This is a genomic window from Nostoc commune NIES-4072 (assembly GCF_003113895.1).
Lineage (GTDB): Bacteria > Cyanobacteriota > Cyanobacteriia > Cyanobacteriales > Nostocaceae > Nostoc > Nostoc commune.
The window spans coordinates 5,571,781-5,629,451 of the sequence record NZ_BDUD01000001.1 but is presented as its reverse complement, the minus strand read 5'-3'; the positions used below and the strand labels follow the sequence as shown (position 1 = coordinate 5,629,451).

Annotated in this window: 56 protein-coding genes and 1 CRISPR repeat array (2 of these 57 only partly in view); of the genes, 28 read left to right on the top strand and 28 right to left on the bottom strand. The window is 42.8% G+C overall.

The window, feature by feature from the left end; translation table 11 throughout:
- A protein-coding gene (locus tag CDC33_RS25060; protein ID WP_109011213.1) for a Uma2 family endonuclease crosses the window boundary here: on the top strand, window positions 1-427 show its 3' portion. The gene continues 128 nt to the left of window position 1, outside the view; 427 of the gene's 555 nt are visible here — the last part of the coding sequence; its start codon lies beyond the left edge, outside the window; its stop codon occupies window positions 425-427.
- 47 nt (window positions 428-474) lie between these two features.
- Window positions 475-1,530: direct repeats of the CRISPR family, unit length 37 nt; unit sequence GTTTCAATCCCTAATAGGGATTTAAGTTAATTGCAAT.
- Between the two features lie 440 nt (window positions 1,531-1,970).
- Here CDC33_RS25060 and ald read toward each other — a convergent pair.
- A complete protein-coding gene (gene ald / locus CDC33_RS25055; protein WP_109011212.1) occupies window positions 1,971-3,062 on the bottom strand; it encodes an alanine dehydrogenase in 1,092 nt (363 codons plus the stop codon).
- Between the two features lie 406 nt (window positions 3,063-3,468).
- On the opposite strand from ald, the gene CDC33_RS39075 reads away from it, so the two are divergent.
- From CDC33_RS39075 to CDC33_RS25040, 3 genes are all read left to right on the top strand, one after another.
- Window positions 3,469-3,639: a CAB/ELIP/HLIP family chlorophyll-binding protein gene (locus CDC33_RS39075; protein ID WP_094331136.1), complete on the top strand. Its 171-nt coding sequence runs from the start codon at window positions 3,469-3,471 to the stop codon at window positions 3,637-3,639.
- 465 nt (window positions 3,640-4,104) lie between these two features.
- On the top strand, window positions 4,105-4,398 hold the full coding sequence (locus tag CDC33_RS25045; RefSeq protein ID WP_109011210.1) for a hypothetical protein: 294 nt from the start codon (window positions 4,105-4,107) through the stop codon (window positions 4,396-4,398).
- A 135-nt stretch (window positions 4,399-4,533) separates the two neighbouring features.
- Window positions 4,534-5,559, top strand: coding sequence for a WD40 repeat domain-containing protein (locus tag CDC33_RS25040; protein WP_109011209.1), 1,026 nt, complete (start codon window positions 4,534-4,536; stop codon window positions 5,557-5,559).
- A 24-nt stretch (window positions 5,560-5,583) separates the two neighbouring features.
- Here CDC33_RS25040 and CDC33_RS25035 read toward each other — a convergent pair whose 3' ends face one another.
- From CDC33_RS25035 to CDC33_RS25020, 4 genes are all read right to left on the bottom strand, one after another.
- On the bottom strand, window positions 5,584-6,144 hold the full coding sequence (locus tag CDC33_RS25035) for a DUF2087 domain-containing protein (protein WP_109011208.1): 561 nt from the start codon (window positions 6,142-6,144) through the stop codon (window positions 5,584-5,586).
- Window positions 6,145-6,393: 249 nt separating this feature from the next.
- Window positions 6,394-7,680 carry a glutamyl-tRNA reductase gene (locus CDC33_RS25030; protein ID WP_109011207.1) on the bottom strand — a complete coding sequence of 429 codons (1,287 nt, stop codon included), beginning with the start codon at window positions 7,678-7,680 and terminating at the stop codon, window positions 6,394-6,396.
- A 241-nt stretch (window positions 7,681-7,921) separates the two neighbouring features.
- A complete protein-coding gene (glpX, locus tag CDC33_RS25025; protein ID WP_109011206.1) occupies window positions 7,922-8,959 on the bottom strand; it encodes a class II fructose-bisphosphatase in 1,038 nt (345 codons plus the stop codon).
- Between the two features lie 246 nt (window positions 8,960-9,205).
- On the bottom strand, window positions 9,206-10,246 hold the full coding sequence (locus tag CDC33_RS25020; RefSeq protein WP_109011205.1) for a histone deacetylase family protein: 1,041 nt from the start codon (window positions 10,244-10,246) through the stop codon (window positions 9,206-9,208).
- 185 nt (window positions 10,247-10,431) lie between these two features.
- Here CDC33_RS25020 and CDC33_RS25015 point away from each other — a divergent pair, with 185 nt between their 5' ends.
- From CDC33_RS25015 to CDC33_RS25000, 4 genes are all read left to right on the top strand, one after another.
- A complete protein-coding gene (locus CDC33_RS25015) occupies window positions 10,432-11,004 on the top strand; it encodes a DUF981 family protein (protein WP_109011204.1) in 573 nt (190 codons plus the stop codon).
- A 48-nt stretch (window positions 11,005-11,052) separates the two neighbouring features.
- Window positions 11,053-11,367, top strand: coding sequence for a glutaredoxin 3 (gene grxC / locus CDC33_RS25010; protein WP_109011203.1), 315 nt, complete (start codon window positions 11,053-11,055; stop codon window positions 11,365-11,367).
- A gap of 385 nt (window positions 11,368-11,752) precedes the next feature.
- A complete protein-coding gene (gene tadA / locus CDC33_RS25005; protein ID WP_109011202.1) occupies window positions 11,753-12,238 on the top strand; it encodes a tRNA adenosine(34) deaminase TadA in 486 nt (161 codons plus the stop codon).
- A 112-nt stretch (window positions 12,239-12,350) separates the two neighbouring features.
- Window positions 12,351-13,109, top strand: coding sequence for a lysophospholipid acyltransferase family protein (locus CDC33_RS25000; RefSeq protein ID WP_109011201.1), 759 nt, complete (start codon window positions 12,351-12,353; stop codon window positions 13,107-13,109).
- 208 nt (window positions 13,110-13,317) lie between these two features.
- On the opposite strand, the gene CDC33_RS24995 is transcribed toward CDC33_RS25000, so the two are convergent.
- Complete coding sequence (locus tag CDC33_RS24995; protein ID WP_109007771.1) at window positions 13,318-14,427, bottom strand: RNA-guided endonuclease InsQ/TnpB family protein; 1,110 nt, start codon at window positions 14,425-14,427, stop codon at window positions 13,318-13,320.
- A gap of 379 nt (window positions 14,428-14,806) precedes the next feature.
- Between CDC33_RS24995 and tnpA the strand changes: the two genes are divergently transcribed.
- The 5 genes from tnpA (at window position 14,807) to grxD (ending at window position 17,463) form a co-directional block, all read left to right on the top strand.
- Entirely contained in the window at window positions 14,807-15,241 is a 435-nt protein-coding gene (gene tnpA / locus CDC33_RS24990; protein WP_109007772.1) for an IS200/IS605 family transposase, read from the top strand.
- Window positions 15,242-15,670: 429 nt separating this feature from the next.
- Complete coding sequence (locus CDC33_RS39070; RefSeq protein ID WP_181374125.1) at window positions 15,671-15,817, top strand: hypothetical protein; 147 nt, start codon at window positions 15,671-15,673, stop codon at window positions 15,815-15,817.
- 152 nt (window positions 15,818-15,969) lie between these two features.
- Complete coding sequence (locus CDC33_RS24985) at window positions 15,970-16,575, top strand: hypothetical protein (protein WP_109011200.1); 606 nt, start codon at window positions 15,970-15,972, stop codon at window positions 16,573-16,575.
- Window positions 16,576-16,792: 217 nt separating this feature from the next.
- On the top strand, window positions 16,793-17,050 hold the full coding sequence (locus tag CDC33_RS24980; protein WP_100899811.1) for a BolA family protein: 258 nt from the start codon (window positions 16,793-16,795) through the stop codon (window positions 17,048-17,050).
- Between the two features lie 89 nt (window positions 17,051-17,139).
- Window positions 17,140-17,463, top strand: coding sequence for a Grx4 family monothiol glutaredoxin (gene grxD / locus CDC33_RS24975; protein ID WP_109011199.1), 324 nt, complete (start codon window positions 17,140-17,142; stop codon window positions 17,461-17,463).
- A gap of 351 nt (window positions 17,464-17,814) precedes the next feature.
- Here grxD and CDC33_RS24970 read toward each other — a convergent pair whose 3' ends face one another.
- Complete coding sequence (locus tag CDC33_RS24970) at window positions 17,815-18,063, bottom strand: DUF6761 family protein (protein ID WP_109011198.1); 249 nt, start codon at window positions 18,061-18,063, stop codon at window positions 17,815-17,817.
- Window positions 18,064-18,649: 586 nt separating this feature from the next.
- Here CDC33_RS24970 and CDC33_RS24965 point away from each other — a divergent pair.
- Complete coding sequence (locus CDC33_RS24965) at window positions 18,650-19,417, top strand: response regulator transcription factor (protein WP_109011197.1); 768 nt, start codon at window positions 18,650-18,652, stop codon at window positions 19,415-19,417.
- A gap of 123 nt (window positions 19,418-19,540) precedes the next feature.
- On the opposite strand, the gene CDC33_RS24960 is transcribed toward CDC33_RS24965, so the two are convergent.
- The 4 genes from CDC33_RS24960 to CDC33_RS24945 all read right to left on the bottom strand — a co-directional run bounded on the left by CDC33_RS24960 (window position 19,541) and on the right by CDC33_RS24945 (window position 22,136).
- Window positions 19,541-20,314 carry an ABC transporter ATP-binding protein gene (locus CDC33_RS24960; protein ID WP_244919431.1) on the bottom strand — a complete coding sequence of 258 codons (774 nt, stop codon included), beginning with the start codon at window positions 20,312-20,314 and terminating at the stop codon, window positions 19,541-19,543.
- A 104-nt stretch (window positions 20,315-20,418) separates the two neighbouring features.
- The gene (locus CDC33_RS24955; RefSeq protein ID WP_109011195.1) at window positions 20,419-20,985 is read right to left on the bottom strand and encodes a hypothetical protein; all 567 of its coding nucleotides are present in this window, start codon (window positions 20,983-20,985) and stop codon (window positions 20,419-20,421) included.
- A 98-nt stretch (window positions 20,986-21,083) separates the two neighbouring features.
- Window positions 21,084-21,545, bottom strand: a complete 462-nt coding sequence (locus CDC33_RS24950; protein WP_109011194.1) for a DUF4079 domain-containing protein — start codon at window positions 21,543-21,545, stop codon at window positions 21,084-21,086.
- Between the two features lie 195 nt (window positions 21,546-21,740).
- On the bottom strand, window positions 21,741-22,136 hold the full coding sequence (locus CDC33_RS24945; RefSeq protein WP_109011193.1) for a DUF1830 domain-containing protein: 396 nt from the start codon (window positions 22,134-22,136) through the stop codon (window positions 21,741-21,743).
- A gap of 589 nt (window positions 22,137-22,725) precedes the next feature.
- On the opposite strand from CDC33_RS24945, the gene CDC33_RS24940 reads away from it, so the two are divergent.
- From CDC33_RS24940 to CDC33_RS24925, 4 genes are all read left to right on the top strand, one after another.
- A complete protein-coding gene (locus CDC33_RS24940; protein WP_109011192.1) occupies window positions 22,726-24,315 on the top strand; it encodes a photosystem II high light acclimation radical SAM protein in 1,590 nt (529 codons plus the stop codon).
- 102 nt (window positions 24,316-24,417) lie between these two features.
- Window positions 24,418-25,815 (top strand): DICT sensory domain-containing protein, encoded by a 1,398-nt coding sequence (locus CDC33_RS24935; protein ID WP_109011191.1) that lies wholly within the window; start codon window positions 24,418-24,420, stop codon window positions 25,813-25,815.
- On the top strand, window positions 25,812-26,450 hold the full coding sequence (locus CDC33_RS24930; protein ID WP_109011190.1) for a pentapeptide repeat-containing protein: 639 nt from the start codon (window positions 25,812-25,814) through the stop codon (window positions 26,448-26,450). The genes CDC33_RS24935 and CDC33_RS24930 overlap by 4 nt, the downstream gene beginning before the upstream one ends.
- Before the next feature lie 57 nt (window positions 26,451-26,507).
- The gene (locus CDC33_RS24925) at window positions 26,508-26,750 is read left to right on the top strand and encodes a hypothetical protein (protein WP_109011189.1); all 243 of its coding nucleotides are present in this window, start codon (window positions 26,508-26,510) and stop codon (window positions 26,748-26,750) included.
- A 10-nt stretch (window positions 26,751-26,760) separates the two neighbouring features.
- Here the strand turns inward: CDC33_RS24925 and CDC33_RS24920 are convergent, their stop codons facing one another.
- Window positions 26,761-27,336, bottom strand: coding sequence for a Uma2 family endonuclease (locus CDC33_RS24920; RefSeq protein WP_109011188.1), 576 nt, complete (start codon window positions 27,334-27,336; stop codon window positions 26,761-26,763).
- A gap of 85 nt (window positions 27,337-27,421) precedes the next feature.
- Between CDC33_RS24920 and CDC33_RS24915 the strand changes: the two genes are divergently transcribed.
- Both CDC33_RS24915 and CDC33_RS24910 read left to right on the top strand, forming a co-directional pair.
- Entirely contained in the window at window positions 27,422-27,757 is a 336-nt protein-coding gene (locus CDC33_RS24915) for a hypothetical protein (protein WP_244919342.1), read from the top strand.
- Window positions 27,757-28,038, top strand: coding sequence for a type II toxin-antitoxin system VapC family toxin (locus tag CDC33_RS24910; RefSeq protein ID WP_244919341.1), 282 nt, complete (start codon window positions 27,757-27,759; stop codon window positions 28,036-28,038). Before CDC33_RS24915 ends, CDC33_RS24910 begins: the two co-directional genes overlap by 1 nt.
- On the opposite strand, the gene CDC33_RS24905 is transcribed toward CDC33_RS24910, so the two are convergent.
- From CDC33_RS24905 to clpS, 3 genes are all read right to left on the bottom strand, one after another.
- Window positions 28,035-28,685, bottom strand: a complete 651-nt coding sequence (locus CDC33_RS24905; protein WP_109011187.1) for a hypothetical protein — start codon at window positions 28,683-28,685, stop codon at window positions 28,035-28,037. The genes CDC33_RS24910 and CDC33_RS24905 overlap by 4 nt on opposite strands.
- Before the next feature lie 135 nt (window positions 28,686-28,820).
- Complete coding sequence (locus CDC33_RS24900) at window positions 28,821-29,645, bottom strand: CPBP family intramembrane glutamic endopeptidase (RefSeq protein ID WP_109011186.1); 825 nt, start codon at window positions 29,643-29,645, stop codon at window positions 28,821-28,823.
- A gap of 72 nt (window positions 29,646-29,717) precedes the next feature.
- Window positions 29,718-29,999: an ATP-dependent Clp protease adapter ClpS gene (gene clpS, locus CDC33_RS24895; protein WP_104907504.1), complete on the bottom strand. Its 282-nt coding sequence runs from the start codon at window positions 29,997-29,999 to the stop codon at window positions 29,718-29,720.
- Between the two features lie 298 nt (window positions 30,000-30,297).
- On the opposite strand from clpS, the gene CDC33_RS24890 reads away from it, so the two are divergent.
- A complete protein-coding gene (locus CDC33_RS24890) occupies window positions 30,298-30,642 on the top strand; it encodes a hypothetical protein (protein ID WP_181374237.1) in 345 nt (114 codons plus the stop codon).
- Between the two features lie 338 nt (window positions 30,643-30,980).
- Here CDC33_RS24890 and CDC33_RS24880 read toward each other — a convergent pair whose 3' ends face one another.
- Entirely contained in the window at window positions 30,981-31,184 is a 204-nt protein-coding gene (locus CDC33_RS24880) for a hypothetical protein (protein ID WP_100899826.1), read from the bottom strand.
- 459 nt (window positions 31,185-31,643) lie between these two features.
- On the opposite strand from CDC33_RS24880, the gene CDC33_RS24875 reads away from it, so the two are divergent.
- The 5 genes from CDC33_RS24875 to CDC33_RS24855 all read left to right on the top strand — a co-directional run bounded on the left by CDC33_RS24875 (window position 31,644) and on the right by CDC33_RS24855 (window position 38,486).
- Window positions 31,644-31,973: an STAS domain-containing protein gene (locus CDC33_RS24875; RefSeq protein ID WP_109011184.1), complete on the top strand. Its 330-nt coding sequence runs from the start codon at window positions 31,644-31,646 to the stop codon at window positions 31,971-31,973.
- 151 nt (window positions 31,974-32,124) lie between these two features.
- Window positions 32,125-34,812, top strand: a complete 2,688-nt coding sequence (locus tag CDC33_RS24870) for a TIGR03960 family B12-binding radical SAM protein (RefSeq protein WP_109011183.1) — start codon at window positions 32,125-32,127, stop codon at window positions 34,810-34,812.
- 35 nt (window positions 34,813-34,847) lie between these two features.
- Entirely contained in the window at window positions 34,848-35,027 is a 180-nt protein-coding gene (locus CDC33_RS24865; RefSeq protein WP_109011182.1) for a hypothetical protein, read from the top strand.
- Window positions 35,028-35,670: 643 nt separating this feature from the next.
- A complete protein-coding gene (gene rne / locus CDC33_RS24860) occupies window positions 35,671-37,821 on the top strand; it encodes a ribonuclease E (protein WP_109011181.1) in 2,151 nt (716 codons plus the stop codon).
- 8 nt (window positions 37,822-37,829) lie between these two features.
- Window positions 37,830-38,486 carry a ribonuclease HII gene (locus CDC33_RS24855; RefSeq protein WP_109011180.1) on the top strand — a complete coding sequence of 219 codons (657 nt, stop codon included), beginning with the start codon at window positions 37,830-37,832 and terminating at the stop codon, window positions 38,484-38,486.
- Between the two features lie 8 nt (window positions 38,487-38,494).
- Here CDC33_RS24855 and CDC33_RS24850 read toward each other — a convergent pair whose 3' ends face one another.
- Together CDC33_RS24850 and CDC33_RS24845 are read right to left on the bottom strand one after the other, a co-directional pair.
- Window positions 38,495-39,082, bottom strand: coding sequence for a DUF1997 domain-containing protein (locus CDC33_RS24850; RefSeq protein ID WP_109011179.1), 588 nt, complete (start codon window positions 39,080-39,082; stop codon window positions 38,495-38,497).
- A gap of 71 nt (window positions 39,083-39,153) precedes the next feature.
- The gene (locus tag CDC33_RS24845) at window positions 39,154-39,540 is read right to left on the bottom strand and encodes a VOC family protein (protein ID WP_109011178.1); all 387 of its coding nucleotides are present in this window, start codon (window positions 39,538-39,540) and stop codon (window positions 39,154-39,156) included.
- A 225-nt stretch (window positions 39,541-39,765) separates the two neighbouring features.
- Between CDC33_RS24845 and pheA the strand changes: the two genes are divergently transcribed.
- Complete coding sequence (gene pheA, locus CDC33_RS24840; protein WP_109011177.1) at window positions 39,766-40,644, top strand: prephenate dehydratase; 879 nt, start codon at window positions 39,766-39,768, stop codon at window positions 40,642-40,644.
- A 157-nt stretch (window positions 40,645-40,801) separates the two neighbouring features.
- On the opposite strand, the gene CDC33_RS24835 is transcribed toward pheA, so the two are convergent.
- From CDC33_RS24835 to CDC33_RS24795, 9 genes are all read right to left on the bottom strand, one after another.
- The gene (locus CDC33_RS24835; protein WP_109011176.1) at window positions 40,802-41,449 is read right to left on the bottom strand and encodes an LON peptidase substrate-binding domain-containing protein; all 648 of its coding nucleotides are present in this window, start codon (window positions 41,447-41,449) and stop codon (window positions 40,802-40,804) included.
- A gap of 197 nt (window positions 41,450-41,646) precedes the next feature.
- Window positions 41,647-41,964: a 30S ribosomal protein S10 gene (gene rpsJ / locus CDC33_RS24830; protein WP_017320518.1), complete on the bottom strand. Its 318-nt coding sequence runs from the start codon at window positions 41,962-41,964 to the stop codon at window positions 41,647-41,649.
- 182 nt (window positions 41,965-42,146) lie between these two features.
- On the bottom strand, window positions 42,147-43,376 hold the full coding sequence (gene tuf, locus CDC33_RS24825) for an elongation factor Tu (protein ID WP_109011175.1): 1,230 nt from the start codon (window positions 43,374-43,376) through the stop codon (window positions 42,147-42,149).
- Between the two features lie 23 nt (window positions 43,377-43,399).
- A complete protein-coding gene (gene fusA / locus CDC33_RS24820; RefSeq protein WP_109011174.1) occupies window positions 43,400-45,478 on the bottom strand; it encodes an elongation factor G in 2,079 nt (692 codons plus the stop codon).
- A gap of 139 nt (window positions 45,479-45,617) precedes the next feature.
- A complete protein-coding gene (rpsG, locus tag CDC33_RS24815) occupies window positions 45,618-46,088 on the bottom strand; it encodes a 30S ribosomal protein S7 (protein WP_069070112.1) in 471 nt (156 codons plus the stop codon).
- Between the two features lie 524 nt (window positions 46,089-46,612).
- On the bottom strand, window positions 46,613-46,996 hold the full coding sequence (gene rpsL / locus CDC33_RS24810; protein WP_012410236.1) for a 30S ribosomal protein S12: 384 nt from the start codon (window positions 46,994-46,996) through the stop codon (window positions 46,613-46,615).
- Window positions 46,997-47,126: 130 nt separating this feature from the next.
- Complete coding sequence (locus CDC33_RS24805; RefSeq protein WP_109011173.1) at window positions 47,127-47,453, bottom strand: HesB/IscA family protein; 327 nt, start codon at window positions 47,451-47,453, stop codon at window positions 47,127-47,129.
- Between the two features lie 228 nt (window positions 47,454-47,681).
- Complete coding sequence (locus tag CDC33_RS24800; protein ID WP_109011172.1) at window positions 47,682-48,101, bottom strand: cupin domain-containing protein; 420 nt, start codon at window positions 48,099-48,101, stop codon at window positions 47,682-47,684.
- Between the two features lie 276 nt (window positions 48,102-48,377).
- On the bottom strand, window positions 48,378-50,438 hold the full coding sequence (locus CDC33_RS24795; protein ID WP_109012699.1) for a phosphodiester glycosidase family protein: 2,061 nt from the start codon (window positions 50,436-50,438) through the stop codon (window positions 48,378-48,380).
- 993 nt (window positions 50,439-51,431) lie between these two features.
- Between CDC33_RS24795 and CDC33_RS24790 the strand changes: the two genes are divergently transcribed.
- Window positions 51,432-56,135, top strand: a complete 4,704-nt coding sequence (locus CDC33_RS24790; RefSeq protein ID WP_109011171.1) for a glutamate synthase-related protein — start codon at window positions 51,432-51,434, stop codon at window positions 56,133-56,135.
- An 827-nt stretch (window positions 56,136-56,962) separates the two neighbouring features.
- On the opposite strand, the gene CDC33_RS24785 is transcribed toward CDC33_RS24790, so the two are convergent.
- Window positions 56,963-57,671: the 3' portion of a polysaccharide deacetylase family protein gene (locus tag CDC33_RS24785; RefSeq protein WP_109011170.1), read on the bottom strand. 206 nt of this gene lie beyond the right edge of the window; the window shows 709 of its 915 coding nt (coding positions 207-915); its start codon lies beyond the right edge, outside the window; it ends in the stop codon at window positions 56,963-56,965.

Here is a 57,671-nt window from a genome sequence, read left to right as displayed (position 1 = left end):
ATTAAAACACAGCGAAATTCAGTTTAATATTGGTTTTTATTGGAGAAGTTATATCAACTCCATTCAACAAGGTGGGAAAGTTTATACTGAAGTACCTTGTCGCACATATAAACAGGGTCGCCGTCCTGACGTAGCTTATCTGACACCTCAGTTGGTAGCTGAGTTTGGTGATGTTCCCACTTTGCCACAGAGTTTCCCATTAATTGCTGAAATAGTTTCACCCACCGATTTAGCTGAAGAATTATTTCTCAAAGCACAGGAGTATTTGCAGTCTGGTTGCGAGGAAATTTGGCTAGTATTTCCTGAAAGTCAGTTAGTTTTTGTAATGACTGATAATCAGGTTTTGGGGTTTAAAGCTGGTGATGTGGTTAGTACTCAAAAAGTATTACTGGGTTTTAGTGTAACTATAAACGAATTGTTGACTTGAAAATTAATTATAACTTACGCCAAAATTGTTGAATTAATAGAATATTCGTTTCACTCTCTAATAGGGATTTAAGTTAATTGCAATTGATATTGACATTCTCGGACTCAAAACACCGTTTGAGTTTCAATCCCTAATAGGGATTTAAGTTAATTGCAATTCCGCGCTAGGGCTAGGTTACAAGAACTTGAGTTATTTGTTTTACCGTTTCAATCCCTAATAGGGATTTAAGTTAATTGCAATACTGTGAAACACTATGTGTTGCACTCTAGCATGAGTTTCAATCCCTAATAGGGATTTAAGTTAATTGCAATAATTAAACAATGAATTGTCATCCAATATTAGCTTTGTTTCAATCCCTAATAGGGATTTAAGTTAATTGCAATGTAATACTGGCTTCACATCTGCGGCTATTGGATGTTTCAATCCCTAATAGGGATTTAAGTTAATTGCAATTTTTACAAATTTCTCCTTGGATGTGATAGCTAAGGTTTCAATCCCTAATAGGGATTTAAGTTAATTGCAATGCATGATCAGTTATTGCTGAGGTGTTTTCCGACGTTTCAATCCCTAATAGGGATTTAAGTTAATTGCAATAACGTGGTACTGTACATCACACCGAATGCGAGGGTTTCAATCCCTAATAGGGATTTAAGTTAATTGCAATTCAAGCGCAGGCTATGATCCAGTGTGGGTTTACTCGTTTCAATCCCTAATAGGGATTTAAGTTAATTGCAATCTGCGATCGCTCGTCACCGTGAGCAGATGCAATATTGTTTGTTTCAATCCCTAATAGGGATTTAAGTTAATTGCAATCTTCGGGGTATCGGCGCTCAATGGGGGCGCTGTTTCAATCCCTAATAGGGATTTAAGTTAATTGCAATCTCAGTGGGCTGAAAGCGATCGCGTGTTCAAGGTGATGGATAGTTTCAATCCCTAATAGGGATTTAAGTTAATTGCAATTTTACACTTGCCCACTATTTACCAGTTAGAACCAAACAGTTTCAATCCCTAATAGGGATTTAAGTTAATTGCAATTTGGGGCAGTAAATTCCTTTGACCCAAACAGGTTTCAATCCCTAATAGGGATTTAAGTTAATTGCAATCGCTGGCGTCTGAAAGCGCTGCTGTATTTGGTTTTCAAGGTTCAGTTGCGCGAATGAACGAATCATAACACAGGGAATAGCCATAGCACAAGATGCAAATCGCTGAAAAGCAGTCCCCATAAGGCGCGCGGATGGTTTGAAAGTACCATTGCCCTCAAAGTCTTGTATAGATTGAGCGTACAGCCTTTTTTACTCCTTCTCATTTTGTACACCTACCCATCCGCGCATTTGGCAAGAAAATTAGTCTAATTACCGATCGCTACCTCTATTAAACCAATTCGCAATTCGCAATGGGCTAACGCCCCGCTCCGCTAACGCAATTCGCAATTACGTTTTGTGACGGGGATTTAGACCCCGACACAAAACGTGCTGCCTATCTTGCTGGGGACTTAAACCCCCAAAGTTCGTTAAAATAAGCGATCGCCTAATCCTTGCACACCTTAATTTACCAAGTCAGGGAATACCTCTTGCACAGCAGGATGTACTAAGCGATGGTTCTGCACGTTTACACCTTTAGCTAATGCTGGGTTAACTTCCAGTGCCTTAATTCCTAAATTCGCCAACTGGACAACATAAGGTAAAGTACTATTATTAAGTGCTTGGGTTGCTGTCCAAGGTACTGCTCCTGGCATATTGGGAACGCCATAATGCACTACACCCTCTTCAACGTATACCGGATTGGTGTGAGATGTAGGATGTAAAGTTTCTATGCAACCGCCTTGGTCAACAGCTACATCAACTATTACAGAACCAAGACGCATTTGTTTGACCAATTCGCGGGATACTAATATTGGCGCTCTCCGTCCCAGTACTAAAACTGCACCGATGAGCAAATCGGCTTCTTTGACTGCGGCTTCAATATGAGCAGAGTTGCTGTAAAGCAATTCGACTCTAGAGCCAAAAAGGGTTTCTAAATAAGATAAACGCTCGACACTCACATCTAAAATCTGGACGCTAGCACCCATGCCTACAGCAATTTTAGCTGCTTCTGTGCCGACAACTCCGCCACCTAAAATTACTACTTTACCTGGTTGGACTCCAGGGACACCACCTAAAAGAACTCCTCTACCACCTTGCTGACGTTCTAGGAATCTCGCCCCAAATTGTACTGCTAGCCGACCAGCAATAACGCTCATCGGCGTGAGCAAGGGTAGTCTGTTAGCACCTGGTTGTTCTACAGTTTCGTAAGCGATCGCAGTTGTGCCACAATCAATTAAATGCTCTGTCAATTTGCGATCGGCTGCTAAATGTAAATAAGTAAATAATATCTGCCCTTTCTGCAAAAATTTATACTCAGATGTCAGAGGCTCTTTGACTTTAACAACTAATTCCCGATTCCAAGCCGTTTCTGATGTAGGGACAATTTCGGCTCCAGCACTTCTGTAGTCGTTATCTGAAAATCCAGCACCATTACCTGCTTGCGTCTCGACAAAGATACTATGACCATTTTCCCGCAGTACCCGCACACTAGAAGGACTTAAACCTACCCGAAATTCTTGATCTTTATTTTCCTTGGGAACGCCAATTTCCATATATCGCCTCTGATTAATTTTTTTGTTTAACTGTAGCCTGCGAATTTCAAGCTTGCTACTTTCCTCTTACGACTGGTCTATTACAGATAGCTGTATTAGAGATAATTAATCTGTGTCCTAAGTTTCTCAATTTAATTTGAGTAGCTCCAAACTCTTACCCTTGACTATTGCCCCAGTATTTATACAATATATAAAGAATAGTAACAATTTATTAAAAGACCGATTGTATAGCTCCCTACTAGGAAGCTTTTGCTGAATTTATCAAGTCATCTTGACATTCAAGTACTGCAATCAGCTTTTAAGGGTAAAAGCACAAGTCTATTCTTTTAACTTTTGCCGCTTATCTTCAACAACTCCTGCGAAGTTTAATATCAAGTCCCGTTTGCCGAAAAAAGGTTTTTTAAAAATGACACAAACACAACCAACGATTACACCTAAATTAGAGGAGCCTAAGTTTGGCTTTAACGAATATGCTGAACGCTTGAATGGTCGAGCGGCAATGATTGGCTTCGCTTTGCTGCTGGTGATTGAATACGTCACCAATCAAGGGGTGCTATCATGGCTGGGTCTGAAGTAGTGCCATTAACAAGCACAAGGTAGAAGTTGTAAGCTAGTAATTAAAAGAGTTTCAACCAGCTGGAACAACCAGTTGGTTTGACTTTAAGATTTGATAGCCAATTACTTCGCCTTAGATACTTCAATTAAACTTATTCGTAAATTATTGCCCTAGAATGTAAGCAAGAGAGGAATCAAAATATTTATCAGTGATATAAATATTATAAACTTGCAACTAGTACAGTAGGGTGGAAATCCAGCTACTATGTCAATTAACAAGACTTGGCAAGGGGTAAAATCCCATAGTTAAAGGTAAGCAAAGTTCCGCCACGCTCTACTAATATATACAAGGCGATTAATGAGTCCACTTCCTCCCCTACTAAAGAAAATCATAATTTGTATCTGCCTTGCATAAGAAAGGCAAATTACGGGTGAGGTATTCTTGATAAATATACACAAAAGGTGAACTGGAACCAACCAAGCTGTGATGAATGCTGTATTACCTCGTTTTTTGAAGTCAACCTACCGAAAAGAGCCGCTAATCAGTGTATTGATAACAATGGGTGCTATAGATGCCCTAATTGGCGGATTGAATGATAGCTGGTCGTTGTTCGCTTTTGGTTTGGGAACAACAGGGATAGCGCTAGCTTTTAAGTTGTGGCGTTTCCAGCAGCGTCGTCCTCTACCAGAAGAACCTGTAGTGCAACATTATTTGCCCTCTCGTTCTTCTACTGCGCCTTTACCAATGTTAAGCGTTTCTAAGAAAAAACCACCTCTCTAGGAAGTGCAGAGTTATTACTTAATAACTCTGCAAAATTGATTGGAGTAACCGTATCTATAAAAGTGAGGAAAAAGAGTGAGTAGTGAGGGAAGAGGTGGGGATAATTTTCTACGCCCGTATATTATCCTGGCGTTTATGGCAGCTATTGCCCTTCCAGTGATTACCTGGCAAGGGTTTTATATTCATAAAGCTGATGCTGCCATTGAGGTAACACCAAACTCCCAAACTACCAACAGCTTTGCTAATGCCCAACTACTTTATACATTCATAGGACATACCGGAACCGTTAAATCCCTCGCTTTCAGTCCAGATAGCAAAGTTCTGGTGAGTGGAGGCGCAGAAAACGAGGGTGTAATTCGTCTGTGGAACTTAGCAAACGGCAAAAAGTTAGCGAATATTAACAAAGCACACCAAACAGCCATAGAATCTTTAGTGATTTCACCAGATGGGCAAACCCTCGCTAGCTGTAGTGATGACAACACGATTAACCTCTGGAACCTAAAAAATTTTAAATTTACCCGATCTTTTGTTGGACATACCAGTAACGTATTATCTTTAGCAGTGTCTCCTGATAGTAAAGTTCTCATCAGTGGAGCTTTAGATGGGATTCGGATATGGGATTTGCTACAGCAGCGCCCGCTTGGTACTCTAGTACGTTTTGACAATTTGATTTATACCCTAGCCCTTAGTCCTGATGGGCAGACCTTAGCTAGTGGTGACAATAAGGGTGTAATCAAGCTGTGGAGTTTGAGTACTGGTAAATTAATCAGTGAATTTGCCGCTCACGATAATGCTGTTACCGGTGTGGCCTTTACACCAGATGGACAAACATTAGCTAGTGCTAGCCGCGATCGCACAATTAAACTATGGAATATTAATACTGGAGAATTAGTCCGCACCCTTATAGGACATAATAACTGGGTGAATGCGATCGCCATTAATCCCGATGGACAAACTCTTGCTAGTGCTGGCAGAGATGGCATTAAAGTGTGGAATTTAACTACAGGTGAGTTAATCAATACACTGAGCGGACATACAGACTGGGTGAGTGCGATCGCTTTTAGTCCTGATGGTAAAATTCTTGCCAGTGGTGGATTTGATCAACAAATCAAGATTTGGGGAACTCCACAAAACTTAATTAACAGCACTCGTACAAAATAATCGTAAACTAGTTGGTTTTCAATTCTATGTTGTACGCCAATAAACCCCATTCTCTCGCTGCATTAACTGGCAAGCAATGAACTCCCGTCGCAGGGTGGCGTAGTCGGGATGGTAGCGTTTAAGAATGTCATTTACCATGCGTTCAGGGTAGTTGACTCCTATATCAAACTGGTTTGCTAACCACTTGAGAATTACTAAGCGCTTTTTGCGACTAGCAGGGATTTCCTTAAGGTATCCGTCCTCGAAATAATTTTTCAACACTTTGCTTTCCCAAGCCTCAGTATCCACATCCTCAATCAAAGATGCTATCTTCTCAGGTGTAAAAATTTCCTTACTGATGCTTTGTAAAGCCTCACTATCCAATTGATATAGACGGCTATTACCTTCAGGACGCACAGTTACTAAATTTAGCTCTTTAAGTTTCGCTAAATGATGAGATACCGTAGGTTCCTTGAGTTGCAGTAGTGCCGCCAATTCTTCGACGCTGCACTCCTGATTCGCCAGGATACCTACAATCTTCAATCGGCTATCATCCGCTAATGCCTTGAAAAAGCGGAGTAAGATGTTAAATTGCTCTGGTTGCATAACTAACTTTTAATTAGACATCTATCTAATTAGAAGTATATCTAATTGAAAGCTCATCTCCCCAACTTTAACAGTGAACAGTGAACAGTAAACAGTTATCAGTGATCTATTTATCCCTGGGTTTAAGTCCCCCACCTCCAGGTGGAATGCGTTGGTGGCGGGTCTAAATCCCCCACCATACGCCTGATAACTGATAACTGATAACTGATAACTGATTTAAGAAGTCGGGGATCTTACTTGTTGTTAAGTTTAACTAAATTGTTCCTCTGCATCCAGGTTGAACAGCATTTGTAGAGTTTGCATACAGCGCCTTCTGGCTTCAACATCTTGCTGCGATCGCAATTGCACCATCGGGTCATGTAAAATTTTATTGACAATTCCCCGCGTTAATGCTTCAATCACCTCTTGATGTTTTTCAGCGAATTCCGAACCCAATCTCGACAAAGCTTTTTCTAACTCTTGTTCGCGGATGGTTTCGACTTTATTTCGCAGACAGCTAATAGTCGTCACAGTTTCCAGACTGCGCCACCAAATATCAAAGGCTTCCACTTCTTCCTCTAAAAGTCTTTCTGCTTCCTGTGCAATCTTCCGACGGCTTTCGTAGTTTTGCGCCACTACTGCCTTCAAATCATCCACATTAAATGCTTGCACATTTTCTAATTCATTTACATCCGCATGAACATTACGCGGCACAGAAATATCAAATAACATTAAAGAGCGCTGAACTTCTAAAACCATTTCCAATTTGGCACGGTCAAGTATTGGCTCTGTTGCTGAAGTACTTGTAAACACCAAATCACTATTAGCAATTACAGCCATCATTTCTGATAGCGGATGAATTTCGATAGGTTGCTGAGGGAACTGCTTTGTTAATTCTAGGGCACGTTCACGAGAGCGATTTACAATACTAATTTGCACAGCACCCTTAGAAATTAGGTGTTGCACCAGCAGCCGCGACATTTTACCAGCGCCTAGAATTACCACTCGACAAGCTGCTAAATTTGCTACTTTTATCTGCGCTAACTCTACAGCTGCCGAACTAATAGAAACAGCACCAGTACCAATACTAGTTTCAGTGCGAACCCGCTTACCAGCAGTCAGAGCTTGTTTAAATAATCGATTTAAAATGGTTTTTATACCGTTATATTGCTGTCCCAGTTTGTGAGTAGTTTTCACCTGAGCCAGAATTTGACCTTCTCCAAGTACCAGACTATCTAAACCACCTGCTACCCGCATAACGTGCATCACTGCATCATCATGTAGCAGCATAAACAAATGTTGTCGCAGAGAAAGCACGGGTAATTTACTGTATTCCGCAAGAAACTGCGTTATTTCCCGGATACCTTGGTCTGCTTCACTGGTAACAATGTAAATTTCCAGGCGGTTACAAGTGCTAAGAATTGCAACTTCGTCAATATGGGGATAGCTGGCCAGTTGAGCGATCGCACTTTCAATTTGTGGTTCTGGAATGCTCAGTTTTTCCCGGACTTCTACTGGGGCTGTTTTATGGCTTAACCCCACCACTGCTATATTCATTTGCTAAATCGTAGTTACTAGTTGGTAGTTGATAATAGGGCATTGAGTGAGAATAGGGAATGGGGAATTTTTGTTTATTGGTTGGTAGTTATCCCCAGCAACAAACAACTATTAATCACTAACTACTAACTACTAACTACATGTAAGGGTAAAGCCTTTTCGTAATTATTTCCTATTTTATAGAAATATATTATTTCCAAATGCTTTGCCCCTACTTTTACCATTCCCCATTCCCTAAAAATTAGTTCAATTGGAGAGTCTTGGGTTTACCAAACATGTGAATTGTATCAACAAATCGAGCCGTATTCGATTGGTTGGAAATTACCAAGCTTTGAGTTCTTGCTCCACCACTGAAGAAACGTACACCATTCATCAGATTACCACTGGTAATGCCGCAAGCAGCGAACAGAACAGTTTCACCAGATGCCAATTCATGAGCATCATAGACCTTATCGGGGTCATTGATATTCATAGACTTTAAACGATCAATATTGGCTTCTCTGCTTTCTCCAATCAGACCTGTTTTTACTACTGCGGGATCGTAAATCAATTGACCTTGGAAGTGTCCACCCAAAGCACGCATTGCTGCTGCCGAGATTACACCTTCAGGAGCCGCACCGATACCCATCAGAGCGTGGATATTAGTTCCAGCAAAACCGCAGCTGATGGCTGCACCCACATCACCGTCTGAAATTAGGGCGACTCTCGCTCCAGCCTCACGGATTTCTTTAATTAAATCGTTGTGGCGTTCGCGCTTCATGACCACGATCACGAGTTCTTCAATAGAGCGCTCTAGACACTCAGAGAGAATCTTGAGGTTTTCTGTTGCTGACTTGTTGATGTCTACCTTGCCCTTAGCTGCTGGAGGTGCTGCTAGCTTCTTCATGTAAAAGTCAGGAGCAGCAAATAATCCACCCTTTTCAGAAATTGCCAAGACAGCCATCGAACCAGGTTGTCCATAAGCTACCAAGTTCGTACCTTCACAGGGGTCAACGGCAATATCAATTTCGATTAATTCATCAGGGTTACAGAGAGCTTCAGCATTTGGTTGGGTACAGATACCAACTTCTTCCCCGATGTATAACATAGGCGCGTCATCGCGTTCGCCTTCCCCAATCACAATGCGACCCCGCATATAGATTTTATTCATCCGCTCCCGCATAGCTTCCACAGCTACTTGGTCAGCGATGTTTTTTTCGCCTTTACCCATCCACTTTGCGGATGCGATCGCGGCTTGCTCTACTACTTCAATAATCTCTAACCCAAGTGTATTTTCCACAGAGTCTGCCCTCTCAACTGCTTGAATTTCTGCCGCTTTATCTGGCTATTTCAGTCTTTAAGTCTACCAAAGGGCGGTTACCAAATTTCGATTACAAATTTTAACGAAGTGCCAACTTCCAAATTATTGACACTATTCTCAATAATCTCTATAGATATTCAGCCTGTCAAATCTAAGGATAAGTATTTATAATAATTGCTACAAATTGTTATATAAATAAATATGCTTAGTTAAAAATATACCATTTTAAACACTTTTAAAACCTGTGACTAATTGTCGAACGTTTTCACTTAGGGCTTCAACGAAGTAGCCACCTTCTTGGACAAAAAGAGTTGGCAAACCAAGTGACTTAATCTTTCTGCCAATTTGATTGTAAGAGGTGGACTCAAGAGCAAAACAACCGAGCGGATCTGATTTAAATGTGTCAAAGCCAGTTGCTACGACCAAAGCTTCTGCCTTGAACGACGACACTACAGCTAGGGCTTTCTCTAAGGCTTGTAGATAAGAAGCCTCATTAGTTCCAGGAGGTAGGGGAATGTTCAAGTTACATTCTTCTCCATTACCCCTGCCACGTTCGTTTTCAAAGCCTGTATAAAAAGGATAAAAGTTGGTGGGATTACCGTGAATCGAAATTGTTAAAACATCACTGCGCTGATAAAAAATCTGCTGGGTGCCGTTACCATGATGCATATCAATATCAAGAATTGCAATTCGCGAAAACTTTGTGCGAAGCTCTTGTGTAGCGATCGCAGCGTTATTTAAAAAACACATACCCATTGCCATATCCCGGCAAGCATGATGCCCACTTGGTCTACACAAGGCATAGACAACTAACTCTCCTGCTTTCAGATAAGAAGTTGCTTCAATAACCGCAGATACACTTCCCAGAGCGTTTCGCCATGTGTATTCTCCGATTGGTGCTGCGCCGTCAGCAATGTACCATCCTGCTAGAGCCACAGGACTTTCGTTGAATTGAGTCAGATGGCGGTTTGGGGAAATGTTGGGAAAAATCTCTGTACTGGCATTCTCCATTCTTGACCAGTGTTCCCAAGCACTCTCAAGATAGTTAACATACGCAGGTTCTTGTACCGCTAGGATTGATTCACGCAGCATTGATTCGTGAAGTTTTGCCTGCGATGGAAACACTATCTCACATTCCGCCTTTTCCAGCCCCAAACGAATCTGATTACCTCTTTGTGCAACATCAGGGTGTTCAATAAAGTGTCCTCTCCAGAGGAATTTTGCTGGCCCACGAACGTCAAAGTATGGACTTACTATGGCTTTCATTAACTATGAAGTGGAACGTCCGCTCTAGTCTACCAAGGGGTGGATACCAGTGGAAAATAGTTAAATTTTGCTACGCTTTATTTTGAAGCTAATCTGTGTTTATCTATGGGTTTAAATATTTAGAAATATAACGGTGTAACTTGGGATAATTCATATCAGCCCAGAAAAGCATCAAGAGGTGAATTGTGTTTATTGACTACATAACACTCATGTTAATCAATATGGTAGCCGGGTTATTTATACTGGCTGACTATGTGTATCGTGGTATAGATAGTTCTAATCAAAGACAGTGGATTCCTGGTTTTGGAATTACAGGTGCGATCGCACTCACAACTGGTTTACACATGAGCTTCACCTGGCCAGTCATGGGTAGCTTCAATATTGCCTTCGGTGAGACGAGTATCCTATTTGGAATATTGTTTGTAGCAGCTGCGATCGCCCTGGCTCAAGGTTGGGATTTATTGACAATAGCAATTTACGGCTTCTTTGCTGGTGTAGTTGCGATCGTAGTCGGTATCCGCATCATCAACTTGAATATGACAAAGCAACCGATTTTATCGGGAATCGGCTTTATTTTAACTGGATTAGGTGGTATTTTTGCAGCGCCAACCCTCTATTGGAAAACCAATCGAACCTGGCGACGAATTGGCACAGCAGTGCTGATAGTAGCCGCTCTAATTTGGGCATTGACTGGATATTTGGCTTACTGGAACCATTTAGAGGGTTTTCAAAAATGGGTTCCAGCACCGATGCGGTAAGCAATGATCTAGGCTAGAGACATAGTTAAAACCTTGCTTAATATCTATATGCTGGACTTTCTTAATCCCCTTTTAAATCGCCATCCAGAGCGAGTTAAAGCCAACGTCGAACTTTATACATGGCAAACTTGCCCTTACTGCATTCGTGCCAAAATGCTGCTGTGGTGGAAAGGTGTAAATTTTACCGAATATAAAATCGACGGCGACGAAGCAGCCAGAGCTAAAATGGCAGAACGCGCTAACGGACGCCGTACTGTACCGCAAATTTTTATCAATAACCAGCACATTGGCGGCTGCGATGATCTTTATCAATTAGACACACAAAATCAACTCGATCCCCTTTTAGCCCAAGCCGCTATTTAGCTTCAGATTTTTAGTCATTGTCATTACCCCAATTTTTGTAACATTTTTGTAACAGTTAAGGTATTGCAATGACGCACATCCCGCCTTGGAATAGAATTCTGAGGCGGGATAACAACGAAGCACGGATTGTCAAATGTAGGTAATGACAAGATTTCTATAGCGTTTCTGGTTTGTATACAATACACCCTGACCTGTTGTTTTCTTTTAGGAAAGAAGCTTTAGAATTTTACTCCCCTTCCCTACAAGGGAAGGATCTGGGGGTTAGGTCTGTATTGAACTCAACCCAGAAGCACTATAGTCTGCGGACTATATACTTTTTTCTCATAGCATCAGTGTCTCGCCCGTCCAAAGGCGAGCATATTAAAATTTTTATATTGATAAGTATATGTTAACTAAATACTCAGAATATCTTATACATCAACAATGGATGAGTTCTGCCTTAGAATTAGCAAAAGTAGCAGGTGATGCAGGTGAAGTCCCTGTAGGTGCTGTTATCATTGATTCAACAGGCAAATTGCTAGCACAAGGAGAAAATAGAAAAGAGCGCGACAAAGACCCTACCGCTCATGCGGAAATTCTCGCTCTCAAAAGAGCTGCAACAACTTTACAAAATTGGCATCTTAATGAATGCACCCTCTACGTAACTCTTGAACCTTGCCCGATGTGTGCAGGTGCGATCGTCCAAGCGCGTCTAGGACTACTCGTATATGGAGTAGACGATACAAAAACTGGCGCAATTCGTACAGTTATTAACATACCCGATAGTGCTGCTTCTAATCACCGCTTACAGGTAATTGGAGGCGTTCTAGAGTCAGCTTGTCGTGAACAATTACAGGCTTGGTTTGCTACTAGGCGGCGTACTGTAAATTAACGGACAGAGGTAAAACTGTCCATCTACTACCAGACAAGTCACGCAAGAGAATCTACGGTGTAACTAATCAGACTTTTCGTTAAATTTTACCCGTCAATCAGCTGCATTCGTCATGATGGAATTTTACTCTTCATCCGATACCTGCCAGCAGACACCAGCAAATCATCAGGTGACTGGTACTACCTCAAGGGTTTCTCCTTGGTTAAGTCCTCTGGCATATTTATTAGGGCGTCAGTGCCTATTACCATTATTCTTTGGGCAAATTAGTATAACCGGACAAAAAAATATCCCTACAACTGGGCCTGTGATCTTCGCGCCTACTCATCGGGCGCGTTGGGATGCATTGCTCGTACCCTACGCTACCGTTGATTGTCGGAGAGAACAAGACCTGCGGTTTATGGTGACTATCGACGAATGCCAAGGTTTGCAAGGCTGGTTTGTCCGACGTTTGGGGGGGTTTCCTGTAAATTCTAAGCATCCGTCAATCCGCACGCTGCGACATGGAGTTGAGCTACTTCAGCAGCAAAAAACCCTGGTAATCTTTCCAGAAGGTAACATTTTTCGTGATGGCCAAGTTCACCAGTTGAAGGCTGGAATTGCTCGTCTTGCTTTGAGTGCTGAATCTAGTCATTCGGGGCTGGGAGTGAAAATTATACCCATAGGCATTAATTACAGCCAACCTTATCCAAATTGGGGTACAGAGGTGAGTATTAACATTGGCTCCCCAATCAGAGTAAAGGATTATATGAATGGCTGTATAAAACAAGATGCCAAAAGCATCACAGTTGATTTAGCAAAGGCGCTGCAACAGTTAAGCCATCAAGAAACAAAAATTACTAATCGTGCATTTGCAGAAATTCCTAATTCTTGATGTAGTCAAACGTCAAGAGTCCTAAGACTGGCTCTTACCCATTGAGTATCAACCGTGCAAGATTAAGAAACTGGACGTTTCCAAGGTTTGACACTAATTGCTTGCTATATTTATCCTGAGTAAGCCACAAAAGATTTAGGGTTGTTTTGTAACCTTCGAGGATGTATATATGTCAACCGCCCCACCCACAAGGGGATGGGGCTTGTAACTAACCGACAGAATCGGCTGAAACATACGGCATATTGACTGATGCCTGCTCCTGTGTCCCTAACTGGGTAGAGGAGAGAATATAGTCGTCCCGAACATTCTTGGCAGCATTGAGATCCGCGTGTGTCCGATGTCCACAATTTTTGCAATGAAATCTGGACTTGTGCCGATTTGTTCTTCGGATGTGCTTACAAATATTGCATTTTTGGGAGGTATAACGAGGATCTTGGTGTACTACTCGTTTTCCCAACGCTTCTGCCTTGTAAGCCAAGAACTGCTCTTGCTGATAGAACGCCCAACTACCCAACCATTTATTCATTTTCTTGCCGCGTCGCTGAGTGCGAATACTGGACAAGTCCTCTAGTACAAAAACCGCAATTAAGGGTTGGTTGACTAACTTTTTACTTACACAATGGTTCGTATCCCGCATGAACCGCTTCTCGCGTCCAGACATCGCCTTTAAACGACGTTTGGCACTGCGAGTGCCTTTTTGCTGGAGTTTACGACGATTATGTAAATAACGTCTTTGTACTTCCCTGATTTTAGAAGAACTGAAAAATTGACCATCATTGGTAACAGCTTGATGATACAAGCCTCGGTCAATTCCTTGAATTTGTCCTTCTATCTGTTGCGGGTCTTCTGTCTCAAAAACCAATCTCACCCAGAATTGCTTGGTGTTGTTAGTACAGGTAACAGTTGCACCGCAAAATTCCCAAGTTTCAAACACTTCTTGAAAATATTCAGGAACATCAAGAATTAAAGTGACTCGTTTCCCAATGCACGAGAGGGTTAATTGCTTTCCTCTTAGCGTCATTGTGCGTTTATCGTACCTTAATCCCGATGTTGGTTTTTTCTTGGGAATGCTCTTGAATTTTGTAGCTTTGATAGCTTCAAGTGCGTTATCTCTGATTGTTTGCAATAGCGCAGAAGGCACACACGGATACTGAACTCTTAACAAGTGATACAGTTCCTTGTGTGCCTTATTTTTGTTGTAACTACTCTTAGCAATAGCCCAGTCAACGTGTGCGTTAAATATCTCTGCACACTGGTTCATCAAAGGTAAAAATTTATCCGATGGTAAATCAACTGGGATACTAACAGTACGTTTCATGTAGATTCTACTGGCTTGTAGTAAGCAATAATCACAGCTTCGTCAAAAGAGGCAGGGGGGCGGGGAGCACTTAGCAGGGGAGAGGTAGTAACGGATCTTGTACTCCCACCAATCGAGAACGCCCGCTTTTGGGCGGGGCTTGATACCCATGTTCCGCTCCGCTTCACGGCTTCGGGACAGGGATTGCTCCCCCTGCTCCCTGCAAGAACTGCCCCTTTGCCTCTTCGGTAACGCCTACTGCTATTTGCTGTAGAATTTTCATGTTGACCTACTGATATTAGGTTGACCAAGCCCCTGGATGGTTACGACATCGCAGGGGCATTTTTGTGTAAAATTACTATATCACAATTTTTATATGTTTTGTTGATATACACAAAATATGGAAATTTTATCAAGTTCACACGCTAAACACTGCCTGGGATATCACATTATCTTTTGCCCCAAGTACCGTCATCAAGTCCTTAAAGATGCAGTAGAAATAGAGTTAAAACGTATCCTTGGCGAAATCTGTAAAACCTATGGATGGATACTTCACGCGCTAGAAATAATGCCCGACCACGTTCATGTATTTGTACAGGCAGATCACACAACTGCACCAGTAGAAATTGCCAAAACTATGAAATCAATTTCTGCTGTGCATATATTTAATACATTCAAAGACCTTAAAAAACGTCGCTTTTGGGGTTCAGGAATGTGGAGTGATGGCACGTTTTACTCATCTGTTGGTGGAGTCTCAGAAGAAGCAGTGAAGCGATACATCGAAACTCAGAAACAGAGAGGTGACTTGCTTTCCCGAAGGGAGAGTGTTAATTGAAGGGGCATCGAACCCCTTCAATTAACCGCGCTTGCATCCCCACCCACAAGGGGATGGGGTTTTACGCGCGATCAATAAAGTACCCTCTTTTAACGGGATATTTAGCCAAATTGGCATTTTTTTGAGCCAATAGCTAATAATTGTCTCGAAGCAACTGAATTAGTTGATGATAGATATTCTTACTATTTGGTCAAATAGTTAAATGAAAGTCTTGAAATTTTCCATGATTTTGTAACCATGACTGGTAAAAACAAAATTTTTGGAAGCATGGACTGTGGACATCGCCATGTTTAAATGGTTTGAAGCGATGGCGTTTCACGTCCCCTGGAAGCGATCGCAAATACTTCAAGCAGCGTGAAAAGATTCTCGTGCCAAATATTCCACTTAACCTGAGATAATTATTGCACAGGAAAGTCGGTAGCGGGACGGATGGTGAAGCAGTCTAAAACTTTTTCTCAAATCAACTCTTCATCACGGCGTTGTCAAAATATTCCCAAGCTGCTTGTTGGTAAACCGATGATTAAAAAATCAGAGGAATTAACGCGATCGCTCATAACGAGGATTTTAGTTGATTAGTATACAGGGGCAATGGGAACTCTGTTAAACCGATTTTCAGTCTAAATCAGAGAAACTTAGGATGTGGCTTTGCTTTGTCCAAGACCAAAACAGAGTTAAGATACCCGAAGTTTCCATAACTTTTCTGTATAGTCGTTGCACTACTTGACCCCATGAACACTGCTGTTGCTGTTACCTTGATGCGCCGTACTCTTTTATCAGTCATAGCAGTCCTCAGCCTGCTATCACCTGTGAATGCTCAGGTATCACAGTTACCAGGCACTACTAGCCCACAACCCATTGACCCCAACGATCCCAATAACCTGCGCCCCATAACCCAAAGTAACAGCCTTTTGAGCATTGAAGGTGGCGATCGGCTCGTGAAAGAGGCAGACCAAGCTGTTTCTGCTCAAAACTACCCCTTAGCCGCTAAGAAACTGCAAGAAGCACGTCAGGTTTATTATCAGCTATTTAAGCTTTATGAAGAGTTATACAAGAGCTTTTTGGGAATTGACAATAGAGTTTCTGATTCTCACCGTCAAAAAGCTGTACTAATAGGTCAAAAGCGAGATGAAGCCACCTTTCAGCTAGCCTTGGTACATCGCGCCCAAAATCAGCCAGAATTAGCTGTACCGTTGTTGATTCAAATAATTACGAGTCAAAACCCGACGCGCGATTTAGGTAAGAAAGCCTATAAACAGTTATTTGAATTGGGTTTTGTTGATTCTCCCTATCCTAGAGAAGGTGGTGCTTCATCTTCCTCATCCCCAAAAAAATAAGTTTTTCCCTTCCTCCCGCATTTCCACCTCTTTCTGAGCAGCAGTTTGAGAACGTCCCAGTGCTAGGATAGGATTATCTACCGTAGCTTTGAGGCAGCGTCCTCAAAAATCCACCTCAGAGCTGCGTTTATCTCCAGCCTTGCCAAAACCTGAACTTGGCACAGCCATTGCTCCATATCTGTTAATAATAGAAAAGTAAGTTTTTTCAGGAATAGCGATGATTAGTCCGCAGCAGGTTGAGGCAATGATCAAGGCGGAACTGCCAGACGCTCAGGTTCAGGTGCAAGACTTGACTGGTGGCGGTGACCACTATCAGGTAACAGTAGTTTCATCGCACTTTGCAGGTAAGGGACTAGTGCAACAGCACCAGCTAGTTTATGGTGCTTTGGGGCAAGCTATGTCAACCGAAGCAATTCATGCCTTAGCAGTAAAAACATATACTCCTGAATCTTGGCAAGCAACACCAGCTTCGTAAACATAGAGTTAGGAATTAGGAGTTAGGAGTTATAAATTTTTAACTTCTCACTCGTCATTGTTGAATGTAACATAGGAAACACAAATACCATGACGCCAGAACTCAAAGAGAAAATTGATAACTTGCTACAACAGAACAAGATTATGGTTTTCATGAAGGGAAACAAGTTAATGCCCCAATGTGGTTTCTCCAACAACGTTGTGCAGATTCTCAATACCTTGGGTGTTCCCTTCGAGACAATCGACGTTCTATCAGATTCTGAAATCCGTCAAGGAATTAAGGAATACTCTAACTGGCCGACAATTCCCCAAGTGTATATCAATGGTGAATTCGTTGGCGGTTCTGACATTTTGATTGAAATGTACCAAAAAGGTGAATTGCAGCAAAAGGTAGAGGTAGCTTTAGCCTCGTAATATTTCTTTACGCAAACCAGAAGGTATGTTGCTAGATTTGCATTTTGTAATCAAAGCAATTTACCATTTTTAATATCCTTGAAAGGTCAGAGAATTAGTATCTCCCCTTTCAAGGGTTTTTAATGGGTTTATGAAAATAAATACTATGTCGTCGTGTTGGAATTGATTGCAAAGCTAGTCAACAATCCCCTCAGTCGCATTGGCAAGACCAATATAGGGCTGAGGGGATGCGTTTTATCAATACAATATCTCCAAAATCTCACACCACCGCACCAGTTGACCAATACAGATAATATGCTATAATCATCTGCGGTAATTGACGGTTACTATCAATGACTAGGTGAATAGTACTTAGTAGTAATCGGCTTGTGGCTGTGGTTGCGGCACTGCAAAATTTGATCCATCGTACAAGTAGCGGCTGGCTTCCTCTTCTAATCGATGAATCAGGATAGGTTCAAGAATATTGCCATGTCGTAATGCGGCTAGATATCCATCCAAATACATCCGCATGTCATCCGTGCGATAACCGCGATTCCATAACTCGACGAAGGCGTCGGTAAGTCTTTGGTAATAGCGGATGGTTTGTGTGTCTTGGAGCATAACTGCTGTATTAAACTCTTTGGAATGAGAATTGTAAATGATTTACGCTCAAAAGTGAACTGTAATTTCACTTTGGCCTTAACTCAAAGTCAACACATCTACTCTGGGCAGTACCCTCCTAGCAGCTACAAGCTACTTTAATCCTATTCCAGAAAACATCGATTCTAGTTATCTGCTAAGTTATTTTTATGATTTTCATAACTCTTCAGCCCAATTGTATTGGTAATACATTCGTGGGTGTAAGAACTAACTTTTGCAAGATAAAATCCACTTTTATTCTCAGGCTACAAAATTGTAGTATTAATAGCTAGCTGCTTAGGCTATAGTTTTCTGATAAATCATATCTATCTAAAAGCAGAATGTTAAGCTAGAAGAAGTTTCCATAAGTTTAACAAATATTTCGAGAAATTTAATAAAAATTTAAGAATATTTCTTATTGCCTTTGGCAAGGCATAAATTCAAAGATATTGCCACTCTTGTTATGAGGAAATGTAAAGGTAATAGCTATTGAAGTAACAAAGGCTACAAAACCTTAGAGATGAGCTTGTTACTTTGAAAGTCATCGACGCTAAGGGGTCTTGCCACTGTGGGTTCGGTTTGTATAGAAATCATTGAGGGGAATCCCCATCTGAGGTCGTTGTTGGGTTGGCACTTGCAACAACTAGAATACCGTGTGCATCAAGCTGCCAGCATTTATCAAGCAAGGGAAGTATTTTTAAGCCATCAACCAACACTGGTAGTTTTAGATGCAGACCTGCCTGATGGTGATGGCATTGAGTTTTGTCGTTGGTTGCATCGTCAGCAGCAACCTCTAATCTTAATGCTATCTGCCCGTAATGGTGAAGGTGATATCGTCGCAGGTTTAAAGGCGGGCGCAGATGATTATCTGAGCAAACCTTTTGGAATGCAAGAGTTTTTAGCACGGGTAGAGGCACTAATTCGCCGGAAGCGCACACCTACTGCACCAGCTTACTTGGATTATGGCACTTTGCAAATCGATTTAGTTCAGCGCCGTGTCCGTTTCCAAGGGGAGTTTATCGACTTAACGCCCCAAGAATTCAGTTTGCTGTACGTTTTGGCACAAGCTGGGGGAGTGCCTCTGAGTCGGTCAGAATTACTGCGCCGTGCTTGGCCTGATGCTATCGATAACCCTCGTACTATTGATACTCATGTTTTATCGCTGCGGAAAAAGGTTGAACTTGATCCTCGCCAACCCAATTTGATTCAAACGATCCGCAATGTAGGATACCGTTTTAACATGGAAATTTTGAATAGCAATATTTCACAATCACAAACAACAAAGTTAGCTAGAGAGAGATTTAATAATCAACGTTCAACGCTTAGTAGTGTGTGATGGGAGTGGGGAGTGGGGAATAGGGAGTAGGGAGTGGGGGATGACGGAGATGAGGGATAATTATTAACTCTTAACTCCTAACTCAGCACTTTTAATACCCAATGATGATTGACTAATGGAAATTTAAAATCCAAAATCGTCTTGAGCTTCTGCTTGAATTAAGCTTTCTCGTAATTCAACCCAGTTTATTTCAGAGACTTTTTGATTTGCCAATAAATGACCTTGGTGTAGATGTAATAACCGAGTGCAAAACATCTGAGTTAGTTCCAGTTGGTGGTTTACCATCAAAATCGTGGTTTGATGAGTTTGACTTAACTGGGTTAAGACTTGCATTAGATGAGAAGCAGTACCAGCATCAAGGGCAGAGGTTGGCTCGTCTAATAATAATATTTTAGGCTGGATGACTAAGGCACGAGCGATCGCTACTAGTTGTCGTTGTCCCGCAGAAAGTTGCACCTCTGTTCGCCCTAACCATTCACTAGGAATATGCAGTTGTTCTGTCCAGTGACTGACTCGTTGCTCAATTGTCTGTTTGGACAAACCACGCAAAACTAAAGGATAAGCCAAGGCTTGTCCAACTGTCATCCCCAACAGCTTTGATTCTTGCAATACAAGTACAAGCATCTGGCGTAGCTGGATGACGGGTATTTGGCGATATTCTTGGTTTTCTAGATAGATTCTGCCACTGGTGGGTTCAATGAGGCGGTTGAGGAGTTTTAATAACGAAGTTTTTCCAGCGCCAACTGACCCTACAATGGCAATGCGATCGCCTTGGAATACCTCTAAGGAGATATCTTGCAATATGGGGTATCCTTGCTGATTCCCTGGAAGTTGGGTTTTCAGCTTCGTAAACAGATTAACTTGCTCTAGCCTGAGTGTGGCTTTTGCTGTATTCAAGGAGAGTGAGGAGTGGGGAGTAGGGACATGGGGAGGCAGGGGAGGCAGGGGAAGAAGAACTATTGATTGATTCTTGAGCCATGCCCAATGCCCCATGCCCAATTTTAAGTTAATTGTCTGGTAGTTAAAGCTGTAGCGATCGCCCAGCCATCGACCAATAATAACAGCAGTGTCAATCCTAGTAAAATCAAGTACATCCACGGCTGCGCTAAAGGGCGAACATCTGTAGTATCAATGCCTGTCTTTGCTTGGACAATTTGCACGAAACGGGCAAATCCAACTACACGCATCGGTAGTAAATAAGCTTTCCCATCCTGGCTGACAAAGTAATAAACTATTCCTCCTTGACCAGTGGTGCGGGGTTTTAACTCTTTCACCTCTGACCAAGGTAAAAACCAGCCTTTACGAAAAAAGCTAGGTACCCAGGCGGGGTAAGTAACCTGAATTCCCTGGTCATCTACCGTCACTCGTTCAGTCAATACAGCATACAAGGCAACGAAGCCGATGCTAATTCCTATCCACAAGAATTTTGGGGGTACTGGTGCAGCTGTTACCTGCGATAAGAAGGGTAATGGAACTGTGAGTGCTATGTATAGACTCAGCAGCGTTATCCGAATCAAAGGAGACAGACGAAATACAGAAGCTGAAATATTGGCTGAGTTTGCTGTCACGGCTCAATTACAATGCTTTTCTTCATTGTACGGTAGGTCTATGTCCTACCTCGCCTGTCGCACATAAGCTATACCACTTTGAAATTTCAAATTATCCTTTAAGGTAAATACTTTTGTACTACAATCCAACCAGTAAAAGATACCCAGGCAAATCCTATAAATAAAATAATATTTACGCCGACGTGTAAAGGTCTAGCCCAAGGTCGTCTGGCACTAATTTGCGTCGCACTCAAAGCAGATAGTAAAACTAATGCTACTACTATCAATCCAGCAACTAAATGTGATGAATGACCCAAGGAGCCAAAATGACCAAGAGTGCCAACAATGCCGATCGCTAGCAGTAGTAGTACTAAACTTACCATGCTGATGCCCATTGTATAGTGGAGCGATCGCACCTCTTTATTTCCGCCCATAAATGGGGTAATAAATGGGAATTGCTGCGAAGTTCTCGCCCGAAACATCCAAACGCCGGTGACTGCTAACATCAGATATGCCAGCAGGGACAACCCCATTGACCAGGCGGCTATTTTCCACAACCAAAGAAATGAAGGCAGATTCATAAGATTGATTGTAAATGAAATGGGGGAGCAGGGGAAGCAGGGGAAGATGAGGGAGCAGGGAGCAAGGGAGAAGATTTTTCCCCTCTGCCCCCGCACCCTGCCCCTCTGCCTCTTTTCTATGCCCAATGCCCAATAGAAAATAATAAACAAAAAAGGCTGCTGAATTAGCAACCCTTAAATTTAGTAAATTTTTTTTTAATCAACCGATGCTAAACCAAGGAATTGTAAGGGTTTTGTACTATCTCCGATTTTTGTATTAATTTGCTGCACTATAGACCTGGTATTAATAAGGTCATTTTCATCTGATGAGTCTGTATCGAACTCATAAACGCCGGGTTCGTCGAGCATTAGGCGATCGCACGGAATTTTATCGGATAAAATTGCACTTGCCATCATCCCTGTGTGAATCTCCAATTGAGCTTTTCGCGGAGCTTCAAACACTAAACGTTGTCCAGGAAAAACAACCCTTTCAAAGTACCAGTTGGGAATATTGGAGATGCGAGCTACCTGTATTTTGCTCGTGGCATTAATGTAGCAGCAGAGAATTTTTCCCGATTGCTCAGGTGGTAGAGGATCTAATATTTGAGCCATAACTGCTGAGGAGCTTTACGCCACAATTTTACATTACACTAGCCAAGCCTAGCATTGCCTGATCCCCAGTTGCTGTAGCTCCGACTACCAACTGAACTTTTATAGATTATTTCTACCTAAAGATATATTGTAGGTTATAAAATTTTTAGAAAAATTTCTGCTTTTTCTGCAATTTTACACTATGTGAACATCTTTTAATTTTTAATTTCTGACAAAAAAACTTTAACTTCTTTAGGGCAGATAATTTTAGGGTAAGTATGGCGAAGATCCCCTTGGCTTGAGCCTAGTTCAGGGGTGTATTTTTGTGTTTCATCTATCCCAAGATTAAAAGCCTGGGATCATCGCTTAATGAATAAACTCAATGTTATCGTAAAGCTATATGAAAAATGTCTTCATAAAGCCTCTCTTGATGCCATGCGTTTGGTATGAAAGCAATTTTATTGATTCCTACATCTGTGAACAAAAGTTTCACGCTACATATCAATAAATTGCTTCAATGTCAAGCAAGATTATAAGAGATTAAAAGCAGCTAAAACAAAAACACCCTTTAAAACTGGAATTTATCTCGCTTTCCCCAAAGATTGGCAAGATGGAAGTCAAAATACCCATGATGGAAAATCGAATTCTTTACGTTCGCCTTCCTTGTAACCCTATCTTTCCCATTGGGGTTGTCTACCTGAGCGATCATGTCCACAAACAGTTTCCTGATATCGAACAGCGAATTTTTGATTTAGGAACAGTGCCACCTTTAGACTACAGTTCTGCTCTGGATCGCTGTATCGATGAATTTAAACCGACACTACTAGTATTTTCGTGGCGGGATATTCAAATTTATGCCCCAGTTGGTGGACGCGGTGGGAACCCCCTACAAAACGCCTTTGAATTTTACTACGCGAAGAATCCTCTATTGAAACTACGTGGGGGATTGGGCGGTTTACGAATTTTCATCGCTTACTATGTAGAGTTGTGGCGCAATCAGGGCTTAATCAAACGCGGTTTAAAACGTGCCCAAAAATATAATTCTAATGCCCGTGTAGTTGTAGGTGGTGGTGCAGTCAGTGTCTTTTACGAACAGTTGGGTAAAAGCTTACCCCAAGGGACAATTATTTCTGTGGGTGAAGGGGAAACCCTCCTAGAAAAACTTTTAGGTGGCAAAGATTTTCGAGATGAACGCTGTTACATTGCGGGAGAAGCTCAACCACGGGAAAGGCTAATTCACGAACAACCCACTCCCCTAGAAAAAACAGCTTGTAACTACGACTATATCGAAAGCATCTGGCCGGAATTTAACTTTTACCTGCAAGAGCAAGATTTTTATATAGGTGTACAAACCAAGCGTGGTTGTCCTCATAACTGTTGCTATTGCGTCTACACTGTTGTCGAAGGGAAACAAGTACGCATCAACCCAGCAGATGAAGTAGTGGCTGAGATGCGCCAATTATACGATCGCGGCATTCGCAACTTTTGGTTTACCGATGCCCAATTCATCCCAGCCAGAAAATTTATCGACGATGCCATAGAACTCTTGCAAAAAATCGTCGATTCTGGTATGACAGACATCCACTGGGCAGCATATATCAGAGCCGACAATTTGACACCCCAGTTGTGCGACTTGATGGCGAAAACCGGGATGAACTACTTTGAAATCGGCATTACCAGTGGTTCTCAAGAACTCGTGCGGAAAATGCGGATGGGGTATAACCTGCGAACCGTGTTGCAAAACTGCCGCGATTTAAAAGCAGCTGGTTTTAATGATTTGGTTTCTGTCAACTACTCTTTTAACGTCATTGACGAACGTCCCGAAACCATCCGCCAAACCATCGCCTACCACCGCGAACTAGAACGGATTTTTGGTGCTGATAAAGTCGAACCTGCCATTTTCTTTATTGGATTGCAACCCCATACCCATTTAGAAGAATACGCATTCAAAGAAGGCATCCTCAAACCAGGGTATGATCCAATGAGCTTGATGCCGTGGACAGCCAAAAAACTCCTCTGGAATCCCGAACCTCTTGGTTCATTCTTTGGAGAAGTGTGTTTGCAAGCTTGGCAACAAAACCCTAACGATTTCGGACGCGAAGTCATGAAAATCTTAGAAGAAAAACTAGGTTGTGCCGATTTAGAAGCAGCACTTTCTGCACCAATAGAGACAAAAGATAAACAGTTAGCAGCTGTTTGATAAAATTCCTAGAATCAGACAAGAGCGAATTTCATCTCCTTGGCTCTCGCCTGCGCCCTATCCTAATCACTCCCCCTCTGCGGTTATTTTCTACCCAATCCCATGTTAGAAGGTTCAATTCTACAAAAGCTAGAAACAGCCCATCGCCACAGCACCAGGCCAATTCGATTCGGTGTTTACTACAAAAATACCTTAGTTGCCCTGTGTCATGCTCTTGAAGACCATATCTTAACCGACGACGGTACACCCTTAGTAATCTCAGCCTTCCAACAAGGTAAATGGTATCTACAAGAAGCTGGGCGATATGCAGATATCGCCCAATGTAGCCGCGAAATTACCATCATGGCTGCTGCCGAATCTGGCTTTGCTGAACATCCCACAAGCCTTTTACCCAATGTAGACTTAGTGGCGTTAGATTCAGGCGATCCAGTAGCTCAGGAGTGGCACTTAATTATTTTATCTCCTAAATACACAGCAATGGTAATTTGTCAAGAATTATCAGAGACTGATTATGGCAGTACTGGAGTACCGACATCAGACTTAGAGCGTAAATTCTATGGCTTGTGGACATTTGAGCCAGAGTTAGTGCAAGAGACAGCAGAAATAGCGATCGCTCACATCAGAAAATACAACCCAGAACTGGCGGATAAACTCACAGCCGATAAACAACAAATTGTACCGTCAATGGACAGATCCCAAAATTTAGGTGCAGTTGTCTCCCGTGTAGTAGATTACCTCCAGACTGGGCAAGATAATTTATCCATCCCTACAGCCCTTCAGAAACAAACCCTAGATCGCAACTTGGTTTCTAACGAAATCCAAGCCTTTTTGCGAATGGCGCAACTGATGGATATGGCAGATGTCAACAATCCAATGGCAGCTGCGGAAGTGGTAGGACTTGCTGAAGCGATCGGCCAGCTTTTGGATCTTCCCGCATGGCAGATTAAGAGGTTACGGCTAGCGGCTTTGTTACATCGCATAGATCCGTTACAGAAAGCAGAAAGCGTACTCAGTGACGGTATAACTACACGCTACCAAGAAGATGCTCCCAGTAGTCCCTTAACTTGTCCCTTAGTACCGGGAGCGCAAGTTTTGCGAACCATGCCAAGACTGCGAGCAGTTGCCCAAATTATTACTCATCAAACCGAGTGGTGGGACGGCACAGGGGAACCAGCAGGTTTAGCTGGAGATGAAATTCCCTTAGAGTCAAGAATTTTGGCATTATTGGCAGACTTTCAATGGCGAGTCAATCAGCGAAAATCGTCAAATCAAAGCCGGGAACAGATATTTACTCAAGCTTTAGATGAGTGCAAACAGCAACAATCTAACCGCTTTGACCCTAAACTTGTAGATACCCTAACTTTATTAGTTATGGGTTTACAACAAGGACTCGACTTACCCATCATGACACCCAAAGTCAGCGCCGGTATCTGGATACTTGATTCCCAATGGGATAGCCACAGCAAGATCAGTGAGGAGATTGGTAGTTACTTTACATGAATATTGAAGCCATTAAATTAGGAAAACTCAAACAACTTCCAGGGGCAAATTTAGAAGACGAGGAACTCTCTCGACTGGATTTAAGCCGCATTAATCTTGCTGGTGCTACCCTTGTTGGCACTAATTTCGCCGCTTCCAAACTCGAAGGTGGGCATTTGGAGGGGGCAAATTTGATGGGGGCCAACCTCCAAGAAACTGACTTGCGGGCGAACTTGATGGGAGCAAACCTGATGCAAGCAGATTTAACGGGCGCTGACTTGCGAGGTAGCAATTTGCGTGGCGCTAACTTGATGGGAGCCAGACTCAGTGATGTGTCATTGGTGGGTGCTTTTTTGAGTGGTGCCAATTTGATGAATGTGAACTTGCAAGGCGTTGACTTGCGGGGTGCTGACTTGCGTGGTGCAAACCTAACTGGAGCAAATCTCAAAGGTGCAGACTTGAGTCGCGCCGATTTGCAAGGGGCTTTATTGAGTGAAGCAAATCTTGAAGAAGCTGACTTGCGAGGGGCGAATTTGGCAGGGGCGAATTTGACAGGAGCGAATTTACTCTGTGCAGAGTTAGAAGCTGCAAATTTGAGCGGCGTTAATTTAAATAAAGCGTGTTTAGTGGGGACAGTAGTAGAAACACTTGCGTAAAAATTGCACCAAAAAACCACCTATGCCGATTATTTGTATTTTTGAGGACTACCTAGAATGACACTCGTCGCCGCACAAGTCTCAATTACTGCAATTATTCCGATGTTGACCGCGATCGCAAATCGGCAATGGGAACAGTTCAAAGAACTAGAGGCAAATTTTGTATCCCAATATGGAGTAGAGGTAGGGCAAGAGGTTTTTAATTTCCGTCTCAAGCCAGCACTGGATAAAGATTCTGACAGATGGCTATTGATTCAGTGGTGTGGTGAAGGAATTATCTCAGTCAAAAATGTGGCGTAGGTGCGATCGCTTAATTTAGAATCTGTGCCAAATCCAGCACAAACCCAGGTAGCACATCTTCTCCTGACAAACTAGTGGGGGATTGTAAAACCTCAACATCTTTACCTGGACGGTAAATTTCGACTCGCTGGTTTTGGGGGTCAATCAGCCAACCTAGACGTACACCATTATCAATGTACTCTTGCATTTTTTGTTGCACAGTCTTCAAGCTATCGCTAGCAGAGCGTAATTCTACGGCAAAATCAGGAGCCATTGGTAAAAACTTCGCCGGATCTGGGTTGAGGGCTGCTAATCTTTTCCGACTTACCCAAGATGCATCAGGCGATCTGTTAGCACCATTGGGAAGCTTAAAACCTGTTGAAGAATCAAAAGCTAGTCCAGTACTATCAGCATCAGCCCAATACTCTACCCTGGCTGTCAGTTTTGAATTGCGATTTCCGCTTTCCCAGCCAGTTGGCGGCATAATAATCAGTTCTCCCTCTGCTGTGCGCTCAAGGCGGAGGTCACGATTATTCTGGCAGAGTTGGAAGAACTGGTCATCTGTTAGCTCAATGGTAGGACTTAAGTTGAGAATTAAGGCAGTCATAATTACTTCTCAAGCTTGATAAATGTAGTTTAGCATTTGCCGTTGTAGTTCCTTTGACGACAGATGCGATCGCACAAAGTGAATTATGGCGATCGTTTTTATTCCCATCCAAAGGTCACTGCTTCGCCATTTTGCAGTATTCTTAGCTATTGTTAGAATTTTTGCAGATAAAGCAGGTGAAAAGACAGTGAGTTTACAACAAATTATCAAACTAGCAAAGCAGCTTTCAATTGTAGACAAAGTACGTTTGATCCAGCAAATTGCTCCTGAGATAGAACGCGAGTTAACAGATAAGGTGTCTACCCTTCCCCGACAATCCTTATGGGGACTCTGTGCTGATTTAGGAAACGCACCTTCCACAGAGGAAATTGATATAGCCCGTAGTGAAGAATGGGCTAACTTTCCACGGGAGGATATTTGATGCTGCGTGCTGTAGCTGACACTCATGCAGTCATTTGGTATATTTTTGGCGATTCACGATTATCAACAACTGCCCAAAATACTATAGCCCAAATAGCATCTTCTGGAGATCAAGTTGCTTTCTCCTCCATTACGCTAGCCGAAATTGTATACTTGAGCGAGAAAGGGCGTATTTCTCCACTAACACTTGAACGTCTGCTTGCATCTGTTGACACAACTGATTCTTTACTGCTTGAAGTTCCTTTTACTAGGCATATAGCCGAAATAACTGATGAGTATTAAGCGTTAATTGTTGGGTTTAACTTGGTTGAACTGAAGCGCTTTTGCAAAGTTGTATGTGCCTTCAAAATATCTTCTAATAAATCTTGTGGCAATTCTGATATTAAAGCAACTCTATCAGGATTTTGCTTATGTAATATATACTTTTTTTGAATTGACAATAAACACAATACCAGCCCTGTGAGTTCATAAAAACTTTCTGGTGTTGCCCACCTGTATATATTAAAAATACTATCAGTGATACACAGAAAGTCTAGAAAACTAACTTGGTAATCCGAATCAAGACTGACTAATTGAAGAAGGCAGAAGGCAGGAGGCAGAAGGCAGAAGGTTCCGTTTAGAAGGGGATTCTGACCCCTCCTAAACGGGAGCCACCAAATTGAAAATTTGGTGGGGGTCTTAAACCCTTGGCTCCCTTTGGTCGCCCAGAAGGTTCGGGCATTCGGAGAAGAGATAAATCCCTTCTGCCCTCTGCCCTCTGCCTTCTGCCTTTCTTGATAAGTTTGGTTAAACTTATATCTAGCAATTTGCCAGTAGCGCAAGTTTTCCAGAAACTCTGCTTCATCACTTAAATCAGCGATCCACTCCCATTCACTAGATTCATTGCTATCGTCAACAAATAAGTTTGTATGGAACTTTCGTAAATCCATTTCTCTTACTCCGATGGAAAACACTAGCTCAACTCTTGGTTGATGGTACACTTAATAAGCTGTAAGTTGAACAGCTTATCTACTACAATTTAAGTAGTAAGTAGCTGGGCAAAAATAAAGTTCACTTTTAAATTTTTAATTCTTAACAGTCCTTCCTCGTATCCACAAAGCTAGTACACTCATCAACAACACCCCCATCACTCCTTGCAGGGGATTATTATTTACACCAGTTACCCAATCAGGAACTTGACCAGAATATTTTACTAATTTCCCCACATTAATAATGTAGTAGCCCCAAACTAAACCACCATGCAAACCAATTGGTAAACCCAAGCGTCCCCTCCGCCAACGCTTTCCCCATACTTGCGTTAACCCCAGCAGTACTAAAGCTGGAAATTGCGGCAGTGTATGAATAATTGCCTCCAAGGGTTTAATAAAGTGCAATGTAGCAAAGGCAATTGCATCTGTCCACAGTGCCACACGCAGACTGTAATCTCGTTGTAATTCATCTAGCAACCAGCCTCGGAATAACAATTCTTCAGCAAATCCAACACCTAAGCCAACAAGTAAACCCTCTAAAACAACTTTCAGCAAAAAAACTTTCGGTTGTTGCCACACCAACCAACCCAACAAACTTTCTACCCCAAAAAGTATCAGAATATTAATTATCCCCAGAGCCAAGCCACGCAATAAATCCACACCGTTTTGCCGCGTGAATTCTAAGCCATAACGTCGCAGAATTTGGGGCTGCTGGTAGACATATTTACCCCATAATCTCAGGAGAAAAATAAATACTGCATATAACAATACCAATGTCAATATACTTTCTAAATTTGAATCATGCACTAGTAAGTATATTGGTGCAGCCAATGGCAACCATAGCAACAATAAAGTCAAAATAAAAGCACCCAGCCTAATAGGGGCAGGGCGTTCAGCTAAACGGACAAGGTTTTTTTTCATACTAATATCAGTCACCAGCCAACACTCTATATTTTGACTAATGACCAATGACCAATGACCAATGACCAATAACTATTCATCAGGTTCAATTGTGCTACTTAAACCGTGACTTATCAAGGTTTCGCAATAGAACTCAGCGTGTTCCAGAGCGCAAGTAATGACTAAAGCTAGCCCGTTAGTATGGGCTTCCATCATGATACTAACAGCCTGGGGTTGAGTAAGGCTTGGTACAGTGGCTATTAATGACTGTACAACATGCTCCATCGAGTTGTAGTCGTCGTTATGGAGCAAAACGCGATACCGAGGCGCGAGCTTACGGGTTGTGGAAGGCTTTTCAATAGTTTCAACTGACACGGCTCTCTGCTCTTTCTCGTTAATTCACTACAACAAAGTTTCTGTCTTGCGATCGCTTAACAGTTATTTACCTATTCTATAGTATTTCTGTTGAGATACTATGCTAGGGAAACCCTTTGCTGCCAAGGATTGGTTGTATTAGTTTTGTGTAGGCACTTGTGAGGCAGATGTCTTAAGACATGGTTGCCGTGAGAGTGCTACCCTAATGTTACAGAAGTTCCTTTAAAAGTAGCGCATTCTCACTTTTAAATTAAACAAGTTACAAAACAATCGTTGTCGCTGCCCAAACTGCATAATGATGGACATTAGCCTAAATTTTCTTCAACCAGGACAAATTGTGTCTTTAGAACATGGCGACAGGAATCTGTATGCAGAAGTGATTCAATTCGTAGTTTCCCGCCAGTTGTGCTGGGTGCGTCCTTTATTAATGGTTACTTTCATTCAAGAATCGCCGCTAATTACCGATTTGCGAGATGCATCTGACCTGCTTTGGCCTGCCAATTTATTTCGGCCAGCATTAGACACAGAAGTAATTACCTTCTTAAGCCAAGTTTTAGCAAAAGAACCAAAAACGGAACCTGACTCAGCCGCCAAGCAGCAACTCAATCAGTTTATTCACCAACTTTGGCAAGCATACCAATAGGGATTTGGGCATTGGGCATTGGGAATGGGGTATTGGGAAGAGGACTTGGGGACTCTTGAGAATTGGGGACAAGGGGAAACACTTGTTGCAAGTTCTGATTTAAGTCCCCTTGTCTCCCCTGCTCCCCCTGCTCCCCCTGCTCCCTCATCCCCCCACTCCCCACTCCCCACTCCCCACTCCCCATTCCCTTGTAGAGAATATGTTTTTGAAGCTTTGATGTTAGAAATATTTTTCAAACATTCTCTTACTAAAACTTGTTTTACCTACTTGAAATTTTGATTGCTTCAACCATAATCAAATTCAATTGATATAGTCAATAAACCTCTATACTTAAGCTATTAGGAATATCCCAAGTTAGGAACCAACTGAATTCTACCAGCATCCATCTCTGCCATTAATAATTCCAGAGCTTCATAATCAACGTCAGAAATGTAACCCAGTTCCGTTAATTCTGAGTTGATTTCATTTTCAATCTCTGGAGTTAATTTTTTGATGTCAAGAGCTTTTTCTACTAATTTACGAATAGCGTACTTAGTTCTCATAAATAATAACCTAAGTTTATATGATACTAATTATTTCCGATTTATCTAAGCAGGAATAGTGATCTAACAGTCATATAGATCACATGTTAATTAGTTAAAGAAATAATTCGCTATGAGGATGTCGGATGCCATCAGCAACGCTAAAGTGAGGAATTTAACTTACCGTTAAGACTTGGCTAAATTAGCTTTAGCTATAGACTAAGCAAGTTTTCTCAGCATACTTACTGATGATTTGTCGTTTCTGTGCCTGTCTATAGTTGATTGTTTTTGAACTAGCATAAAAAAAAAGTATATATAAGCACATTTTAACTTTAAATTATGACAATCTTTAAACAGAGATACTAAAGTAATAAAGATTCAGCAAAGAGAAGTAAGACATATGGGCGATGCAACAAAATAGAGTTTATGTTCAAATAATTCTTAGCTTGACGCTTTAATAATTCTCAATAGGATGTAACTATGCAGGCAGTGCTTAACTATCCGAAGATTGCAGTGATTCGCCCCCAAGGCTTTTTGAATGCTACAAACGCCTTGGAATTTGAACGAGATATGACCACAGCGTTAGCACAAAATGATATTTCCATCTTGGTAGTAGACCTCGCAGCAGTAGAATCGTTAGACAGCGCTGGGTTGATGGCATTGTTATCTATACACAAGCTGGCTCTTAGTTTAGGGAGGAGTTTTCGACTTTGCGCTGTTGCTCCGTCAATTAGAATTATTTTTGAATTAACGCAACTCGATAGGGTCTTTGAAATATTGGATGGTGAAGTTGAGTTGGCTGCAATATAACTTTATATAAAAAAACACCAACGTTTCGTGTATGAAGTGGACTTTATGTAAAGGAGTTATAAGTTGCAACGGTAAACTCGGTTATAAGACCTAATTCAATGCTAAGGTTGGGTTTGAGTAGCTGTAATTAAGGTAGCTAGAAGATAGCACAGTGGCTGTTGCAGTTGAAAAATTAATAACATCGGATATTTTAAAACCAGGGCGTTACCTGGGTAATGAGCGTTTAGCAGTACACAAACCTTGGGATACGGCAACAATACGCTGGGTATTAACTTATCCAGAAGTATATGAAGTCGGTGCATCGAATTTAGGGCACATCATTCTCTATAACATTTTGAATGCCCAACCGCGTCAATTGTGCGATCGCGCCTACCTCCCAGGAAAAGACCTCGCAGCCAAACTACGCGAAACTAATACGCCGTTGTTTGCTGTAGAGTCAAAGCGATCGCTCACAGAATTCGACATTTTAGGTTTTAGCCTCAGTTACGAACTGGGTGCAACTAATATCCTAGAAATGTTGGATTTGGCTGAAATTCCCTTGACGTGGCAAGAACGGCAAAAAGCTAGCGTTGCAGGGGGAGAATTTACGAATCTCCAGTCCCCGTTTCCGTTAATTTTTGCTGGTGGGCAAACAGCAACATCTAATCCTGAACCTTATGCCGACTTCTTCGACTTTATCGCCCTTGGAGATGGAGAAGAACTGCTGCCAGAAATTGGCTTGGTATTGGAATTCGGCAAACAAGCAGGATTGAGTCGAGAACATCTGTTACTGGATTTAGCACAGATACCAGGTGTATATGTGCCTCAGTTTTACGACATGGCAGAGGATGGCTCGGTTCATCCTCGTCGCCTAGACGTACCAAAACGAATTTTGCGCCGGGTTGCAACTCCCATACCCGCATATTCCATTGGCTTAGTTCCCTACGTGGAAACGGTGCATGACCGCTTGACCATTGAGATTAGGCGTGGTTGCACTCGTGGCTGTCGCTTTTGTCAACCAGGAATGCTAACTCGACCAGCACGGGATGTGGAACCCGATCAGGTTGTAGATGCAATTGAACAGGGGATGCGGGCAACTGGTTACAATGAGTTTTCCCTATTATCTCTGAGTTGTTCTGATTATTTGTCCCTGCCAGCAGTGGGGATGGAAATCAAAAACCGCTTAAAAAATGAAAATATTTCTCTGACTCTACCAAGCCAACGGGTAGACAGATTTGATGAAAATATTGCCAATATCCTTGGGGGTACGCGGCAAAGTGGATTGACTTTTGCTCCAGAAGCTGGAACTCAGCGAATGCGAGACATTGTGAATAAGGGTTTGACAAATGAAGAATTATTGCGGGGGGTAAAAACCGCTTGGGAGCAAGGCTGGGATAAAATCAAGTTGTATTTTATGATTGGCTTGCCGGGTGAGACCGATGCTGATGTTTTAGGCATTGCCGAAACAGTAAGCTGGCTACAGCGAGAATGTCGAGGCAAGGGCAGAAAACCTCTAAACTTTAACCTGACGATTTCTAACTTTACGCCCAAGCCGCATACACCATTTCAATGGCACTCAGTTTCTACCACTGAATTTAAACGCAAACAAAACCTATTGCGGCAAGAATTCCGCCGAATAAAGGGAGTGAAGGTAAATTTTACCGATGTTCGCATCTCGGCAATGGAAGATTTTGTAGGACGAGGCGATCGCAAATTGAGCAAAGTAGTCCGGCGTGCCTGGGAATTGGGTGCAGGTATGGATTCCTGGTATGAAAATTTAGATCAGGCTTTTAGCGCTTGGGGAGAGGCGATCGCTGGGGCCGATCTAGACTGGAAATACCGCCAAGTAGAAAATGGCGAATGGAATTTGTTTCACGCACAAGATCAAACGAGATCCCCAGATGCGGAAAATACCCAATTTTGTACAGACGCGATTAATCGCGTCTCTCCCCACTCCCTCGATACTCCCCTCCCTTGGGATCATATTGATACCGGAATTGACAAAAAGTGGCTCAAAGAAGACTTGCAACGCGCCTTAGAAGCTGCAATTGTACCCGATTGCTCTTTTGAAGGTTGTTCCCACTGTGGCGTATGTGGAACCGACTTTGGCCATAACGTTGTGATTGAATCACCAGCTATTCCAAAATTCGCTGGCGAGTTTGTCCCCAACACAACTAAGGTACAAAGACTGCGAGTTTGGTTTGGGAAACAGGGTAACATGGCTTTGGTAAGCCACCTAGATTTAATCCGTCTGTTTGACCGAGTTGTGCGGCGAGCAGGCTTACCAATCGCTTTCACTGGTGGATTTCATCCAATGCCGCGAATTTCTGTAGCAACTGCTTTGGCTCTAGGAGCTACTAGTAGTGGTGAAATTGCAGATTTTGAGTTAACTGTACCAGTGGCAGTCGATACTTTTCGAGAACAGTTGCTTCGGGAAATGCCCACAGACATACCTATATATGATGTGGAGCAGATAGATTTAAAAACTCCGGCAGCGACTCAACTGCTAGAAACAGCAGAATATTTAATTACCGTAGCAGCAATCGAAGAAGCAACACCTATACAATGGCAAAAATGGATTGATACCATCAAAGCAAAAGACGAACTGTGGTACGAGCATACAACAAAGTCAGGCAAGAGCCAGTTAATAAATCTGCGCGATCGCTTATTTGAACTGGAATTAGTAGAAAACTACAAAAGTATTGCAGAATCTATATCTGTTATCCGTTATGTAGGTAGCTATCGCCAAGATGGTTTTCTATTGCGTCCTGAACAAATCCTGTTTATGCTAAGGATGGTGGCTAGTGGAGAATTCCAACTCCTGCACATCCACCGCAATCGGCTAATTTTAGGGGTATAATCCCTTTAGGGCAGCTTGCTAGTAGTTGTCCTAATGTGGCTATATCGTTGGAATTGATTTTTAGCAAGGTTGCGTTAGAATGGGGTGAAGAGAAATTTTCTGGCGCTGCATTGAATTTAGCTGGTTCACTACCCTGGTGTTCAGGGGGCGAAAGCAAAGATATTAGTAGAGTGCAAATTCTAGGATTTTATCCCAGACAAACTGAGGCAGATTAAAGAACACACACACTCTCTATAGCTACCTTGTGAATCAGTAACTAACAGCAGGTTCGCTTAGATTCTCTAAATCCATGCTTTTTAAACAGCTGCTGAATGTTTAATCCCCAGTAGTGCCAAAGAGCTAGTGAGCTACTTTTCTAGAGTTGTTCGCCTTTGGCGTTCCCGTAGGTTAAACAACTGCTCATCGGTTAGGCCAAATTTGCAGACGTTCACGAGACGCGCAAAACGCGGCTTAAAGTAGGGTAGCAGCTGACGTTGCTGAGTAAAACCCTAAGGAGAAATCCGGGGAATGGAAAATAGAAATAGTTTCTTTTTCTTAACGACATCAGTAGGTTACTCTCGAATAAAGCTTCCTGAGTTAAAAACTCACTCAGGATTCAGAACTTTTAACTCAGAACTCTCTTTATTGAGGGTATTGCATCACAAATCAACCACGGATGGTTGATTTAATTGCTTAAACATGCAACCGTTCTGGAATAATCCGCCGTAAAAATGCTCTTAAGAGCGCCAATAGCTATTTAATTTAGAAGCTCAGGTTTGCGATTTTTATTATCAGTAGCACCTTTTGAGGGTTGCAGGGGCAACAAAGGTATAACAAACCTCCATAACCTATTGGTGCTGCCAATTTTGAGGAAATTGAATGCCAAAACAAATTATCATCGCGGAGCAGCACCAAATTGCTGCTGTTTTTTCTGAAGATCAAATACAGGAACTAGTTGTTGCTACGGGTCATCACCAAATAGGTGATATCTACTTAGGAGTAGTAGAAAACGTATTGCCTGGGATAGATGCGGCTTTTGTCAATATTGGCGACCCAGAGCGCAACGGTTTTATTCATGTCACCGACTTAGGGCCACTGAAGCTAAAGCGCACCGCAGCAGCAATTACAGAACTACTAGCACCACAGCAGAAAGTCTTGGTGCAAGTAATGAAAGAGCCAACGGGGACAAAAGGCCCCCGGCTGACGGGTAACATTACTTTGCCCGGACGCTACGTAGTACTGATGCCTTATGGTAGAGGTGTAAATTTATCCCGACGGATTAAAAGTGAAAGTGAGCGTAACCGCTTGCGGGCACTAGCAATTTTGGTCAAACCGGCGGGAATGGGTTTGCTTGTGCGTACAGAAGCAGAAGGCAAACCCGAAGAAGCAATTATGGAAGATTTGGAATTGCTGCAAAAGCAATGGGAAGCCATTCAGCAGGAAGCGCATTCCACCCGTGCCCCAGCACTACTCAACCGGGACGATGATTTCATTCAGCGCGTATTGCGGGATATGTACGGCGCGGATGTAAATCGGATTGTCGTGGATTCTAGTACTGGCTTGAAGCGCGTCAAACAGTACTTGCAGAACTGGAGTGGAGGTCAAACACCGCAGGGATTGTTAATTGACCATCACCGCGATCGCTCTCCAATTTTAGAATATTTCCGCATCACTGCCGCCATTCGAGAAGCCCTCAAACCGAGAGTAGACCTACCTTCTGGAGGCTACATCATCATTGAGCCGACAGAGGCATTAACCGTAATTGATGTTAACTCAGGTTCCTTCACGCGATCGGCAACAGCTAGAGAAACAGTTTTGTGGACAAACTGCGAAGCTGCAACAGAAATTGCTCGCCAGTTGCGTCTACGAAATATCGCTGGGGTGATCGTTGTTGATTTTATTGATATGGAATCACGACGCGATCAACTGCAAGTTCTTGAACACTTTAATAAAGCACTCAAAGCAGATAAAGCTCGTCCGCAGATTGCCCAATTAACCGAACTGGGTTTAGTAGAACTAACCCGCAAACGCCAAGGTCAAAACATTTACGAATTGTTTGGTGAAACTTGTCCCACTTGTGGCGGTTTAGGACATACTGTGCGTCTGCCTGGAGAAATCGAAAACCGATTACCAATACCAGCAGAAACACTAGACCGTGAACGTGAGCGTTTTGTATCCCCCCTGCCTCACCGAGAACCACGTCAGCCTGCTGCGCGCATCCCAGAACCACGAGAAACCTATGATGGATTTTCAGAAGCATTTGAGGGCGACCTAGAATCGGGGAACTTAAATCTGATCAATCATCCTAGTTATCAAGACCTTAATGATAATAAGCGTCGTACCCGCACTCGTCGCAGTCGAATTGCCATCAATGGGTTAAACGGGAAAGATGAAGCTAGGGTTGTAGCCAATCCACTGGCTTTTGTTAACGAGCCAGACTTAGACCTTGATATTGAACCAGAACTAGGAGTTGCACCAGAGATTCCCTCACCCACCCTTGGTAAACCAGGTTGGAGTGAAAGAGTAGAGCGCACTGTAGTAGATCGCACTATAGATCGGACTGTAGAACGCGCTAAAATTATCAAGGCAGAGCCAGTCAAACCAGTGGTAGAACCACCGGAGATTAGAACTGTAGAAATGAGCCTCCAGGAACAGGATATCTTTGCCTTGATGGGAATATCTCCTTTGGTGAAGTTAGAGCAAGAGGTTAAAAATCCCAAGTCTGTGATTATTAACGTGATTCAACCTGGTCAAAAGCCAACGACTCCAATTGAATCAACCTCAGAATCAACTATTGTCCAAAAAGCAACACCTGAAATAATCCCAAGCAAAATACCAATACCAAAAGTTATTGAGCCAGAACCAAAACCTTTGATAGAAGAGACAACTGAACCATCTGAGTTGACTGCTAGCCCAACGAGTAGTTTGTCTGCGAAAGCTTCCGCCAACGAAGATGAAAGTGATGCCAACAGCGCCGCCACTGCTAGCCGTCGCCGCCGCCGTCGTTCCTCAGCCATCGAGGATAATTAATTTGCTTTATGGTAGAAACGTCGCCAACGCCCTTGGAACAATCCAATTGGCTAGAGTTTTCTACCTTGTCAGGGATTCCAGGGTTGGTTGCAGGTGTGGATGAAGTAGGGCGAGGCGCTCTATTTGGCCCTGTGGTGGCGGCAGCAGTGATCCTGCCAGATCATGCTTTGCCAATACTAATGGCAGCTAAAATCAAAGATAGTAAAAAGTTATCTAGTTCTCGTAGAACTCAGCTAGCACACCAAATTTGTGAGCTGGCTATAGACTGGAAAATTGGGTTTGCTTCGACTGCTGAAATTGACAAGATAAATATTTTGCAAGCGACGCTGTTAGCAATGAAGCGGGCTGTGCTGAAGTTAAAGATACAGCCTGCACTCTGCCTGGTTGATGGTAATCAGTTAATCAAAGACTTACTATTGCCGCAACAAACAATAATTAAGGGGGACGAGCGATCGCTTGCCATTGCCTCTGCTAGTATTGTTGCCAAGGTTTGGCGTGACGATCTGGTACTGCGTCTAGCATTAAAATACCCTATGTACAACCTGGAGTGTAACAAGGGTTATGGTAGCCAGCAGCATTTGCTGGCTCTGCAACAATATGGGCCCTCGCCCTTACATCGTCAGTCTTTTCGTCCTTGCCAAATCAAAATTCTGAACCCTGAGTGATTAAATAATTACTCAGCATTCAGGATTGGCAATTCAGTACTGTTACCGCTAAGTCCTCTATCTTTGGTTTGTGATATCACCCAGTAACGATAATCCGCCAAAAGTTGATTTAATAACCGTTGCTTGACAGATAACAATACGCTTTTGAGCAAAGCATTGCCAGTAGCTTCTAAAATCGGCTTGGGAGTGAAAGAAAATGGCGGTGGCAAATCCACCAGCACTTCTAAATCAGCCCTTCCTTGCAGGCGAGTGCCAGTGCTTAACTCTTTGGGAGACAAATGTCCTTTTAAATTGAGAGCAAAACGCTGGTTAATATACTCGAAGCCCAGGATTTCACAGCCTAGCGATCGCAAATTAATTATTCCATTTGATTCTGCCCAAACTCTCATGTCTACAGTAGGTTGAATACTCAATGACATAAAACTTAACGGACGCATTTTCAAACGAAATACTTCCTCAGAAAGCTGCTCAATTCTACTGTTGTCAGCCAAGGCCTTAACTAGACGTTGAGGTTGGCGCAAGTAGTGCTGAATGGGAATAGGCTGCTCTGGAACAGCGATTTCCACTGATTGGGAGGCAGTAAACTTGGTAGCCATGAATTGAAGGAAGTAATTGTTTGATACTTTTATTATTGATTAATTTATTATGTTTATTTTTTTAATTTAGATTACATTGAACTAGCAATTTCAACAAGAATTCCATCCAAATCACGGACATAAGCCACTGTTTGTCCCCAAGGCTTAACTTTGGCATCTGCAACAACCACAGCACCACCTTCTATGGCACGCGACAAAGCTGCTACTATATCGTCTGTTAGAAAACCAACCTCAATACCAGCAGGTAGATTTAATAGACTGTTTTCTTGGAATCCTTGGGGAAGGTTAGATTTTGCAAGTTCATTTGAGGCGAAAGCAAGAGTTGTTCCACCCGTTTCCATCTCGGCGTATTGTTCGCTCTCATGAATAAACTGTTGTTTCAGACCAAATGCCTTTTCATAAAAAGCGACCGATTGGACAACATCCTTTACATAAAGAATTGTGTAAGAGAACTTCATAATCTTTATTTCTCACTGAAACAACCACTGAAGTTAAGCTAGTACATTTGCTCTAGTTAGTCAAGTAACCACATTGTTGTACAGGTACAAACTGTATAATTACATTACCTACAAAAGCAGTATGTAATTAAATAAATCAAATTAAAGCAATATTGTTGGTTAATAAAGAAAGGCTGGGTTTACTAACGATATAGTCTATAAATTGAACAGATAACTAATAAACACATGACTTTATTGATCGCACATTTAGGGCCTCCCGGCACCTATACAGAACAAGCAACTGTTTTTTATGCCAACTGGCTAACTAAAAGTACGGGAGTTGAAGCTAGTTTATGTCCCTATCCCACCATCGCCCAATCACTGCACGCCGTTGCTGATGGTAAAGCCCACATGGCTGTTGTGCCAGTGGAAAATTCTATTGAAGGGAGTGTGACTATGACACTAGATACACTGTGGCAGTTGGACAGTTTGCAAATTCAGCTAGCCTTAGTATTACCTATTGTCCATACGTTAATTTCTTGCGCGTCTAGCTTAGATAAAATTAAAACTGTTTACTCTCACCCGCAAGCTTTGGCACAATGTCAGGGATGGTTAGGGCGGTTTCTGCCGAGTGTACAGATTATTCCCAGCAATTCTACAACCGAGGCGTTACAGCGATTGGAGCAAGAGACAACAACAGCAGCGATCGCTTCTAGTAGAGCAGCTCAACTCTACAACCTGCCGATCCTTGCTAGTGGCATCAACGACTATCCAGAAAACTGTACTCGTTTTTGGGTAGTAAGTCAGGGTGAAGCGATCGCTGAATATCAGCCATCAAAAGTGTCTACCAGTCACACATCACTGGCTTTTAGTATGCCTGCCAACACACCCGGAGCATTGCTCAAACCTTTGCAAATATTTGCTCAACGAGGAATTAACCTCAGCCGGATTGAATCTCGTCCGACAAAGCGATCGCTAGGCGAATACTTGTTTTTCATGGATTTAGAAGCGGATGCTAAGGAAGCACAAATGCAATCTGCTTTAGCAGAATTAACTATGCACACAGAAATTTTAAAAATTCTTGGCACTTACAATGTTTTGCCGATCAGCGCTGCTACTTTATAAGTTAGGAGTTATTAATTAGTTAAGAGTTAGGAGTTATCAGTTATTAATTATCAGATAGGGAATATAAATTATAAGTTGCCAATCTTTTATTTTTTGTTATTTATTCCTAACTCCTCACTCCTCACTCTTGTACAGACGCGATTAATCGCGTCTCTCCTCACTTTTCATTAAACGTGTCTTTAAGAACAGAACGAGCGGCTAAGTGATTCCGAGTAGAGGTTAAAATTTCCGCTTCCCGCTCAAGACGAGTTGCAGTATCTTGCATTTCTAACAATAATTGTTGCTCTGCGGCTACACCATAAAGATTACTCGCTACCCAATAAGATAACTCTGTTGGTAGGTCAGGCAAATCTTCTGGCAGTTCGATATTTTGTTCGGTTAATTTGGCTGATAGACGCACAACATCTCGCAGTAGTTGTTCTACCTCAGTTGATAAAGGTCGCAAATCTTTAGCCGGTGGTTGGTCTTCAATCCACTCAACTAAGCCAACGCGGTATGGCTTTTCCCGAACATATTCTAATACCCGAAATCTTTGCTGCCCTAAAGCCAACATCTTGATGCGATCATCTGGCAACCGTTGATGATGAACGATTTCTGCACAGCAGCCAGTGTTTGCAATTGTACCTTTAACAGGATCGACCATCAAAACACCGAATCTGCGATCGCTCTCCAAAATCGTGTTCATCATGATTCGGTAGCGAAATTCAAAGATGTGCAGAGGCAATGGTCTGGTAGGAAACAGAACTACTTCGGGTAACGGGAACAGAGGTAGTTCACGAACTGCAATTTTAGAAGATGATGTCATTGTTATCTTGGTATAAACTTAATCTTTAAAATTTCTTTTCTCTGCTTTTCCCGTACTTTATCTACATTCTATCATTTGTTTCCTAGCTAAATAAAAGCCCTGAGATATATTTATTCAGGGCAATGTAAAAACTTATACTAATGTCATTTGTCCTTTGTCTTTTGCTAATGACTAATGACCAATGACTAATAACTAAATTAAAGTTTGACTTCGATATCTACACCTGATGGTAGATCCAATTTCATCAGGGCATCAATAGTCTTAGAAGAGGGCTGGTAAATATCAATAATCCGGCGATGAGTACGGGTTTCAAAGTGTTCCCGTGAATCTTTATCTACGTGAGGCGATCGCAGCACACAATAGATCCGGCGTTTTGTTGGTAAAGGAATTGGGCCTACGGCTGTAGCATTGGTGCGGTTAGCTGTGTCTACAATCTTCTCGCAAGATGTGTCTAATAAGCGTCGGTCAAAAGCTTGTAAGCGAATTCTAATTTTCTGCTGCTGTAGAGTTGCCATCTTTAATTTTCCAGGTTCTGCGTAATTAGGGGAATGGGGACTAGGAACTGGGGACTGGGAACTGGGAACTTAATACCTAATCCCTAATCCCCAATCACCAGTACCTAGAATAGAAGGAAGAGAAAGGAGCAGAGAGGCACAATAAATACCATCTCTGCTCCTTTGTTATGAGCGAAAAGGTGCTACTTGATAATTTTGGAAACGACACCAGCACCAATGGTGCGACCACCTTCGCGGATAGCGAAGCGCATTCCTTGTTCAATAGCGATCGCGTTGATCAATTCTACTGTCATCTTGATGCGATCGCCTGGCATCACCATTTCTACTTCTTTGCCTTCATCGGAGGTGTAAGCTTTGATGGTACCAGTTACATCAGTTGTCCGCACATAGAACTGGGGACGGTAGCCAGCGAAAAATGGAGTCTTACGACCACCTTCTTTTTCTGTTAAGACATAAACCTCACCTTCAAATTCATTATGAGGTTTAATCGAACCAGGTTTAGCAATGACCATACCCCGTTCAATATCAGCCTTTTGGATACCCCGGAGTAGTACGCCAGCGTTATCTCCAGCCATACCTTGGTCGAGACTCTTCTTGAACATCTCAATACCAGTTACGGTAGTGGCGCGAGTATCTCTGATACCCACTAGTTCAACGTTATCGCCAACTTTGACTACACCCCGCTCAATCCGACCAGTGGCGACAGTACCACGACCTGTAATTGAGAACACGTCTTCTACAGCCATCAGGAAGGGTTTATCAACATCCCGCTCAGGAGTGGGGATGTAAGAATCTACAGCATCCATCAATTCGTAGATTTTGTCTACCCACGGATTTTCACCGCGTTGAGTCTTAGGATTCTTGGTCATTGCTTCTAGAGCTTGCAGACCAGAGCCTTTGATAATGGGGATATCATCGCCAGGGAAATCGTAGCTTGAAAGCAGTTCTCTAAGTTCTAGTTCTACTAGTTCCAAGAGTTCTGGGTCATCCATCAAATCTTCTTTGTTCAAGAAGACAACCAGACTGGGAACGCCTACCTGTTTTGCCAACAGGATGTGTTCGCGGGTTTGAGGCATAGGGCCATCGGTAGCAGCAACTACGAGGATACCTCCATCCATCTGAGCAGCACCGGTGATCATGTTCTTCACATAGTCAGCGTGTCCTGGACAGTCTACGTGAGCATAGTGCCGATTTGCAGTTTCATACTCTACGTGAGCGGTATTGATGGTAATACCCCGTGCCTTTTCTTCTGGGGCATTATCAATTTGGTCGTAGCCCTTAGCTACAGCCTGACCCATAGCTGCCAAGGTCATGGTGATGGCTGCTGTCAAGGTAGTTTTACCGTGGTCAACGTGGCCAACTGTACCGATATTAATGTGGGGTTTATTCCTTTCAAACTTTGCGCGTGCCATGAATGCTCATTTCCTTATTTTAACTAAGCGTTCCCTTTGCTTTTTGCAATGATAGTTTCAGCTACGCTGCGAGGAACCTCTTCGTAGTGGCTGAACTCCATCGTGAAGGTACCCCGACCTTGCGTTTTTGACCGAATATCAGTGGCGTAGCCAAACATGCTCGCTAATGGAACTTTGGATGTTACCTTAGCCAGTCCCTTTTCGGTGCTTTGGCTTTCAATCTGCCCTCGGCGGGTGTTGAGGTCGCCAATGACGTTCCCCATATAGTCTTCAGGAACTTCAACTTCAACTTTCATCATAGGTTCTAAGATGACAGGTGAAGCTTTCAGCACAGCCTCTTTCATCGCCATTGAGCCAGCGATTTTGAAAGCCATTTCTGAAGAGTCTACATCATGGTATGACCCATCAATTAGGGTCGCTTTAACGTCAATCAATGGATATCCAGCTAGAACACCGGATTCGCAGCTTTCTTTCATTCCTTGTTCTGCGGGGCCAACGTACTCTTTAGGTACTGAACCACCAGCAATTTTGGAAACGAATTCAAAGCCAGTACCGGGTTCTCCAGGCTCCAAATTGATCACAACGTGACCGTATTGACCTTTACCACCACTTTGGCGGATGAATTTGCCCTCAACTTTGTTCACAGCTTTCCGAATTGTTTCTCGGTAAGCTACTTGTGGCGCACCTACATTCGCTTCCACTTTGAATTCTCGTAACATCCGGTCTACTAGAATTTCTAGGTGTAGCTCTCCCATTCCCGCGATCACGGTCTGATTTGTTTCCGGATCGACGCGGACACGGAAGGTAGGGTCTTCTTCTGAGAGAGATTGCAGAGCCTTGGACAGTTTGTCCATGTCATTCTTGGTTTTGGGTTCAACCGCCACCGAGATCACAGGCTCAGGAATGAATAGGGATTCCAGAATTACTGGCGATCCATCATCACAGAGGGTGTCACCTGTCAAGGTGTCTTTCAATCCCAGAGCTGCTCCTAAATCACCCGCTCGCAGTTCATCGACATCTTGCCGATCATCTGCCTTCATTAGAACTAAGCGGGAAATCCGTTCTTTTTTATTCTTACTAGCGTTGAGAACGTAGCTGCCCTTTTTCAGGACACCAGAATAAACGCGAACAAATGTTAGGCGACCGTAGGGGTCAGCCATAATCTTGAATGCCAGAGCCGCTAGGGGTTCGTCGTCATCAGCCCGTCGCTCAACAGTATCGCCATTGGGCAGTAAACCTTGAATTGGCGGTACTTCACTTGGTGCTGGCAGGTAATCTACAACGGCATCCAGCATCAACTGCACGCCTTTGTTTTTGAATGCTGAACCACAAAGTACTGGTACAATCGTTCCCGCAATTGTGCCTTTACGCAGGGCAGTCCGAACTTCGTCTTCTGTAAGTTCTTCGCCCTCGAAGTACTTAGTCATCAGAGCATCATCGGTTTCTGCTGCGGCTTCTATGAGCTTGGTGCGGAATTCTTCTACCTGTGCTTGCAATTCCTCCGGTATATCGGTTTCCTGAATATCAGTACCTTGATCGTTTGCGTAAATATACGCACGTTGCCGTACTAGGTCAACGATACCTTGGAAGTCGTTTTCACTACCAATTGGTAATTGAATAGCGATCGCATTCGCCCGCAGGCGATCGCGGATTTGCTCGTGAACTTTATAAAAGTTCGCTCCGGTGCGATCCATCTTGTTGATAAAGGCAATCCGAGGAACTTTGTAACGTTCTGCTTGCCGCCACACTGTCTCAGACTGGGGTTGCACGCCGCCCACAGAACAAAATACTGCGATTACACCATCTAACACGCGCATGGAACGCTCAACTTCAATTGTGAAGTCTACGTGACCCGGAGTATCGATAATGTTTATTTGATGATCTTTCCAACTGGTACTGATAGCAGCCGCAGTAATGGTAATTCCCCGCTCCCGCTCCTGCTCCATCCAGTCTGTGACGGCAGTTCCTTCATGAACTTCGCCAATTTTATGAATTATCCCAGAGTAAAATAATATTCTCTCTGTTGTTGTTGTTTTGCCCGCATCTATATGCGCCGCAATACCAATGTTGCGTACTTTCTCTAGCGGGATCGTGCGTGCCACAGCTACCTCCTATAGTTTTTGCCTCATGATATCTTGTATATTACTCTTTGTTAAGATTCTATACTTTTAGGGAAAACCGTCTTCTTTTTGTAAATCATCCGATATACCGCTTCTTTCGGGCGATATATCGCTTTTCTACTTAGTAACGATAGTGTGCGAATGCTTTGTTAGCTTCCGCCATCCGGTGCGTTTCTTCACGTTTCCGAATCGCATTGCCAGTTTCGTTAGCAGCATCCATTAATTCATTTGCCAGTTTGCTTGCCATTGTCCGGCCTGGTCTGGAGCGAGAATATTGCACTAACCAACGCAGTGCTAGGGTAGTACCCCGTTCTGTACGCACTTCCATTGGTACTTGGTAAGTTGCTCCACCAACTCGCCGAGCTTTTACTTCTACTAAAGGCGTGGCATTTCGCACTGCTCTTTCAAAAGTTTCTAAAGCACCAGCACCAGTGCGTTCTTCAATAGTTTTTAATGCATCATAAACAATCCGTGCGGCAAGTGATTTCTTGCCATGACGCATGATCCGCCTGATAATCATGCTCACAAGGCGACTGTTATATACAGAGTCAGACGGAACTGGGCGCCTTTGAATAACACCACGACGAGACATACTTCACCTTTAATTCGGAATTGGTAACGAAATTATATGCTATCAGACACTGGAAGCTAAAAGCTGTGGAACTCAACCCTCAGACTTTCTCAATTTTGCTTTCGACTGTTGCAGCAAGGCTTACTTATTGACTGCCAATTTTGGACTAGAGTTCTTGGTAAATGTTCCGACCACTAGGATTGGAATAATCAAAATTCTGTAAGCCTCATCCCCTTGTGGGTTCGACCAATCCAAAAATTGCAAATCTAAAATTCATTTACTTGCTAGCTGCAACTAAATACTCAAGGCGACAAGATTTTAAACTTTAATGTCCAGATTAGAATTATGCTGTGGATTACAGCGTTCTCCTCAGAACTTCTACACTTGCTCGCTTAGTGTAGGTGTACCTTGCTTGTTGATTTTTTTAAACTGACTTGAGCAGCTTTCGTAACTACTATTAGTACACAGACCCTGATAGTTTTTTTGTCCTTGAGCGCTTCTAAGCTAGACGATTAATCGTGTTGGATGCGATTAATCGCCTAAGTCTATTTTTTCGCTTCTTTCGGACGCTTGGTTCCATACTTGGAACGCCCTTGTTTACGGTCTTTGACTCCGGCTGTATCTAGGGTGCCACGGATAATGTGGTATCTCACGCCTGGTAGATCCTTAACCCGACCGCCACGAATCATCACAACTGAGTGTTCTTGTAAGTTGTGACCAATACCTGGAATGTAAGCTGTGACTTCAAATCCAGAGGTAAGTCTGACTCTTGCTACTTTACGTAGAGCTGAGTTAGGCTTTTTTGGTGTGGTCGTGTATACTCTGGTACAAACTCCCCGACGTTGGGGGCATTGTTTCAGAGCCGGGGACTTGGTTTTCTGACGCGCTTGTTCGCGCTCGTTACGTATTAGCTGCTGTATTGTTGGCATGAGTTACAGCGCGTAAAGCTGCTTATATGTCTAAGTTTTAACAAATCCTAATTATATCGTTTTTTACGGTTTTATGTCAATTGTAATTTTTCCTTAATTTTATTGGCAAAGGATCGCTAATTAAGGACTATTAACTAGTTATAGAGAATGAATTACCACAGCCACAGGTTGCGATCGCCTGCGGGTTTTGGAAGCGAAAACCACCACCCATTAAGTCTTCTGAATAATCCACTCTCAAACCGTTGAGGTAACTTAAGCTGGCGGCATCTATAACTACTTGAATCTCATCCAAGTTGAAAACCTGGTCGCCAACTTTTATTGCTTTATCGAAGGACATGTCATAAAAGAACCCGGAACAACCACCTGGTTTTACTGCCAATCGAAATAAGACATTTGGCTGCTGCTTGGACTTTATTCGCCCAATCTCACTCGCGGCTGCTTGACTCAGATGAATCATGGAACTCGTTTTTTGCAATTAAATACCCCATCTTCATTTTACAGACAGATGGGTTAATCCTAGCTTCTTGAAAATTCCAAATCATCGAAGCTATGAGGGCGATCGCTATTACTACATTTATAGCACAAAATATTTCAGTCCCTACCTAGTTAAGGTGGGGACTTCTGGGGTGTAGTGGTTCCCAAAGACGGTTTGCACAAAAATGTATTCAGTTTTTAGATTAGAGCTTTAATCTTTGGTACGAGCATAGTCATCTTGGTAGCGAATAATATCATCTTCTCCCAAGTATTCGCCATTTTGCACTTCAATCAACACCAAGGGGATCACACCAGGATTCTCTAAACGATGAGATGTACATTGGGGTACGTAGGTTGACTCATTATTGCTCAGTAGGACTTCTTTCTCGCCACAAGTTACCCTAGCTGTACCAGATACGACAATCCAATGTTCACTGCGGTGGTGGTGCATTTGTAGACTGAGGCGGTGTCCGGGCTTAACTTCAATGCGCTTGATTTTGTATCCGCGCCCTTCTTCCAAAACTGTAAAAGCACCCCAAGGACGTAATTCAGTTGCAGCAACGCCTTTGGATGTGATAGTTGAAGGTAAATGTAGAGTTTCAGTCTGTGTAGTTTCTTGATATCGAGCCATAGTCACCTCATTTGAAGACATAACAAACCGTTGGTACTCTTACTATTGATAAAAAATCTGGCGCTATCTTACAACGTTGAAAATCATTAATTTTGTCGCGCCTTGATAAAGATAGCAAAATCAAACATGGCGGTGTAAATCATCACTACTAAAACTCTTGTATCTACACTAAGTCTTCATTAGGCAAAATGGCAGCTTGTTCTAAACTTTAAAAAATGAGTGGGGAGTTCGTTGGTAATTGAGTTTTTTCCCCATTCCCTACTCCCTACTCCCTCATTATCTTGGTTTCAGGAAAATACCAATTCCATTATGAACACGAGCAGCAGTACTAGGGGAGCGATCAAGTAGTTGTCCTCCTAAATAAAGGCTGGTAGAACTACCTCCGTCCAAATTTAGAGCATCCACACAGCCCATCTGTTGCAGCAATTGAGCATGTTCTGCCAAATTAGGGCCATAACCGCCTGCACGATTATGTGTGGCAGTAATCATTAATGTGCCTGTTGCTGTTGTGCAAATACCGCTACGAATAGCCTTTTCGGCAATAAAGGCATTGCTGAATTTTTCGCCTTTGGCATCGAGGACAATTTGACGATTTTGGACTAATAGTGGCCCGGCTCCGATAATGTGGGGATAACGACTAAAATCAGCCGGAGCAGTGGTGCTAGAAATACTTACTGCGCTTCCAATAGGTAGCTGTGAGGCAGCACTAGCAGCGTTAGCACGTAAGGTTAGTAAGTAGCCATCCTGGGGAATGGGAACGACCGTCTCACCAACTTTGCCGCCTGGTAATTGTTGAGTAATTTGGTCTTTCTCTACCACTAGGATAATTTCGTTATCCGTCAAGGGCGTGTAAGTTGATCCCCAAGCTGGGGTGTAACGAGCAATACCACTCTGGACGTAGCCGCTATTAAGAAACAGAATTGGTAGGCGCTGGTCATTTGCCGTAATTAAAGTTTCTTCTAGGGTGAGACGACCGAAGTAAAATTGACCAGAATCATTCCAAGCGATCGCACCTCGGTTGAGAATGGGGCCTGATAACCACTGACCATCCCGACGAATTGCACCCAAGGGCAATCTGTTATTGCGGTTAAAATAGCCACCGTTAATTCCAGCTACTGCTAAGTAACGTTGTGCTGTTTGAATTAAAGGAGCAGTACCCGCAAGCCCATCAGGACTAGCCCACATAGGTTTCAGCGTTAGCCCAAATTTACGGGGATTAACTTCTAACCAAACTACCGGAAAGCGTTCTGTGCCTAAGTTGACATAATGCTGTCGCCAGCGCAATCCTGGGGCCCAAGTAATATCTCTTTCTTCTAGAGGATCGGGTCGAATATCGATAATCAGGCGATTGGGGGTATCTACAGTACTAACTTGAGGCGATAGACCGAAGGGAACGCTCAGACTAATTATGGTTTGGTTTTTCACCACCTCCACTTGTTGAATCAGTGGTTCAGGGGCTGGGGGTGGTGGTATAGGTTGTGTTGGTGTAACTGGTAATAATTGTTTGAGCAAATTAGGCAGCAATGTTGGTGGTACTGGTGGTGCTGCTGGTGGCTGGGGGGTATAGCGTTCTATTAAAACAGGATCGGCTATTCCATCCAGGGTAATTGTCCACTCTCTATTTGGCGGTACAGTGGATTTTGGGGTTGGCGTGTCTGGATCGAGGGATAGAGTTTCAATTTTTTTAATAATTGACCCTTGTGCAACTTGCCAAGGAGTTGCACGATCTAAATCAACCAGAATCCGAGTTTGTTGCAAAGGGGCACTCACCTCTGGACGTTCCTGGCTCTGAACAATATTTGTAATTTGTGCTTTTGGGGTAGCAATCACCAAAATGTTGCCATTGGTTCGGATTTCCCATCCAAATGTTTGAGCAAAATTAGTAATATCGAGATAGCGATATGCTCCTAGTAGCCTGGCGGTTAAAACCAGTGGCTTTGTCACCGATGAAAACCACTGTATTGGTTGCCTTGCTGAGTTACTACTGTTTAAGAAATTTACTCCAATTAACTGCCTAAATGCCCCATCACTCAGATGAGTTGTAATCTGACCAGCTTTTCCAGGTCGCTGGAACCAAGTTCCTGGTAAAGTACGACCATTGAGGGAAATTTGATTACCAAAGGATGCCACCCCTGTTAAAGCAGGTGCAGGTGACTGGGAGATGAGCCTTGGTATTGATTGGGCGTTTTTTGAAGACTCCTGGGCATTGGCAGCACAGGTAGCAGTTATGCATAGTGTTATTAAAAAGATTGGTGACACAGTAGCCTGGAAAAATCTGCGTTCCCCCTTGGCGTTGGCTTTGCGATCGCCATTCTCTGATTGGCAATAATTCGGCATTTTTACCATAATTTACTAGGTTTTTCAAAACTACCAGCCAAGGTATAAACTAACTAATTATTTGGAAATATAAAAAGAACATGAGTTTATTTTTGAAAAAACATGCTAATCTATATATTGGCTAGTTATCTCTTTTAAAAGCTAATCAACTTATTTAGACGCCAAAGCCCTGCAATCAAGTGTTTTAACTGGCACTAATTTTAACCACACTATACACGGTAGTTTTGATTATCAAAACTGGATTAAGATATTTAATCCTGACTGAATGTTGCTAATTCAGTAAGGTCTAGTTAATAGTAATACATGTGCCAACTGGTAGGCGGCAAAACTCTAGACAACAAAGATATTTGGGAATTGTCAAATGGGTATATATCGTAATACGCTGATTTTATTGCTGGCTCAGGATAACTAAATAATTAGTAATTCGTAATTAAAAGGGTACAGTAGCCCACACTAAATCTTTAATTTAGTGGTTAACAAGACAATGGAGGGTGCAACCCCCCACTGATTGCAACTACGAATTAAGGTAGCGTAGCGTAAAGCCAACTCTTGGAGAGGCAATGCCTTCGGCATAGCTTACTTACAGAGCGAGTCCTTGATCGTCACGAATCAATTACGAATTATTTTGACTTTGGCTTGAAAAAATAGTAAAGCGTTCAGTTTTAGTTTTGTTTCAGGTGAGCCGAAATAGGCTCTATGAGTAGCTAGCGTGCATCTGGAAAAAGGGAATTGAGAAAATATTTAGCTTCACAATATAAAAAAGAAACTGTCAGGGCAAAAATGATGTCTTGGCGGAGGTAACTTGTCTAACACCGCATAAATACATAAAAAATACGCAAAAATTTTAACACGGGTGAACTAACAATGTAAAACCGAAGTTAAAATTTTTTTTCCCTAAATTTCGGTGCTTGTATATTTTCCATCGCTGAATTTAGAAATTTTTTCCCATAACGTAGTGGCAAAATTGGTAACTCAATACTTCAGGAACAGGGTATGAATAATAAACCGATGAATCAAAACCAACAAATCACAGCGAATATCAACTCAAGAGATACCTATCAGGGGCAAAAGTGGTTAGTAGAGGAACGAGATGCCTGTGGTGTGGGTTTTATTGCTCATCGCCAAAATCATACCAGCCACGAAATTGTTGAAAAAGCCTTAGCTGCTTTAACCTGCTTAGAACACCGGGGAGGTTGTAGCGCCGATCAAGATTCTGGTGATGGTGCTGGAGTATTGACAGCTATCCCTTGGGAGTTGTTCCAACAAGACTTTGCCGAAAGTGGAAAGGAACTTCCATCCATCAATAATATAGCTGTTGGGATGATCTTTCTACCACAAGACCAGGAAGCAGCACAAAAAGCTAGGACAGCAGTTGAGCAAGTGGCTGCTGAAGAAAAATTCACTGTACTTGGTTGGCGAGTTGTGCCAGTGCAACCTGATTTACTTGGGGTACAAGCAAGAGAAAATCAACCCCAGATTGAACAAGTTTTGTTAGCTTCTGTTGACAAAAGTGGCGATGAATTAGAACGGCAGTTGTACATCACCCGCCGCCGAATTAGTAAAATTGCAACCAACATCTCAGAAGAATTTTATATCTGCTCGTTGTCAAGCCGCACAATTGTCTATAAAGGCATGGTGCGTTCTGCCATCTTGGGCAGCTTTTATGACGATTTAAAGAATCCAGCTTACAAAAGTGCCTTTGCTGTCTATCACCGCCGCTTTAGTACCAACACAATGCCCAAGTGGCCCCTAGCTCAACCAATGCGGCTTTTGGGTCACAACGGCGAAATCAATACTTTGTTGGGTAATATTAACTGGATGATGGCACGAGAAGCTAGCCTGAATCATCCTGTATGGGGCGATCGCATCAAGGAACTCAAGCCATTAGTTCATATTGATAATAGCGACTCAGCTACGCTAGACAACGTACTGGAATTGCTCGTTTGTTCTGGACGCAGCCCCTTGGAAGCTTTAATGATTATGGTTCCAGAGGCTTACCAAAATCAGCCTTCTTTAAGTTACTATCCAGAAATTGTTAATTTTTACGAATATTACAGTGGACTGCAAGAAGCATGGGACGGGCCAGCACTTTTGGTATTTAGTGATGGCAAAAAAGTTGGTGCAACTCTAGATCGTAATGGCTTAAGACCAGCTCGCTACGTGATTACTAAGGATGATTACATTGTCGTAGCTTCGGAAGCTGGTGTAGTGGACTTTCCAGAAGCCGATATTGTCGAGAAAGGTAGGCTCGGCCCAGGACAAATGATTGCCGTGGATTTAGTAAACCATGAAGTCCTGAAGAATTGGGAGATTAAGCAGCGCATTGCCAAGCAGCACCCTTATGGTGAATGGCTGCAACAGTACCGTCAAGAACTCAAGTCATTGGTCATTGGTCATCCGTCATTAGCAAATGGCAATGGCAAAGGACAAATGACAAATGACCCTGGACAATTGCCTATTGACAAGCAAACATTGCTTCAGCTGCAAACTGCCTTTGGCTACACCACAGAAGATGTAGAAATGGTGATTCATCCAATGGCGATCGCAGGTTCAGAACCGACTTTCTGCATGGGTGATGATATTCCTTTAGCAGTGCTGTCAACAAAACCCCACCTGCTGTATGACTATTTCAAACAGCGTTTTGCTCAGGTGACGAACCCAGCGATTGATCCCCTGCGGGAAAAGCTAGTGATGTCTTTGAAAGTCGAACTGGGTGAACGGGGTAACTTATTAGAACCTAAAGCCGAATATGCTCGGAGATTGAAGCTGGAATCGCCAGTGTTAACCGATGGTGAGTTAGAGGCAATTAAGCTGTCAGGATTTGCCACGGCTGAGTTGTCAACCCGATTTGCGATCGCTACTGGCCCTGAAGGATTAAAAGCCGCAGTCCAATCTTTACAAGCACAAGCAGCCCAATCAGTCCGCGCAGGTGCAAAGATTTTAATCTTAAGTGATAAGGCAAATGACGGTATCAGCCCAGAAGATACATACATTCCTCCCCTGTTAGCAGTGGGTGCTGTACATCATCACCTGATTCGGGAAGGGCTGCGAATGAAAACATCCTTAATTGTCAATACTGCTCAATGCTGGAGTACTCATCACTTTGCTTGTCTCATTGGCTACGGTGCTGGTGCAGTCTGCCCGTATATGGCTTTAGATACGGTGCGTGATTGGTGGTCTGATCCCAAAACTCAGAAGTTAATGGGTGTAGAAAAAATTCCCACCCTCACCTTAGAACAAGCTTTAGGAAACTATCGCAAAGCAGTAGAGTCAGGTTTGCTAAAAATTCTCTCCAAGATGGGAATTTCTCTGCTCTCCAGCTATCAAGCAGCCCAAATCTTTGAAGCTATTGGCATCGGTGGAGATTTAATCGAATTGGGATTCCGGGGTACGACTTCCCGGATTGGTGGTTTGAGTGTTAGCGAACTAGCTGATGAAGTACTTTCCTTCCACTGCAAAGCTTTCCCAGAAGTGACGACGAATAAGTTACAAAACCTGGGCTTTGTGCAATACCGTCCTGGCGGCGAGTACCACATGAATAGCCCAGAAATGGTTAAGGCGCTGCATAAGGCTTTAGATGGCAAAAACTATGACCACTACGAAGTTTATAAAAAGCATCTTCAAGGTAGGCCAGTAACAGCCTTACGGGACTTGCTAGACTTCCAAGGCGATGCCTACGGCGGCAAGCTACGCACCCCAATTCCTATAGAAGAAGTGGAGTCGGTAACTGAAATTGTCAAGCGCTTCTGCACAGGTGGCATGTCTTTAGGCGCTTTGTCAAGAGAAGCTCATGAAACTTTAGCGATCGCCATGAACCGCATTGGTGGTAAATCTAACTCTGGAGAAGGCGGCGAAGACCCAGTGCGCTATACAGTTTTAGATGATGTAGACGAGTCTGGTCACTCGCCAACCCTACCTCATTTAAAAGGATTGCGGAATGGTGATCAAGCCTATAGTGCCATCAAGCAAGTTGCATCGGGACGCTTTGGTGTCACGCCAGCGTACCTAGTCAATGCCAAACAAATTGAAATCAAAATTGCCCAAGGTGCTAAACCTGGGGAAGGTGGACAGCTACCAGGCCCCAAAGTCAGCCAATACATTGCCATGTTAAGGCGCTCGAAGCCAGGTGTGACGCTGATTTCACCACCACCGCACCACGATATCTATTCTATTGAAGACCTAGCACAACTGATTTTTGATCTGCACCAAATTAATCCCAAAGCCAAGGTGTCGGTGAAGTTAGTTGCAGAAGTCGGCATTGGCACGATCGCAGCTGGTGTAGCCAAAGCAAACGCTGATATTATCCAGATTTCTGGACATGATGGTGGTACAGGTGCATCGCCACTAAGTTCGATTAAACATGCTGGTTCGCCGTGGGAACTGGGTTTAAGTGAAGTGCATCGCGTCTTGATGGAAAATAGCCTGCGCGATCGCGTGATTTTGCGCGTAGATGGCGGACTCAAGAGTGGCTGGGATGTGGTAATAGGTGCATTGATGGGCGGTGAAGAATTCGGTTTCGGCTCCATCGCCATGATTGCTGAAGGCTGTATCATGGCGCGAGTTTGCCACATGAACACCTGCCCTGTGGGTGTTGCTACTCAAAAAGAAGAACTCCGTAAGCGGTTTACGGGAATGCCGGAACAGGTTGTTAACTTCTTCTACTTCATCGCCGAAGAAGTGCGTAGTTTGTTGGCACGACTTGGCTACCGTTCTTTGTCAGAAATCATTGGACGTGCAGATTTGTTGAAACTGCGCCCAGAGGCAAAACTTACCAAAACGCGATCGCTGAACCTGGACTGTTTACTTAAGCTACCTGATACCAGAGACAATCGTGATTGGTTACTGCATGAAGAAGTCCACAGCAATGGCGTGGTTTTGGACGACAAAATGCTTGCCGACCCCGACATTCAGACTGCCATTCGGGATCAGTCCACTGTTACCAAGACTTACCCTATTGTTAATACTGACAGAACAGTAGGCACAAGATTAGCGGGAGCGATCGCTTCTCAATACGGTGATAGTGACTTTGAAGGACAAATTAATCTCAATTTCACAGGTAGTGTTGGGCAAAGCTTTGGTGCATTCAACCTCCCTGGTATAATTTTAACCCTGGCAGGAGAGGCAAACGACTACGTAGGTAAAGGAATGCATGGTGGTGAAATCATCATCAAACCTTCACCTGATGCCACCTATAACGCATCACAAAACGTGATAGTTGGCAATACGTGCCTCTATGGTGCTACTGGTGGCATGTTATTTGCCAACGGTTTAGCAGGAGAGCGCTTTGCTGTAAGAAACTCCAAAGCCATAGCAGTAATTGAAGGCGCTGGGGATCACTGCTGTGAATACATGACTGGTGGTGTGATTGTCGTCCTCGGCAAAGTAGGACGTAACGTAGCAGCTGGAATGACTGGTGGACTGGCGTATTTCTTAGATGAAAACGACTCATTTCGTGAGTTAGTCAACCCGGAAATTGTCAAAATCCAACGGGTGATTACAGAAGCAGGTGCAAAACAACTGCAAGAGTTAATCAAAACTCATGCGGAACGCACTGGTTCACCAAAGGCAAAGAAAATTCTGCAAAACTGGCAAGAATTTCTGCCGAAATTCTGGCAGTTGGTTCCACCTTCTGAAGCTGATAGCCCCGAAGCTAATCCTGAAAGAACAACTGAGTTCAGTTTAGTCAGCAGTCATTAGTAACTGTAACCATTCTCATATTCAGTCTTAAGCCATTCTCCCGTCGGAGAAGCTGCAATACGGTTTGGATAAAGCAGGGGAGGCTATTGAGGAAAGAGGGTTACTAGTAATTCTTCAAAAGACTGTAGAGAGAAAATATATTCCCCCTTGTTTAGGGGGAATATTACTAAATGATTCACAACTGGACTTTAGACTAAGGCAACAAAAATAACTGCTCAATAAGATCATGAAAGTCTAGGTAATAAAGTCGAGATCAGTACCAATACTGCTCAGGTTTTGGATTTTTAACTCGGAATTGGTTTAGGGAAAAGGTTAAAGGTTTTTTCTTTCCCCTTTTACCCAAAACCCGACAAGTATTGAGATCAGTACTGTTTTGAAATCTATCTTAGGACTTACGCACACTCTACGAATTCTCGGCGCTCTTGGCGTCTTGGCGGTTCGAGAAATTAAGCTTTTTAGCAATTTTTGCGTAAGTCCTATATCTAATTGGGTATATTAAGACATTATCTAAATGTTGTTAAACTAACATATAAATGTTAGTTAAAAAATAGGATTTTTCTATAAAAATTATTATATAAAAGCAAGCTTTCAATCAAAGCTTCTGAAGAGAACGTTTCCAAAATAATTAATTTTTCATACTTTGAAAGCAGTATTGACCATTGCAATAATTACCCTCAAAAAAATATATGGGCATTAAATAGTTATTGCCTCTCCATCGCTGGGTTAGACGCGATTTGATTGAAGTACACGCATGTTAAACTTAACTCCAATTGCTCTGATGAATTTTTCATTACATAACTGACTTAATTAACTATAATTAATAATTATTACTTTTTGCTTTTGTTAGCAATTAACTTTTGGTCTGCATCTTCCATTTCTAAAAGTTCTGGAATAGTAACAAAGCGATAACCTTGCTTTCTAAAGTTGCTAATAATTTCTGGTAAAGCTTGCACAGTTCTGGAACGGTTACCGCCACCATCATGCATTAGGACAATACCACCAGGTTTTGAATCTCTAATCACGTTATTTATCAACTTTGGTACAGTTGGCAACTTATAATCTGTGGAATCAGCTGACCACATCACCACAACATATTTTTGGCCTTTCGCATAAGCAGCTAATCCATTGTGCAAGATGCCACCAGGCGGTCGGAAGATATTTGTTTTAGCACCTGTAACTTGATAAATGAGGTCTGTTGTGCGATCTATTTCAAAAGCAGCAGCTTGTGGATTCATGAAGTGATACCAGTGATGCCAAGTATGGTTGGCAATAACATGACCTTGAGCTACAATTTGCTTTCCTAATTCTGGATAATTTTTTAGGTTCTGCCCAACAACAAAAAACGTCCCTTTGATATTATTTGATTTTAGAATATCTAGCACTTGCTCTGTGGTTTTTGGCCAAGGGCCATCATCAAAGGTGAGAGCAATTACTTTCTCCCCTTTAGTAAGTTTTGCAGCGTTAATTATTGCCCCTTGAAAACGTGATGGTAGAGAGTAGGCTAGTCCCTTTACTTGTGCTTCTTGCTGCCAACTT

Bases quoted from the DNA above. Each gene is read 5' to 3' on its own strand.
- ald (WP_109011212.1), bottom strand. From the start codon at position 3,062: ATGGAAATTGGCGTTCCCAAGGAAAATAAAGATCAAGAATTTCGGGTA.
- CDC33_RS24790 (WP_109011171.1), top strand. From the start codon at position 51,432: ATGAATAATAAACCGATGAATCAAAACCAACAAATCACAGCGAATATC.
- CDC33_RS24985 (WP_109011200.1), top strand. From the start codon at position 15,970: ATGAACACTGCTGTTGCTGTTACCTTGATGCGCCGTACTCTTTTATCA.
- CDC33_RS24850 (WP_109011179.1), bottom strand. From the start codon at position 39,082: ATGGCTACCAAGTTTACTGCCTCCCAATCAGTGGAAATCGCTGTTCCA.
- tuf (WP_109011175.1), bottom strand. From the start codon at position 43,376: ATGGCACGCGCAAAGTTTGAAAGGAATAAACCCCACATTAATATCGGT.
- CDC33_RS24980 (WP_100899811.1), top strand. From the start codon at position 16,793: ATGATTAGTCCGCAGCAGGTTGAGGCAATGATCAAGGCGGAACTGCCA.
- grxD (WP_109011199.1), top strand. From the start codon at position 17,140: ATGACGCCAGAACTCAAAGAGAAAATTGATAACTTGCTACAACAGAAC.
- CDC33_RS24995 (WP_109007771.1), bottom strand. From the start codon at position 14,427: ATGAAACGTACTGTTAGTATCCCAGTTGATTTACCATCGGATAAATTT.
- rpsG (WP_069070112.1), bottom strand. From the start codon at position 46,088: ATGTCTCGTCGTGGTGTTATTCAAAGGCGCCCAGTTCCGTCTGACTCT.
- grxC (WP_109011203.1), top strand. From the start codon at position 11,053: ATGCTGGACTTTCTTAATCCCCTTTTAAATCGCCATCCAGAGCGAGTT.
- CDC33_RS24930 (WP_109011190.1), top strand. From the start codon at position 25,812: ATGAATATTGAAGCCATTAAATTAGGAAAACTCAAACAACTTCCAGGG.
- CDC33_RS24900 (WP_109011186.1), bottom strand. From the start codon at position 29,645: ATGAAAAAAAACCTTGTCCGTTTAGCTGAACGCCCTGCCCCTATTAGG.
- CDC33_RS24855 (WP_109011180.1), top strand. From the start codon at position 37,830: ATGGTAGAAACGTCGCCAACGCCCTTGGAACAATCCAATTGGCTAGAG.
- tnpA (WP_109007772.1), top strand. From the start codon at position 14,807: ATGGAAATTTTATCAAGTTCACACGCTAAACACTGCCTGGGATATCAC.
- CDC33_RS24935 (WP_109011191.1), top strand. From the start codon at position 24,418: ATGTTAGAAGGTTCAATTCTACAAAAGCTAGAAACAGCCCATCGCCAC.
- CDC33_RS25045 (WP_109011210.1), top strand. From the start codon at position 4,105: ATGAATGCTGTATTACCTCGTTTTTTGAAGTCAACCTACCGAAAAGAG.
- CDC33_RS24950 (WP_109011194.1), bottom strand. From the start codon at position 21,545: ATGAATCTGCCTTCATTTCTTTGGTTGTGGAAAATAGCCGCCTGGTCA.
- CDC33_RS24805 (WP_109011173.1), bottom strand. From the start codon at position 47,453: ATGATTCATCTGAGTCAAGCAGCCGCGAGTGAGATTGGGCGAATAAAG.
- CDC33_RS24915 (WP_244919342.1), top strand. From the start codon at position 27,422: ATGGCGATCGTTTTTATTCCCATCCAAAGGTCACTGCTTCGCCATTTT.
- CDC33_RS24910 (WP_244919341.1), top strand. From the start codon at position 27,757: ATGCTGCGTGCTGTAGCTGACACTCATGCAGTCATTTGGTATATTTTT.
- CDC33_RS39070 (WP_181374125.1), top strand. From the start codon at position 15,671: ATGGTGAAGCAGTCTAAAACTTTTTCTCAAATCAACTCTTCATCACGG.
- CDC33_RS24880 (WP_100899826.1), bottom strand. From the start codon at position 31,184: ATGAGAACTAAGTACGCTATTCGTAAATTAGTAGAAAAAGCTCTTGAC.
- rpsL (WP_012410236.1), bottom strand. From the start codon at position 46,996: ATGCCAACAATACAGCAGCTAATACGTAACGAGCGCGAACAAGCGCGT.
- CDC33_RS25000 (WP_109011201.1), top strand. From the start codon at position 12,351: ATGATGGAATTTTACTCTTCATCCGATACCTGCCAGCAGACACCAGCA.
- CDC33_RS39075 (WP_094331136.1), top strand. From the start codon at position 3,469: ATGACACAAACACAACCAACGATTACACCTAAATTAGAGGAGCCTAAG.
- CDC33_RS24940 (WP_109011192.1), top strand. From the start codon at position 22,726: ATGGAAGTCAAAATACCCATGATGGAAAATCGAATTCTTTACGTTCGC.
- CDC33_RS24945 (WP_109011193.1), bottom strand. From the start codon at position 22,136: ATGGCTCAAATATTAGATCCTCTACCACCTGAGCAATCGGGAAAAATT.
- CDC33_RS24920 (WP_109011188.1), bottom strand. From the start codon at position 27,336: ATGACTGCCTTAATTCTCAACTTAAGTCCTACCATTGAGCTAACAGAT.
- CDC33_RS24795 (WP_109012699.1), bottom strand. From the start codon at position 50,438: ATGCCGAATTATTGCCAATCAGAGAATGGCGATCGCAAAGCCAACGCC.
- CDC33_RS24890 (WP_181374237.1), top strand. From the start codon at position 30,298: ATGGACATTAGCCTAAATTTTCTTCAACCAGGACAAATTGTGTCTTTA.
- tadA (WP_109011202.1), top strand. From the start codon at position 11,753: ATGTTAACTAAATACTCAGAATATCTTATACATCAACAATGGATGAGT.
- CDC33_RS25020 (WP_109011205.1), bottom strand. From the start codon at position 10,246: ATGAAAGCCATAGTAAGTCCATACTTTGACGTTCGTGGGCCAGCAAAA.
- rpsJ (WP_017320518.1), bottom strand. From the start codon at position 41,964: ATGGCAACTCTACAGCAGCAGAAAATTAGAATTCGCTTACAAGCTTTT.
- CDC33_RS25030 (WP_109011207.1), bottom strand. From the start codon at position 7,680: ATGAATATAGCAGTGGTGGGGTTAAGCCATAAAACAGCCCCAGTAGAA.
- CDC33_RS24845 (WP_109011178.1), bottom strand. From the start codon at position 39,540: ATGAAGTTCTCTTACACAATTCTTTATGTAAAGGATGTTGTCCAATCG.
- CDC33_RS24875 (WP_109011184.1), top strand. From the start codon at position 31,644: ATGCAGGCAGTGCTTAACTATCCGAAGATTGCAGTGATTCGCCCCCAA.
- rne (WP_109011181.1), top strand. From the start codon at position 35,671: ATGCCAAAACAAATTATCATCGCGGAGCAGCACCAAATTGCTGCTGTT.
- CDC33_RS24905 (WP_109011187.1), bottom strand. From the start codon at position 28,685: ATGGATTTACGAAAGTTCCATACAAACTTATTTGTTGACGATAGCAAT.
- CDC33_RS24835 (WP_109011176.1), bottom strand. From the start codon at position 41,449: ATGACATCATCTTCTAAAATTGCAGTTCGTGAACTACCTCTGTTCCCG.
- CDC33_RS25035 (WP_109011208.1), bottom strand. From the start codon at position 6,144: ATGCAACCAGAGCAATTTAACATCTTACTCCGCTTTTTCAAGGCATTA.
- pheA (WP_109011177.1), top strand. From the start codon at position 39,766: ATGACTTTATTGATCGCACATTTAGGGCCTCCCGGCACCTATACAGAA.
- CDC33_RS24800 (WP_109011172.1), bottom strand. From the start codon at position 48,101: ATGGCTCGATATCAAGAAACTACACAGACTGAAACTCTACATTTACCT.
- CDC33_RS24925 (WP_109011189.1), top strand. From the start codon at position 26,508: ATGACACTCGTCGCCGCACAAGTCTCAATTACTGCAATTATTCCGATG.
- CDC33_RS24970 (WP_109011198.1), bottom strand. From the start codon at position 18,063: ATGCTCCAAGACACACAAACCATCCGCTATTACCAAAGACTTACCGAC.
- CDC33_RS25040 (WP_109011209.1), top strand. From the start codon at position 4,534: ATGGCAGCTATTGCCCTTCCAGTGATTACCTGGCAAGGGTTTTATATT.